This window comes from Collinsella sp. AM23-17 (assembly GCF_003470945.1).
In the GTDB taxonomy this organism is placed as follows: Bacteria; Actinomycetota; Coriobacteriia; order Coriobacteriales; family Coriobacteriaceae; genus Collinsella; species Collinsella aerofaciens_O.
Genome location: NZ_QRHU01000006.1, coordinates 1 through 57,671 on the forward strand (window position 1 = coordinate 1; position 57,671 = coordinate 57,671).

At 60.0% G+C, this 57,671-nt stretch carries 47 protein-coding genes and 1 tRNA gene (1 of these 48 running past the window's edge); 38 read left to right on the forward strand and 10 right to left on the reverse strand.

The window, feature by feature from the left end:
• Window positions 1-64: 64 nt before the first annotated feature.
• A complete protein-coding gene (locus DW645_RS03235; RefSeq protein ID WP_158551165.1) occupies window positions 65-847 on the reverse strand; it encodes a GntR family transcriptional regulator in 783 nt (260 codons plus the stop codon).
• Window positions 848-1,155: 308 nt separating this feature from the next.
• Between DW645_RS03235 and DW645_RS03240 the strand changes: the two genes are divergently transcribed.
• The 10 genes from DW645_RS03240 (at window position 1,156) to DW645_RS03285 (ending at window position 14,112) form a co-directional block, all read left to right on the forward strand.
• Window positions 1,156-1,590, forward strand: a complete 435-nt coding sequence (locus tag DW645_RS03240; RefSeq protein WP_089572603.1) for a PTS sugar transporter subunit IIA — start codon at window positions 1,156-1,158, stop codon at window positions 1,588-1,590.
• A gap of 83 nt (window positions 1,591-1,673) precedes the next feature.
• Window positions 1,674-2,162, forward strand: coding sequence for a PTS sugar transporter subunit IIB (locus tag DW645_RS03245; RefSeq protein WP_118226270.1), 489 nt, complete (start codon window positions 1,674-1,676; stop codon window positions 2,160-2,162).
• Between the two features lie 72 nt (window positions 2,163-2,234).
• A complete protein-coding gene (locus DW645_RS03250) occupies window positions 2,235-3,092 on the forward strand; it encodes a PTS sugar transporter subunit IIC (RefSeq protein ID WP_089572605.1) in 858 nt (285 codons plus the stop codon).
• The gene (locus tag DW645_RS03255) at window positions 3,092-3,919 is read left to right on the forward strand and encodes a PTS system mannose/fructose/sorbose family transporter subunit IID (protein WP_118226272.1); all 828 of its coding nucleotides are present in this window, start codon (window positions 3,092-3,094) and stop codon (window positions 3,917-3,919) included. Before DW645_RS03250 ends, DW645_RS03255 begins: the two co-directional genes overlap by 1 nt.
• A 195-nt stretch (window positions 3,920-4,114) precedes the next feature.
• Window positions 4,115-4,441, forward strand: coding sequence for a hypothetical protein (locus tag DW645_RS03260; protein ID WP_117646153.1), 327 nt, complete (start codon window positions 4,115-4,117; stop codon window positions 4,439-4,441).
• Window positions 4,442-4,545: 104 nt separating this feature from the next.
• Window positions 4,546-4,986, forward strand: a complete 441-nt coding sequence (locus DW645_RS03265) for a MarR family winged helix-turn-helix transcriptional regulator (protein WP_158550938.1) — start codon at window positions 4,546-4,548, stop codon at window positions 4,984-4,986.
• A gap of 512 nt (window positions 4,987-5,498) precedes the next feature.
• On the forward strand, window positions 5,499-11,912 hold the full coding sequence (locus DW645_RS03270) for a discoidin domain-containing protein (protein WP_118226274.1): 6,414 nt from the start codon (window positions 5,499-5,501) through the stop codon (window positions 11,910-11,912).
• Window positions 11,913-12,129: 217 nt separating this feature from the next.
• Window positions 12,130-12,594: a 5-(carboxyamino)imidazole ribonucleotide mutase gene (gene purE, locus DW645_RS03275; protein WP_006235810.1), complete on the forward strand. Its 465-nt coding sequence runs from the start codon at window positions 12,130-12,132 to the stop codon at window positions 12,592-12,594.
• A gap of 35 nt (window positions 12,595-12,629) precedes the next feature.
• Entirely contained in the window at window positions 12,630-13,628 is a 999-nt protein-coding gene (locus DW645_RS03280; RefSeq protein ID WP_117766329.1) for a class B sortase, read from the forward strand.
• Window positions 13,629-13,695: 67 nt separating this feature from the next.
• Entirely contained in the window at window positions 13,696-14,112 is a 417-nt protein-coding gene (locus tag DW645_RS03285; protein WP_118226320.1) for a molybdenum cofactor biosynthesis protein MoaE, read from the forward strand.
• A gap of 90 nt (window positions 14,113-14,202) precedes the next feature.
• Here the strand turns inward: DW645_RS03285 and DW645_RS03290 are convergent, their stop codons facing one another.
• Entirely contained in the window at window positions 14,203-15,432 is a 1,230-nt protein-coding gene (locus tag DW645_RS03290) for a putative ABC transporter permease (RefSeq protein ID WP_117564037.1), read from the reverse strand.
• A 287-nt stretch (window positions 15,433-15,719) separates the two neighbouring features.
• Between DW645_RS03290 and purF the strand changes: the two genes are divergently transcribed.
• The 13 genes from purF (at window position 15,720) to DW645_RS03355 (ending at window position 26,770) form a co-directional block, all read left to right on the forward strand.
• Complete coding sequence (gene purF, locus DW645_RS03295) at window positions 15,720-17,390, forward strand: amidophosphoribosyltransferase (protein WP_055251559.1); 1,671 nt, start codon at window positions 15,720-15,722, stop codon at window positions 17,388-17,390.
• Between the two features lie 157 nt (window positions 17,391-17,547).
• Complete coding sequence (gene purM / locus DW645_RS03300; protein ID WP_055251557.1) at window positions 17,548-18,651, forward strand: phosphoribosylformylglycinamidine cyclo-ligase; 1,104 nt, start codon at window positions 17,548-17,550, stop codon at window positions 18,649-18,651.
• Complete coding sequence (gene purN, locus DW645_RS03305) at window positions 18,641-19,339, forward strand: phosphoribosylglycinamide formyltransferase (RefSeq protein WP_118226276.1); 699 nt, start codon at window positions 18,641-18,643, stop codon at window positions 19,337-19,339. The genes purM and purN overlap by 11 nt, the downstream gene beginning before the upstream one ends.
• Before the next feature lie 143 nt (window positions 19,340-19,482).
• On the forward strand, window positions 19,483-19,827 hold the full coding sequence (locus tag DW645_RS03310; RefSeq protein WP_117584050.1) for a type II toxin-antitoxin system RelB/DinJ family antitoxin: 345 nt from the start codon (window positions 19,483-19,485) through the stop codon (window positions 19,825-19,827).
• Window positions 19,824-20,291 carry a PIN domain-containing protein gene (locus DW645_RS03315; protein WP_199408615.1) on the forward strand — a complete coding sequence of 156 codons (468 nt, stop codon included), beginning with the start codon at window positions 19,824-19,826 and terminating at the stop codon, window positions 20,289-20,291. Before DW645_RS03310 ends, DW645_RS03315 begins: the two co-directional genes overlap by 4 nt.
• A gap of 65 nt (window positions 20,292-20,356) precedes the next feature.
• Window positions 20,357-20,821, forward strand: coding sequence for a PTS sugar transporter subunit IIA (locus DW645_RS03320; RefSeq protein WP_118226278.1), 465 nt, complete (start codon window positions 20,357-20,359; stop codon window positions 20,819-20,821).
• Between the two features lie 134 nt (window positions 20,822-20,955).
• Window positions 20,956-22,176: a peptidylprolyl isomerase gene (locus DW645_RS03325; protein ID WP_118226280.1), complete on the forward strand. Its 1,221-nt coding sequence runs from the start codon at window positions 20,956-20,958 to the stop codon at window positions 22,174-22,176.
• A 54-nt stretch (window positions 22,177-22,230) separates the two neighbouring features.
• Window positions 22,231-22,674, forward strand: coding sequence for a GatB/YqeY domain-containing protein (locus DW645_RS03330; RefSeq protein ID WP_117629799.1), 444 nt, complete (start codon window positions 22,231-22,233; stop codon window positions 22,672-22,674).
• 272 nt (window positions 22,675-22,946) lie between these two features.
• Window positions 22,947-23,678 carry an amino acid ABC transporter ATP-binding protein gene (locus DW645_RS03335; protein ID WP_022094215.1) on the forward strand — a complete coding sequence of 244 codons (732 nt, stop codon included), beginning with the start codon at window positions 22,947-22,949 and terminating at the stop codon, window positions 23,676-23,678.
• Window positions 23,679-23,686: 8 nt separating this feature from the next.
• Complete coding sequence (locus DW645_RS03340; RefSeq protein ID WP_118226282.1) at window positions 23,687-24,562, forward strand: transporter substrate-binding domain-containing protein; 876 nt, start codon at window positions 23,687-23,689, stop codon at window positions 24,560-24,562.
• Window positions 24,563-24,587: 25 nt separating this feature from the next.
• Window positions 24,588-25,334, forward strand: coding sequence for an amino acid ABC transporter permease (locus DW645_RS03345; RefSeq protein ID WP_035136546.1), 747 nt, complete (start codon window positions 24,588-24,590; stop codon window positions 25,332-25,334).
• Window positions 25,335-25,337: 3 nt separating this feature from the next.
• Window positions 25,338-25,976 (forward strand): amino acid ABC transporter permease, encoded by a 639-nt coding sequence (locus tag DW645_RS03350; RefSeq protein WP_055285379.1) that lies wholly within the window; start codon window positions 25,338-25,340, stop codon window positions 25,974-25,976.
• 170 nt (window positions 25,977-26,146) lie between these two features.
• Complete coding sequence (locus DW645_RS03355; RefSeq protein WP_055285378.1) at window positions 26,147-26,770, forward strand: AAA family ATPase; 624 nt, start codon at window positions 26,147-26,149, stop codon at window positions 26,768-26,770.
• Between the two features lie 460 nt (window positions 26,771-27,230).
• Here DW645_RS03355 and gltA read toward each other — a convergent pair whose 3' ends face one another.
• The 4 genes from gltA to DW645_RS03375 form a co-directional block, all read right to left on the reverse strand.
• Complete coding sequence (gene gltA / locus DW645_RS03360; RefSeq protein ID WP_089572633.1) at window positions 27,231-28,640, reverse strand: NADPH-dependent glutamate synthase; 1,410 nt, start codon at window positions 28,638-28,640, stop codon at window positions 27,231-27,233.
• Complete coding sequence (locus DW645_RS03365; RefSeq protein WP_006235793.1) at window positions 28,631-29,470, reverse strand: sulfide/dihydroorotate dehydrogenase-like FAD/NAD-binding protein; 840 nt, start codon at window positions 29,468-29,470, stop codon at window positions 28,631-28,633. The genes gltA and DW645_RS03365 overlap by 10 nt, the downstream gene beginning before the upstream one ends.
• Before the next feature lie 372 nt (window positions 29,471-29,842).
• Window positions 29,843-30,472 carry an aminoacyl-tRNA hydrolase gene (gene pth, locus DW645_RS03370; protein WP_006235792.1) on the reverse strand — a complete coding sequence of 210 codons (630 nt, stop codon included), beginning with the start codon at window positions 30,470-30,472 and terminating at the stop codon, window positions 29,843-29,845.
• A gap of 351 nt (window positions 30,473-30,823) precedes the next feature.
• Window positions 30,824-31,951 carry a hypothetical protein gene (locus tag DW645_RS03375; RefSeq protein ID WP_117637146.1) on the reverse strand — a complete coding sequence of 376 codons (1,128 nt, stop codon included), beginning with the start codon at window positions 31,949-31,951 and terminating at the stop codon, window positions 30,824-30,826.
• Window positions 31,952-32,106: 155 nt separating this feature from the next.
• Here DW645_RS03375 and DW645_RS03380 point away from each other — a divergent pair, with 155 nt between their 5' ends.
• Window positions 32,107-32,310: a hypothetical protein gene (locus tag DW645_RS03380; protein WP_117655732.1), complete on the forward strand. Its 204-nt coding sequence runs from the start codon at window positions 32,107-32,109 to the stop codon at window positions 32,308-32,310.
• A gap of 93 nt (window positions 32,311-32,403) precedes the next feature.
• On the opposite strand, the gene DW645_RS03385 is transcribed toward DW645_RS03380, so the two are convergent.
• Complete coding sequence (locus tag DW645_RS03385; RefSeq protein WP_089573682.1) at window positions 32,404-33,390, reverse strand: ribose-phosphate pyrophosphokinase; 987 nt, start codon at window positions 33,388-33,390, stop codon at window positions 32,404-32,406.
• 192 nt (window positions 33,391-33,582) lie between these two features.
• Window positions 33,583-34,995: a bifunctional UDP-N-acetylglucosamine diphosphorylase/glucosamine-1-phosphate N-acetyltransferase GlmU gene (gene glmU, locus DW645_RS03390; protein ID WP_118226284.1), complete on the reverse strand. Its 1,413-nt coding sequence runs from the start codon at window positions 34,993-34,995 to the stop codon at window positions 33,583-33,585.
• 199 nt (window positions 34,996-35,194) lie between these two features.
• Between glmU and DW645_RS03395 the strand changes: the two genes are divergently transcribed.
• From DW645_RS03395 to DW645_RS03405, 3 genes are read left to right on the forward strand one after another with little or no spacing between them, the layout of a single operon-like run.
• The gene (locus DW645_RS03395; protein ID WP_233540703.1) at window positions 35,195-36,082 is read left to right on the forward strand and encodes an energy-coupling factor transporter transmembrane component T; all 888 of its coding nucleotides are present in this window, start codon (window positions 35,195-35,197) and stop codon (window positions 36,080-36,082) included.
• Window positions 36,082-37,725 (forward strand): ABC transporter ATP-binding protein, encoded by a 1,644-nt coding sequence (locus DW645_RS03400; RefSeq protein WP_118226286.1) that lies wholly within the window; start codon window positions 36,082-36,084, stop codon window positions 37,723-37,725. The genes DW645_RS03395 and DW645_RS03400 overlap by 1 nt, the downstream gene beginning before the upstream one ends.
• Window positions 37,726-37,729: 4 nt before the next feature.
• Window positions 37,730-38,443, forward strand: a complete 714-nt coding sequence (locus tag DW645_RS03405) for a DUF6580 family putative transport protein (protein WP_118226288.1) — start codon at window positions 37,730-37,732, stop codon at window positions 38,441-38,443.
• A 148-nt stretch (window positions 38,444-38,591) separates the two neighbouring features.
• Here DW645_RS03405 and DW645_RS03410 read toward each other — a convergent pair whose 3' ends face one another.
• On the reverse strand, window positions 38,592-39,410 hold the full coding sequence (locus DW645_RS03410; RefSeq protein WP_118226290.1) for an exodeoxyribonuclease III: 819 nt from the start codon (window positions 39,408-39,410) through the stop codon (window positions 38,592-38,594).
• 135 nt (window positions 39,411-39,545) lie between these two features.
• On the opposite strand from DW645_RS03410, the gene DW645_RS03415 reads away from it, so the two are divergent.
• From DW645_RS03415 to DW645_RS03430, 4 genes are all read left to right on the forward strand, one after another.
• Window positions 39,546-40,298, forward strand: a complete 753-nt coding sequence (locus DW645_RS03415) for an NAD-dependent protein deacylase (RefSeq protein ID WP_118226292.1) — start codon at window positions 39,546-39,548, stop codon at window positions 40,296-40,298.
• Window positions 40,299-40,393: 95 nt separating this feature from the next.
• Complete coding sequence (gene folP, locus DW645_RS03420) at window positions 40,394-42,124, forward strand: dihydropteroate synthase (RefSeq protein ID WP_118226294.1); 1,731 nt, start codon at window positions 40,394-40,396, stop codon at window positions 42,122-42,124.
• Window positions 42,125-42,826 carry a hypothetical protein gene (locus DW645_RS03425; RefSeq protein ID WP_118226296.1) on the forward strand — a complete coding sequence of 234 codons (702 nt, stop codon included), beginning with the start codon at window positions 42,125-42,127 and terminating at the stop codon, window positions 42,824-42,826.
• A 252-nt stretch (window positions 42,827-43,078) separates the two neighbouring features.
• On the forward strand, window positions 43,079-44,275 hold the full coding sequence (locus tag DW645_RS03430) for an ATP-binding protein (RefSeq protein ID WP_118226298.1): 1,197 nt from the start codon (window positions 43,079-43,081) through the stop codon (window positions 44,273-44,275).
• Between the two features lie 105 nt (window positions 44,276-44,380).
• On the opposite strand, the gene DW645_RS03435 is transcribed toward DW645_RS03430, so the two are convergent.
• On the reverse strand, window positions 44,381-45,154 hold the full coding sequence (locus DW645_RS03435) for a type III pantothenate kinase (RefSeq protein ID WP_158565210.1): 774 nt from the start codon (window positions 45,152-45,154) through the stop codon (window positions 44,381-44,383).
• A 196-nt stretch (window positions 45,155-45,350) separates the two neighbouring features.
• On the opposite strand from DW645_RS03435, the gene DW645_RS03440 reads away from it, so the two are divergent.
• The 7 genes from DW645_RS03440 to DW645_RS03470 form a co-directional block, all read left to right on the forward strand.
• A tRNA-Met gene (locus DW645_RS03440) sits at window positions 45,351-45,427 on the forward strand.
• A 453-nt stretch (window positions 45,428-45,880) separates the two neighbouring features.
• Window positions 45,881-47,911, forward strand: a complete 2,031-nt coding sequence (bilR, locus tag DW645_RS03445) for a bilirubin reductase, long form (protein WP_233540704.1) — start codon at window positions 45,881-45,883, stop codon at window positions 47,909-47,911.
• Window positions 47,912-48,144: 233 nt separating this feature from the next.
• On the forward strand, window positions 48,145-49,449 hold the full coding sequence (locus DW645_RS03450; protein ID WP_117776617.1) for an ATP-binding protein: 1,305 nt from the start codon (window positions 48,145-48,147) through the stop codon (window positions 49,447-49,449).
• Between the two features lie 295 nt (window positions 49,450-49,744).
• Window positions 49,745-50,791, forward strand: coding sequence for a hypothetical protein (locus tag DW645_RS03455; RefSeq protein ID WP_147356624.1), 1,047 nt, complete (start codon window positions 49,745-49,747; stop codon window positions 50,789-50,791).
• On the forward strand, window positions 50,792-51,631 hold the full coding sequence (locus tag DW645_RS03460; protein ID WP_118226304.1) for a hypothetical protein: 840 nt from the start codon (window positions 50,792-50,794) through the stop codon (window positions 51,629-51,631).
• A 14-nt stretch (window positions 51,632-51,645) separates the two neighbouring features.
• Entirely contained in the window at window positions 51,646-52,590 is a 945-nt protein-coding gene (locus DW645_RS03465; RefSeq protein WP_118226306.1) for a hypothetical protein, read from the forward strand.
• Between the two features lie 39 nt (window positions 52,591-52,629).
• Window positions 52,630-57,671, forward strand: the beginning of a protein-coding gene (locus tag DW645_RS03470) for a hypothetical protein (protein WP_118226308.1). Its footprint extends 5,656 nt past the window's final position; only the first 5,042 of its 10,698 coding nucleotides appear in the window; it begins with the start codon at window positions 52,630-52,632; its stop codon lies beyond the right edge, outside the window.

The window sequence follows — 57,671 nt, forward strand, 5'->3', positions numbered from 1 at the left end:
GCCGAAAAAGAAAGTGAGTGTGGGCTCCGCCGTTCGTTCGAACGGCGGAGCCCACGTTTTGGATTTATTGGGCTGTGGCGGTGAAGGTTGTTTTGTCGGCGGCGATGTGCACGTGCAGCTTTGCCTGACCGTCGCAGCTGATGAGCACGCCTACCTCGAACGGGGTTCCCGTCTTGTCGTAGGTCGAACGCACGATGCGCATCGCCGCCTTACCGGTGTTCTGTCCCAAAAGGCGCGCCTCATGCTTGTCGAGGTTGACCGTCTCGTAGACGGCATCGACGCTTGCGGGCAGGATGCCGGTCTTTTCCGCGATGTAGGCGTAGAGCGAGCCATCCACGTCTTTGCGTGTGAGCTCGGGGCAAAGTGACACGGGGATATAGACGTAGTTGAGCTCCATGGGTTTGTCGTTGGCGAGACGCAGGCGGCGAATCTCCCAGACGGGTGTCCCCTCGGGCACTTTGAGCCCAGAGGCGATGCCGCGGACGGCCGGTATGCTTGAAAAGGCGAGAATCTGCGAGCTCGGAACCCGTCCCGCTTCGCGCATCCGCGCGCTGAAATTCAGGGCCAGGTCGATGCCGGGTGCTGAGGTTTGGGGTTTGATGAACGTGCCCTGCCCACGTTTGCGCACCACGCGCCCCTCGATGACGAGATCTTGGAAGCAACGGCGCACGGTCGCGCGCGATAACTCTAGCCGCTCACAGATTTCGAGCTCGCGTGGCAGCGGCGTCTTGGTGTCGAACGCCTGGCTGGCGATAAGCAGGGCGATTCGATGTTTAAGTTGGACATAGAGCGGCGTATCACCGCTGCGGTCGAAGGGTTCGGAGGCGAGAAACGAGATCATATCCATGGGGTACCTCCATGTCGTGGGCGTACGTGACATGGTCTGACACTGCGGAGCAAACCGGAGATGCCAGGCCCGATTCTTGCTGGTATGTATGGTGCATAAGGAACATAAAACATTTATCAGGCAATCTACCTGCTATTTTAAAAATAATTAGAAGAAAAAATAATTTAGGCACAAAAATAGTTGCTACCGTTAACCGATGAATAGTTGCCGTTCGCAACTATTTTCTTGTACCGAACATGCCCCGGCGCAACAATAATCTCAGCAAAAAGCAAAGCCGTGCGACACACGGCAGGTCGAGAGGAGACCGCATGCGGTATCTGGTAATGGTCAGTCACGGAACGCTCGCTCCCGGACTGCACAGTGTCCTCAAGATGCTCGGCAATGACGCCCCGAACATCTTGTCGACGAGTCTCGTGGACGGCATGGGCGCTGACGAGTATGTCGAGAACGTCAAGGCGATGCTCGCTCCTGTTACCGCCGATGACGAGGTTGTCCTGCTTGGTGACATCCTGGGCGGATCGCCGCTCACCAATGCCATGAACACGCTGGCCGAGAAGGGCTTGCTCGCCCACACCATTGCCTTCGGCGGTATGAATCTGCCCATGGCTATGACCGCCATGATGGGGCTTGCCACCATGGACCTGGATTCCCTCAAGCAGATGATGCTGCAGGAGGGCAAGAACGGTATGTCCGAGCTCGTTGTCCCGACCGATGACGCCGACGACGAGGACGACGACATCTAGGCCGCACCAAGGTTTCATCTAGCTGCAAACGTTAGGAAGAAGAGGCCGCGACCGCAGGCCTCATGAAGGAAAGGGGAGAACGTATGATTTCGTTCATCCGTATTGACGACCGTATGATCCATGGACAGACCGTTACCCGTTGGGCCCTCGAGTATCCCTGCGACGGTCTTATCGCCGTCAACGACGCCGCGGCGTCCAACCCCGTGCTCAAGGAGGCCTACAAGAGTGCCTCGGGCAAGAAGACGTTCGTGTGGACCAAGGAGCACTTCAAGGAGGTCTCCGAGAAGGTTCTCAAGTCCAACACCAAGTTCTTCCTGATCACCAAGAACCCGCTCGACATGAAGGAACTTCTCGTCGATTTTGGCTTTAAGACCGGCATGGACCGCATCATCGTCGGTCCCTGCAACGATCGTCCCGGCACCACCAAGCTCGGCAACAACCAGTCGATCACGCAGGAAGAGGCCCAGGCGCTCGAGGATCTCACCAACGCCGGCTACACGGTCGAGTTCGCCCTTATCAAGGAGAAATCCATTGGTGAGTGGCCAAAGTTCCGCGGTCAGTTTGGCTTCTAGTTAGGCGCCAGCCGCATTTTGGTACCTACAGCCCTGGGGGAAAGGGGCTGAGGAATAAAGAAAGGGGAAAGCATGGCAATCAATGCATTCCAAGCCGCGCTGTTCGGCCTGTTCGCCTGCCTGGCATCACTGCCTGGCATGGGTGGCACGACGATCGGCAACTACACTCTGGGTCGTCCTCTGGTCGCCGGCCTCATCGTCGGCATCATCATGGGCGATATGCAGACGGGCATCCTCGTCGGCGCTGCCATCCAGGTTGTCTACATCGCTCTCGTGACCCCCGGCGGAACCGTCTCCGCCGACGTCCGCGCCGTGTCCTATATCGGCATCCCGCTGGCGATCCTCGCCATCAAGAACTCGGGCATCGATCCCGCCTCCGCTGAGGCTGCCGGCATGGCCGCATCCCTCGGTGCCGCCGTCGGCACGCTCGGCACTGTGCTCTTCTATGGCACCGCCACCATTAACCTGGTATGGCAGGGCATGGGCTGGAAGTGGCTCGAGAAGGGCGACCTCCACAAGCTCTACCTGGTCAACAACGTTCTGCCTTGGATCGGTCACATCGTCTGCTCGTTCCTCCCGACGTTCATCATCACCATGGGCGGCACCGCCATGGTCGACCTTATGAAGACCTACATGCCCATGGACGGCATCGCGATGAAGACGCTGTTCACCGTCGGCTCGCTGCTGCCTACCGTCGGTATCGCCATCCTGCTCAAGCAGGTCATCTCCAAGCCGACGGACTTCCTCACGTTCTTCTTCGGCTTCACCCTGTCCGCTGTCATGGGATGCAACCTGATTGCCGCCGCCGGCATCGGCTGCTTCTTCGCCCTGATCAACTATGAGATCGCTTCGCTCAAGATCGACCTCGCAAACGCTCCCAAGGCAGCTATCGCCTCGGGCTCCGATGATGAGGAAGAGGAGGACATCTAATGGCAGAGAAGAAGAAACTCTCTAAGAAAACGCTTGCCAAGTCGTTCCGCAACTGGTCCTATGGCAACCTGACTTGCTTCTCGCAGGAGCACATGCAGACCTTCGGTTACCTGTGCGCCATGCTTCCGATCGTCGAGGAGCTCTACGACACGCCCGAGGAGCAGAAGCAGGCCCTCCAGACCTACTCCGCGTTCTTCAACACCGAGCCGCAGATCGGCACCATGATTGTCGGCGTCACCGCCGGCCTCGAGGAGGCTCGCGCAAACGGCGAGGCCATCGACGACGACGCCATCAACGGCATCCGCGCCGGCCTCATGGGCCCGCTCGCCGGCCTTGGCGACTCGCTGATCGTCGGTACCCTGATCCCGATCCTGCTCGGTATCGCCCTCGGTCTCTCGACCGGCGGCTCTCCGCTCGGTGCCATCTTCTATATTGTCGTGTGGAACCTGCTCATGTTCCTTGGCATGCGCTTTGCCTACAACCAGGGCTATGAGCTCGGCGGCAAGGCGGTCGAGGCCCTCGTCGGCCCCAAGGCCAAGGCTCTGCGTGATTCCATCGTGATGGTCGGTACCATGGTCATCGGTGCAGTCGGTGCTACCTGGGTCTCCATCACCTGCAGCCCCAATCTGGTGCTGCCCGGCGGCGGTAAGTTCCAGGACACGCTCGACGGAATCTATCCGCACCTGCTGCCCATGGTCTTCATCATCTTCTGCTGGTACATGATGACCAAGAAGAAGGTCAACCCCATCGTTATGATGCTGATCATCGTTGTGATCGCATTTGTGGGCGTTCTCATTGGCTTCTTCGACCCGGCACTGAGCTACTAGTCATCATCCCCTGGCCCCCTGTAAGGCCGTGCGGCCTCAACCGCACGGCCTTCTGATTTTGCGCCGCCCTTCAAGGGCAATATGGCCAGCGACCTCCATCGCCTGCACGACACCCGCTATATTGCTCTTGAAAGATGACGTATTCGACAAACGATGCACTTGCGCATGATGCACACTTTGCACGAGGAGGACCATATGCACGAGAAACATGGACACGACCTTTCGCGCGACGACTTGATTCGCGAGGCAAAGATGCAGACCGATGCTATTCAGCGGCTCAATGTTTGGCTGCGCCTGGGCTATTCGCTCGTGGCGATTGGCTTTTTGATGGGGATGTGGGGTATGCAGGGCGGCCCCGGCTGGGGTGTCCCCGTGGGCATCGTGTGCCTGGTGGTGGGCACTCCGCTTTCGATCGTGCTTAAGGTCGGCACGACCAACGCCAAAAAGAATGTCGAGCGCATGCTCGAGGCCGCTGGTGTCGACGTTGAGGAGCTTATGCGACGCAAGAAGGACGAGCAATAGACTTCCGCGTTGGGGTATCATAAATAATTGTTGCGAATGTTAACTAATGTACGGCAAATGACGGTTTTATGGCCCTTCTAGAGTTGCAAAGGACAATATCCCCAGTGGATTACGATGACGTCGCTCGAAAACTGATTGTGTACTCACGTTCCCTTGCCAAGGGATCCTTGAGTGCTGCCGGCGGCGCCAGTGTGGGCGAGGCACCGGTTTTACAGTATCTATCGGGTATTGACGGTGATGTCATTCCCTCCGAGATTGCCAAGAAGCTGAAATTCTCCCGTGCGCGCATGTCGCATATCTTGGATTCACTCGAGAGTAAGGGTTACGTTCAGCGCAGGACTGATCCAAACGATCGTCGGCGTGTGCTGGTGAGCATTACCGAGGAAGGCCGTGATTTCGCGGCGAAAAAAAATGCCGAGAGTGTGGCATCGCTCTCGAAACAACTCTCAGCGCTCGGCGAGCACGATGCCCAGGAGCTCGTGCGCATCCTGAATAAAGCTTACAGCCTTACCTATGATGCCGACGACTACCTGGACAATCTATAAGGATAAAGACAGACATTTAGGTGCATCTTGAAATGCACCCGGGACAGTTGTGCCCATCAGCCACCGTCAACATCTCATTCCAAACCAAATCAGCCAACGTACGTCATGGCAATCCCCGGTAGGTTGCAGGATGGCGGCTGAGCCTTTCCCTCGGGAAACTTCGCGAAGCCCAGTTCCCGAGGGAAAGGTATGGTCTGTGTAATACCAGATAAACAGTACATTTTTGCTAGATTGGTATTTGACTGAAGAACCAATTGGTATGGCTTATTAAGCCCACCTTGCCGTTGACGCTTATTTTGCTGCCGCTGGGAGAATTCCGAACTTGGGTGCGCAAGTGCTCCCATATGTTGATATGACCTAGTAGGTGGCTATCTGGTTACTACCAGTTGGCCCCTTGGTAACGGGTGGCCCCCATTGTGCGGAATGTACCGAACATCTCCGTTTGATACGTTTTCCCATGCTGCCGGGGGGGCGTCCTCGGCACCTCAGCATGTCGGAAGAAAGGAGACCAGATGCGCAGGAATTCCATTTTTACGAAACGGTGGGTGAAGGGAAGCGCGGTCCTCGTTGCCACTGCAGCGACGCTCGTGTTTGCCAATCCCCAGCAGGCGATTGCCGCGCCACTCAAGGGCGTCGACTCGGCGACCGTGTCCCAGTCTGCCTCGAATGTCGTCGACATCGATTTCGCTGACGGCATCAAGGGCCGTATTACGTTCCTCGAGGACGGTATTTTCCGTTATAACGTCGACCCCAAGGGTGAGTTTTCCGAGTACGCCACGCCGCGCAGTAAGTCCCACACGGCTAAGATCCAGGCTCAGCCCGATACCTCGGACACCTACAGCAAGCCGAGTGCGACGGTTGCCGACAAGGGCGACACTATCGAGATCACCGGCGGAAAGGCGACCGTGATCCTGGACAAGGCGACTGGCAAGATGAGTATCAAGTCAGGCGACCGTGTCGTGGTTTCCGAGTCCGCGTCCCTCGACCTTGATAAGAAGGGTACCGTCCAGACGCTCGCCAAGGAGAAGTCCGAGAACTTCTTTGGCGGCGGCACCCAGAACGGACGCTTCCTGCACACCAACCAGACCATCGCCATCTCCAACACGAACAACTGGACCGATGGCGGCGTTGCCTCGCCCAACCCGTTTTATTGGACGAGTGACGGCTACGGCGTGCTCCGAAACACGTTTGCAGAGGGTTCCTACGACTTCGGTTCCACGGACTCATCGACGGTCACGACTTTGCACAGCGAGAATGAGTTTGATGCCTACTACTTCGTGGCGACCAACGAGGGAGCTTCGAACGTGGCAACTGAGATGCTGCAGGACTACTACAAGGTGACCGGTAACCCGGTACTGCTGCCCGAGTACGGGTTCTACCTTGGTCATCTTAATGCCTATAACCGTGATGGCTGGTCAACGACCTCGGGTCAAAAGAAGTGGGAGACCAAGGGCAGCAAGTCCTCGAGCGAGAAGGGCGACGTTAAGTACGAGTCTGGCATGTCGACGGGCTACAAGCTCGACGGCACACTTGCGGCCGAGACGCTCAACGGTGAGGGCCCTACGGTTGATACCGAGAACATGAAAGCGACCGATTTCGACCGCCAGTTCTCTGCTCGGCAGGTTATCGATGACTACGAGGACAGCGACATGCCGCTCGGCTGGTTCCTGCCGAACGACGGCTACGGCGCCGGCTATGGCCAGAACGGTTACTACAAGACCGGCGGCGTCAACTCCGACGGAGCGAGCTCGGCCGACCGTCTTAACGCTGTGCGTGCCAACGTCGACAACCTTAAGAAGTTCACCGAGTATGCCAACTCAAAGGGTGTGAGCACGGGCTTGTGGACCCAGTCCAACCTTGAGCCCGACAGCAACCCTGAGACCCCGTGGCATCTGCTTCGCGACTTCGACGCCGAGGTCAAGACGGGAGGCATCACTACCCTTAAGACCGACGTTGCCTGGGTTGGATCTGGCTACTCCTTTGGTCTTAATGGCATCAAGACAGCTTATGACACGGTGACGACCGGCGCTAACAAGCGCCCCAACATCATCACGCTCGATGGTTGGGCCGGCACGCAGCGCTTTGGTGGCATTTGGACCGGCGACCAGTATGGCGGTAACTGGGAGTACATTCGCTTCCATATCCCCACGTATATCGGTCAGAGTCTTTCGGGCAACCCCAACATCGGCTCCGACATGGATGGCATTTTTGGCGGCGACCCCATCATCTCTGCGCGTGACTACCAGTGGAAGACGTTCACGCCCTCTATGCTCGACATGGACGGTTGGGGCACCTACCGTAAATCGCCCATGACGCACGGCGATCCCTACACAGGCATCTCGCGCTTCTACCTCAAGCTCAAGGCGCAGCTCATGCCCTATATCTACACGAGCGCGGCCTCGGCGGCCAACATCGACACGGGTAACGGCGATGCCGGCCTGCCCATGATCCGCGCCATGCTGCTTTCCGATAACTCCGAGTACGCCGCAAGCACCTCGACGCAGTACCAGTATATGTTCGGTGAGAACTTCCTAGTGGCACCGGTGTATCAGGATACCCAGGCAGACGAGAACGGCAACGACATTCGCAATGGGATTTACCTCCCCAACTACGGCACCGACGAGAATCCCACCATCTGGATCGATTACTTCTCGGGTAAGCAGTATCGCGGCGGCCAGGTTCTCAACAACTACGAGGCTCCGCTTTGGAAGCTGCCGCTGTTTGTGAAGGCCAACGCTATCGTGCCGATGTACGCCGAGAACAACAACCCCGAGGCCGTGAGCGACACCAACACCAAGGGTACCGACCGCAGCCAGCGTATCGTCGAGTTCTTCGCCACCGAGGGCGACGGCACCTTTACGCAGTACGAGGACGACGGCTCCTCCATCGAGAACAACACGACTGAGGACGATTCCTACGGTACGATCGACAATATCTCCTACGGTGAGCATGTGAGCACCGTCTACAGATCCAAGGCCGCAGGCGGCACCGCGACCTTTACCGCCGAAGCCTCGCAGGGTGGCTACAACGGCTACGACTCCAATCGCACCACGACCTTCGTGGCCAACGTGTCCGCCAAGCCCATGAGCGTCGTCGCCAAGAACGGCGGATCCGCGCTCAACGTGGTTGAGGTCGACTCGCAGGAGACCTTTGACACCGCGACCCCCGAGGCCGGCCAGGCGGTCTACTTCTACAGCGAGACCCCTAACCTCAACCACTACGGCAGCGATGTGGACGGCACCGAGGCCGAGCGGGGCGAGAGCTTTAACAACACCAAGATCACCACGAACCCCAAGGTCTACGTCAAGTTCGCGAAGACCGATGTTGCTGCGGCGGCGCAGACGCTCGAGCTGGGCGGTTTCGTGAACGCCGACGCCACGCTCACAGCCGATCGCCTTAACGAGAGCCTCTCCGCACCCACGAACCTTGCTGCCCCCGAGGACGTCACGACCCCAACGAGCATCAAGCTCACCTGGGGAAAGGTCGATGGTGCTACCTCCTACGACCTTAAGGTCGACGGCACCGTGTTCGCCGTGGGTGATGCGGCCGAGTTCACGCACACCGACCTCGCCTACAATAGCAAGCACACCTACCAGATTCGTTCGCGCAACGCCGAGGGCTACTCCGCCTGGAGCGATGTGCTCGAGGCGAACTCCGCACTCGATCCGTGGCGGAACGTCCCCGACGCCGAGCAAATCACCTGGGAGGGCTCACTTTACGGCAGCCATAAGGCCGAGCTCGCCTTCGACCATGAGTTCCAGTCGGGCGACGGCGGTTTCCACTCCGGTGGCAACGATCTGGGCAAGGCGCTTACCGTTGACTATGGACGCGCTTACAAGCTCGATAAGCTCGAGTACTATCCGCGCGATGACGCCGGCAACGGCACTGTGACCAAGATGCGTGTTGAGACGAGTCTCGATGGCGTCCACTGGACGAGCCAGGAGGTCGATTGGGCACGTTCCGCTGATTGTAAGACGGTAGCGTTTGACGGCACCGTGGCCGCCCGTTACGTGCGCATGACACCGCTCGCCTCGGTCGGCAATTTCTTCTCCGCGTCCGAGATTGCCATCTACAAGACCGACGGCACGGATGGCTTCGCCGTGGGCTCCAACCTCAACAAGGCCACGATCTCCGACGGAGACTACTCCAACATGAAGAACTATCTGGGCCTCGAGAATCGCGAGCCCGATACCCCGACGTTCGGTTCGCAGATCCGCGACCACTTCGCCGACCTCAACGATAACGGCGTTTACGACGTCTACGATTACTCGTTCACCATGGCGGGTCTTGACGGCGGCACTAAACAAAAGGGCAAGGTCGCAGGTTCGCTCGCGGTGATTCCGAGCAAGACCGAGGTCGAGGCCGGTGATGAGATCACCGTTGATGTCTATGCGGCCGACGCCAAGAACGTCAACGCCCTGGGCGCTCTCGTCAACTTCAAGAGCGACCAGTTCGAGTTTGTGTCCGAGAGCATCGCGCAGGACGGCTCGACTGCCGGCATGGAGAACCTGTCTCGCGAGAAGGTCCAGTTCGCGGACAGAACGCAGACTATCAATCTCGCCTTTGCCAACCGCGGCGATGGCAAGCTCTACAACGGTACCGGCGCGGTGGCGAGTTTCAAGCTCAAGGCCAAGACCGCCGGCAAGGTCGAACTGCCCTCGACATCTTGGCTCATCGGTCCGGCATGCGACGCACTTGAGTTTGCGAGCGACGGCACGGTGACGATGCCGGATGTTCCTCAGCCAACGGTCGCCGAGTACGGTCAGGACGCCTTCAACATCACGATGACCAACGATGAGCTCACGACCGACGACGGGACCAACGTCGAGAAACTTATCCAGCAGAAGAGCTATAACGCGCTGTTCGATAATAACGAGGGCGACAACGGCTTTGAGTTCCTATGGAACTGGAGCGGCAACTGGGACAGCGAGGGTAAGCTTCCGAGTTACGTGAAGCTTCCCACCACGATGACATTCGCATTTAAGACGCCGTCGAAACTCGATAGTGTCGAGGTCGTTAACCGCAACGGTGGCAACGGAACCGTGCAGAAGATCAAGGCTGTCGTGACGTTCGAGGATGGCTCGACCCAAGAGTTCGCGGGCGGGGAGTACGATTCCTTCCTGGCTCGCTACGCCTTTGACCTCTCTGCCGAGAACAAGGGCAAGAAGGCGACCAAGGTCGAGGTCACGCCGCTTGAGGCATCGGGTGACCAGATGCTCACACTGCGTGAGGTCAACTTCAACTACACGCAGGGTGTCGAGGCCATCGAGGGTGTCGAGCTAGGCAAGAACCAGACCGAGTTCTTTGAAGGCGACATTACGCCCGTCGACGCCAAGGCTACGCCTGAGAGCGCTGGCTACCCCTATGTGACGGTCGAGAGCTCCGACCCCTCTGTGGTAAGCGTCTCCGCTGTTCAGGCTGGCGATAGCGTGAGCTACTACCTGCGTGCCAACAAGGCCGGCAAGGCAAAGATCACGGTGGCGTCGGTACTCGACCCCTCCAAGACCGCATCCTATGAGGTCGAGGTCAAGGCTGGTGTCGATACCTCTGCGCTCGTAGCAGCGCTTTCCAAGGCCGCGGGCTACAGCGAGTCCGTCTACACCAAGGATTCCTATGCAGCTCTCACCACTGCGGTCGAGGCGGCTCAGAAGCTCCTCGACAGCGGCCAGGGCAGCTATAGCAAGAAGGATGTCGCAGACGCCACAGCCAAGATCGAGAAGGCAATCGACGGCCTCAAGATGCGCCCTGTTGATGAGAAGATTCTCATCAACACGCCCGAGAACCGCAAGAACGTCAAGGTGGCCGGCTTCTCGAGTGAGGCCGACTACGAGGGCAGCAACGCCGTCAACGCTCTCGACGGCGACGAGCGGACGCTTTGGCACAGCGACTGGGCCCATGGGACCGGTATGCCCCAGTATCTGAGTGTCGACCTGGGCCGCGACTACGATCTCACCGACGTTACATTCCTGCCGCGCCAGGACGGCGGCACTAACGGCGATATCTTCGAGGCCGAGATACTGGTCTCCGACACTGCCGACGGTTATGAGAAGGGCACCGCCGCGTCGATGGGTACGTTCGCCTTCGACAACGATGGCCGCGTGCTCACCGACCGTGGCGACTGGAAACAGATGAGCTTTGGCGCCGCGCGCGGTCGCTACGTGACCGTCAAGGTGATTCACGCCGGCGGGGGCGACGTTGATGCCTACTGCAGCATGGCGGAGCTCAAGTTCTACGGTACGGCCGTCCCCGATCCGGTGGCGAAGGATGATCTCACTGCCGCGATCGAAAAGGTTGATGCCGAGCTTGCCGCCGGCGACCTCAAGGCCGGCGACTACACCGAGGCCTCCTGGACGGCGCTCGAGAACGCCCTGGCGAGCGCCCGCGCCATCTTGAGCGACGAGGATGCCACGCAGGACGAGGTCGACCAGGCGCTCAGGGCGCTCGAGAGCGCCCGCGACGCGCTCGAGAAGACCCCGGTGGTCCCGGTCGAGAATCCGACTAAGAAGCAGCTCAAGGCCCTGGTCAAGCAGGCGAAGGAGACTGACACCAGGGGCAAGACGGCCGAGTCTGTCAAGGCCCTGACGGATGCCATTACCTACGCCGAGGACGTCTTGGGTGATGAGAATGCTTCCGACACCCAGATCCAGGCGGCCTATAGCCAGCTCAAGCTGGCCATTGAGAGCCTCAAGGATGCCGATTCCGGCAACCAGGGCGGCTCGGGCAACCAGGGTTCCGGCAATGGCTCGAACGGCGGCAACCAGGCGGGCAAGCCCGCAGGCGACAAGGCCCAGGGCAGCAAGAAGAACGGTTCGGCGATTCCCAATACCGGAGACCAGACGGCGGCGACCGTCGCGACCGTCGGTGGTCTTGGCGCCATCATCGCCGCGATCGGCGCTTTCTTCCATCGTCGCAGCAAGGCTAAGTAGCCCCAGCAACAGCTAAGCAAGCGTGCCCGCCGTCCCACCCAAGGACGGTGGGCACGCTTTTTGAATGTAGGCAGAAAGCTCCGACCCTTCGGCCTTAATCTCGCAAAGCGTTCCGTCTCCCGCCGAACACATCAGCATCGGCGGCTATACTTGAATTATTTGCAGTTAAGGGTCGCGGATTGGCCGCGTCACCGCTCTCAACAGGAGGTCTTTGTTTATGGCAGATCAAAAGCCGGTTGTCGGGATCATCATGGGCTCCAAGTCCGATCTGGGTGTTATGGAAGGCTGCACCGCCGAGCTCGAGGCGCTCGGTGTGCCCTATGAGCTCGTCATTGCGAGCGCACACCGCACACCGGCGAAGGTCCACGAGTGGGCTTCGACTGCTGCCGATCGCGGTATCAAAGTGATTATCGCCGCCGCCGGCAAGGCCGCTCACCTGGGTGGTGTCGTGGCCGCCTTTACGCCGCTGCCGGTTATCGGCGTACCTATGAAGACGAGTGACCTGGGCGGTATGGATTCGCTGCTGTCGATGGTGCAGATGCCTTCGGGCGTGCCCGTGGCCTGCGTTGCCATCAACGGCGCCAAGAACGCCGCCATTTACGCCACGCAGATTCTGGGCGCATGCGACCCCGAGTACCGCAAGGTTATCGAGAAGATGAAGCAGGAGATGGCCGACGCCTAGGCGTTCCGCCGTTTCACCGCAGCATAAGGAGAGCCATGTCCGATTATCAGGGAAAACGATTCAAGGCTTCTCAGATTCCCGATCCGTCGAAGCCGGGTGCTGCCCATGCGGCACAGCAGGGTCGGACATCCTCTCCTCAGCAGCCGCGCGCGCCGCGCCCCGTGACACCGGCGACGCATCGTCGACAGGACGCGCCGGCCGCATATCGACCTTCATCTTATAGCACCGCTAAGAAGCCGCCCCGGTCTTCATCGCATGCCACGCCGTCGGATTACACCGAGTCGCCGCGTAAAAAGCGCCGCTCCATCATTCCTATTCTGCTCATCATCGTGGGCATCGGTCTGATTGTTGCCGCCGCTGCCATCTTTATCAATGCCCAGATTGGCTATAAGCAGGCGAGCGATTCGTATCAGAAAATCGAGAAGCAATATGTAAGCGATAAGGACGCCAGCGGCGTGCCGATTATCGACTTTGATGCACTTGCTCAGACGAACCCCGAGATTGTGGGTTGGATTTACGTGCCGGGAACCAACATCAACTATCCCGTGGTGCAGACCAACAACAACTCCAAATACCTCAACACGCTGTTCGATGGCACGTCTAACGCCTCGGGTGCCATCTTCTTGGATAGCGATGACACCGCGCCGGGAATGGTCGACCAGCAGACCACGATCTACGGCCACCATATGAACGATGGGTCGATGTTCAACGTGATTTCGGATACGACTGACCAGGCAACGTTCGATAGCGTTGAATATGTGTACTACATCACGCGCGATGCGACGTATAAGTTGCGTCCGCTGGCGACCAAGGTGGTCGAGGACACGTATGCCAAGGCGCGCACGACCAATTTTGAGGGCGACGACGGACTCAAGAACTACCTGTCCGAGATGCTCGACGGCGCTTCTGCCGTGGCGAGTGATGCCACCGATCGTGCCGCTTCGGCAACTAAGGTTGTAACGCTTGTGACCTGTCGTTCGCTGTCGCTGAGCAACACACGCGCCGTCATGGTACTCACGCCGGTCGAGGAATAAGTTGTTCGAGAGTAGCTAAAAAGGCCCCGTCCCAAATTGGCTACTCGACGACGGTAAGGGAGAAATGATGCTCGAGAGTGGCAAATTGATGCCTTCGATTGATGCTTGGCTGCGCGAGGCCAAGGCCGATGCTTCGGCGGCAGGCTGTGGGATGTATCTGACGCATAACGGTGTGGTGCGCGCGACGCCCAAGGCTGAGGTGCGCGGAGTCGAGACCGATGGCGTGGCGCCTGGGCATAAGGTGGGCGGCATGGTGTTTGGCTTCGATGCTCAGAAGGTGCAGGCTGCTATCGAGGCCACGCGCGCGATGCCGGGTATCGGCTATGTGCGCGTGTGGCTGGCAAGCGGCGAGCTTTCCGTAGGTGACGACATCATGCTCGTGCTTATCGGCGGGGACATTCGCCCACACGTGGTCGATGCACTGCAGGCGCTCGTTGGCACCATCAAGAACGAATGCGTGAGTGAGGTCGAGCGCGAGGCATAGAGGATTGCGTCGATAGAAGGATCGTTTATAAAAATGCCCACCGGTACGTGTGATACCGGCGGGCATTTTGCGTTTTGGGCGCGGTGGGCGCTACACGCGCGTCGCATCCTTGGGGCTCATGGTCATGCTCTGGAAGCGGTTTTCCATGTACTCGTTATCGAAGTGCTCTCCGTAGAACTGTGCGACGGGAATGTCCGGCTCCGTGCCGTTAACGCGCTGGTACCAGTAGTCGAGCGACTGCAGCGTCATGACGCCGTCGACCAGCATGATAACGGTAAAGATGACGGTGGCCGAGTATCGGCTCTTCCAGGGGATCTTGTTGATAAGCTTAAGCAGCCTCGGCAGCAGCAGCTTGATCCAGATGAGGCCGCCCAGGCCCCACAGGCAGGCGAAGCCCGTGCAGGTGCGTCCGCCCGTGAGGACCACGAGCGGATCGGGCAAACCGAACAGCGTTATATGCGAGTAGCTCCACGAGACCACGCCAAACGCGGTCTGCATAAACCAGCCCACGAACACCTCAAAGCTGGCGCCGAGCAGGGCGCTCACCAGGAAAATGATGATGGGGTTCTTTTTGTAGAAGCGGTTAAGCACCATGGTCATGAGCACGGCGCCAAATCCGTAGATGGGGCTGAAGGGGCCAAACAGCATGCCGGCGCGGTTCTGATAGACGCCCGGGTCGTCGACCGTCATGTGCCAGATGTCCTCGGCGATCAGGCCGAGTATGCAGCAGACAAAGAACACCCAGAACAGGTTGAAGTAGTTGAGCTTGATGTAGCCCTCGCCGGTTTCATCGCGGCCGAGCATGCCCTCGGCGGCAGCGTCGCGGTCGAGCATCTCCTGCAGGCGGCGCTGCAGTTCGCGCTCCTGACGCAGCGTGGGGTCGACGGTTGCCGAAAGTGCAACAAGGATGCCGAGCTGGATCGCGGGACGCAGCAGGAAGGGCCCGATGCCCTGGAGCATCACGTCGACCAAAAGCTCGACGACGGTGAATGCAATAAGGATGTAGGACAGGCGGGCGGCGTTGCGGCGCTGGTTTTTGATAAGGTCCAGGCCAAAGATGATTAGGATGACGGCACTTGCCGCAGAGAGCATGATGCCGGCGACGATAAGGCCGACTGCGACGAGCGTGTTGTCGCCGAGCTTTTCGGTGGCGTTGCCGTTAACAAGTGCCGTGATGACCTGCCACATAAAGGCAGCGACCGACGGGAGCGTGCCCACGCCGGAAAGGATGCACAGGACGGCGTACACCTTAATGATGAGGGGAATCTTCTTGACCTCTGTGGCGCTGGGGACGCTGGGGTCGAGTTCGTTTCGATCCATACAGAACCTTTCTCGCTTTGTTGTAGGTTATAAGGATACGCCGCCGACCTGCCAAAAGACAGGACGAACGTCCCAATTGCAACTTTGTAATCCCCAACGGTGGACGCGGCGGCCATCTGGGGGGCGCGGGCGCTTGCACTGGACAGACCGATAAAATGTTTGGCAACAAAACTGATTATTAGCTCGGTGGGCTTTTAAAAAGCGCTGTTCATGCGCGGGAGTGCTTGTCTTGCCGTGCGTATAATAGGGCAGGTAACGCCAAAAATACGAGGCTCTGAGGGGATACCATGTCTCAAGAAACCATCCGCGCGGCCGAGCGTGCCGCGGGACAGGTGAACACCATGTCGACGTATGATCCGGACTCCGACCAGCTGCATGAGGAATGTGGCATTTTCGGCGTATGGGCGCCCGATCGCGACGTGGCTCGACTGACGTACTTTGGCCTGCGTGCGCTGCAGCACCGTGGCCAGGAATCGGCTGGAATCGCCGTGGGTGACGGCGGCACGGTTATGGTCCGCAAAGATCTGGGCCTGCTCGACCGCGTGTTCTCCAACGCCGACCTGTCGACGCTCTCCGGCCAGCTGGCCGTGGGTCATGTGCGCTACGGCACTGCCGGCGCCAAGAGCTGGGAAGCCTCTCAGCCGCACCTCTCTACCATCAATAGCGTCATTATCGCGCTCGCGCACAACGGCACCCTCGTCAACACCGACGAGCTGCGCCGTCAGCTGATCGAGCTGGGCGTGCCGTTCCTCTCCAATTCGGATTCCGAGGTCGCGACCAAGCTTATCGGCTACTTTACCCAGCGTACGGGCCACCTGCGCGAGGGTATTCGCAAGACCATGGAGCTCGTGCGCGGCGGCTACGCCATGACGCTCATCAACGAGCAGGCGCTCTACGCATTTCGCGATCCACACGGCATTCGCCCGCTCGTGCTGGGCAAGCTGGTGGACGAGGGTCTGGACCAGGCCGATGCCGCAGCCGTTTCGCAGCTGCCGTCGCAGGACGGCGCCGCGACGGTCGACTCCGCCGTCCGTGTCACGCGCGCCGGCGGCTGGGTCGTTGCTTCCGAGACCTGCGCACTCGACATCGTGGGTGCCGAGTACGTCCGTGACGTCCGTCCCGGCGAGATCTTGCGCATCAGCGCCGAGGGCCTGGTATCCGAGCAGGGCGTGCCTGCAGCCGAAGAGCCCGCCAACTGCATCTTTGAGCAGGTCTACTTTGCCCGCCCCGACTCCATCATGAACGGCAAGAGCGTCTATGCCTGCCGTTACGACATGGGTCGTCAGCTGGCACATGAGGAGCCTGTCGAGGCCGACCTGGTCATCGGCGTGCCCGACTCCGGCCTGCCGCCTGCGGAGGGGTATTCGCACGAGAGCGGTATTCCCTTTGGCGAGGGCCTTATCAAGAACCGCTACGTGGGCCGTACGTTTATCGAGCCTACGCAGGAGTTGCGCGCCATGGGCGTGCGTATGAAACTCAACCCGCTGCGCGACAACATCGAGGGCAAGCGCCTGGTCGTCATCGACGACTCCATCGTGCGCGGCACCACCATGGTGCAGCTCGTCAAGATGCTGCGCAACGCCGGCGCCAAGGAGATTCATATCCGCATCAACTCGCCCGAGGTCATCTGGCCGTGCTTCTACGGTATCGATACCGACGTGCAGTCGCAGCTTATCAGCGCCAACAAGACGGTCGACGAGATTTGCGAGTATATCGGCGCCGATTCGCTGGCCTTCCTTTCGGTCGAGGGCCTGCTTAAGGTCATGCCCAAGGGCGGCTACTGCGACGCGTGCTTTACCGGCCGCTATCCCGTGGCGATTCCCGAGAGCTTTGGCCGCGACAAGTTTATGGAGGGCTTTAAGCCCCGCAACCTGGACAAGCCGCTGTACTTTGACGACGACGCCGTGGTCGAGAAATACGACGACCGCAGCTGGGAAGAGGAGCACGGCGAGGCCTAAAACCTGCCATATGGGGACAGGTATATTTTGGTAGGTTTTACCTGCTGTTTTGTTGATATGACGGCGGGTGCTGTTATGGCACACGCCGAAATGAACGCAATTATGAGCACCGTTTGGCGCCCGCGCGGCGCGACGGTAGTGGGAGAGGAAGGCTCAGATGAGCGACAGCAAGCATGTGACGTACGAGGACGCCGGCGTCGATACCGCCGAGGGCGGTCGCGCCGTCGACGCGATTAAGCAGATGGTCAAGGACACCAATCGTCCCGAAGTTATCGGCGGCATCGGTGGCTTTGGTGGCCTGTTCTCGGCCGCCGCGCTTAAGGATATGGAAGACCCGATCCTGATCAGCGGTACCGACGGCGTGGGCACCAAGCTCGTGCTCGCCCAGATCATGGACCGTCACGAGACGGTGGGCCAGGATCTGGTCGCTATGTGCGTCAACGACATTTTGGCTTCGGGCGCCGAGCCGCTGTTCTTCCTGGACTACGTCGCCATCGGTCACATAGAGGCCGAGCACATGGCAAAGATTATCAAGGGTGTGGCCGACGGCTGCAAGCTCGCGGGCTGCGCGCTCGTGGGCGGCGAGATGGCCGAGCACCCGGGCGTCATGGCTCCGGCCGACTACGACCTCGCCGGCTTTACCGTGGGCGTCGTCGACCGTCCCAAGATGCTCGACCCCGCAAACGTCCGCCCCGGCGACGTGATCCTGGGCCTGCCTTCCACCGGCGTGCACTCCAACGGCTACTCGCTCGTGCGCAAGGTCATCGGCGTCGACGGCATCAAGCCGGGCACGCCCGAGGCCGCCGCTAAGGCCGAGGAGCTGAGCCGTCCGCTCGAGGAGCTCGGTGGCGCTTCGCTGGCTGACGCCCTGCTGGCCCCCACGCGCATTTATGTGAAGCCGATTCTTGAGCTGCTGCGCGGCGGCGCCAACGTGCATGCTATCGCCCACATCACCGGCGGCGGTATTACCGAGAACCTCAACCGCGCGCTCGCCGACGACGTTGACGCCGTGGTCACCCGCAACGGCGCCGAGATGGGTTGGGACGTTCCTCCCGTCATCACCTACGTGTCGCGCCAGGCCGAGCTCGCCCCCAACGAGGCATGCAAGACCTTCAACATGGGCGTTGGCCTGTGCCTGATCGTCGCCCCCGAGGACGAGGCCGCGGTTACCGAGGCCCTGGTCGCGCTGGGCGAGAAGCCGTTCCGCGTGGGCGAGTGCGTCGAGGGTTCCGGTAAGGTCGTGTACTCCGATGAGCGCTAACGAGCAGATGGCTGCCGCCGAGGGCCTGGACTTTGTGCCCTATACCCGTCCGACCGCCACCGATACGGCCGAGCCGCTTAAGATCGGTGTGCTCATCAGCGGCTCCGGCACCAATCTGCAAGCGCTGATCGACCTAATCGCCGCCGGCAAGCTCAACGCTTCGATTGAGCTTGTGGTGTCGAGCCGTCCTTCGGCTAAGGGTTTGCAGCGCGCTGAGCGCGCGGGCATCCAGACGCTCACGCTGTCCAAGGATGTCTATGCCGACCCCATCGCCGCCGACGAGATCATCGCGCACGAGCTGCTCGAGCGCGGCTGCGAGTATGTGGTCATGGCCGGCTACATGCGCATGGTGCACACGCCTCTGCTGGCGGCGTTTCCCAACCGCGTGGTCAACTTGCATCCGGCGCTGCTGCCGAGCTTTACCGGTGCGCATGCGATTGACGATGCCTTTGCGCGCGGCGTCAAGGTAACTGGCGTGACTGTGCATTTTGCCAACGAGGTCTACGACAACGGTCCCATCATCGCCCAGCGTGCGCTGGCTGTCGAGGAGGGCTGGGATGTCGACACGCTCGAGGAGCACATCCACGCGATTGAGCACGTGCTGTATCCCGAGGTCGTGCAAATGCTCGCCGACGGCCGCGTCCACGTGCTGGAGAGCGGCAAGGTCGTAATTGATCCGGCACGCTAGTCGTGTGTAAGAGGGCTCATTGAGCGTTCTTTGGGACGTAAGCGATCTAGAAAATCTGATAGGGCCCTGTCCGTGCGCGGGCGGGGCCCTTTTGTGTGGTCTACTCTGTTTGCTATACTGCTAGCAAGTAGAGAGGAGCCGCTATGGGTACAGCAACGGTGCAGCTCAACACACGAATCGACCCTATGCTCAAGGCCGGTGGCGATGCGGTCCTGACTCGTAATGGACTGGGGCCGAGTGACGCCATTCGTGCGCTTTGGACCTATCTTGCCGAGCATCAAACGTTGCCGGGATTTATGGTGACGGATAAGTGCGAGACGCCCCGTGCGAAGAGTCTTGCCGAACAGGGGTGTGGTCTGGCTTTTTCCTCATTGGGGTTGAGCTTCTCAGATTTTGCGCCAGGCGAATCATCGGCGGACAACTGGGATGCCGTACGCGATGATATGTATGACGCGATGATTGCCGACATAGAGGCGAATTGCCGATGATTGAGGCAAAGCGGCTCTTGGTGGACACGAATGTTTGGCTTGATTACTACCTGCAAGAGGGCGCATTCGACAACGTGAGAAGATTGGTTGAACTGGCCGAAGCGGGAAAGATCGACCTTCTGTACGCGCCAACGACGGCAAAGGACGTGTTCTATATCTTGCCTCGGCGTCTAGCTCGACGGAATGTGAATGGGATTAACGCTTCGTTCGGTCCGGCTGCATGGGCATGCGTCGAGCATATGATGCAGGTGGCAACGGCTTCCCCGCTTTCGATGGCGGAGTGCGAGATGGCGCGCATGCTTGGCAAGCGCATGCCGGACCTCGAGGACAATCTCATTATCGCCTCGGGCGATACGGCGGATGTTGACTACGTAGTCACGAGCGACCGACGCATGTTGGAGACGATGCCCGAGGTATGCTTGACGCCCGCGCGCGCACTCGAGCTCATCGGGATCCTCGGCTAACCTTGCACACCCCGTTTCGCTATCATATTGAGCATTGTGGCCCTCATGCAACTTTGGAGGACGGTATGGCGGATAACGAAGCACTGTTTACGCCTGAGCTGGTGTTTTTTGATTGGGAGTGCGCGACGCCCGCTGAGGTGTTTGCGCGACTCGAAGGCGAACTTGCCTCACGCGGCTACATCTGCACCGGTTGGCTCGACGCCGTCCGCACGCGCGAGGATGCCTATCCCACGGGCCTTGCCATGCCGGCGGCCAACATCGCCATCCCACACACCGACCCGGGGTTTGTGGCCAAGCCCTATATCGCGGTGGTAAAGCCCGCCGCGCCCGTGACGTTCAATGCTATGGCCGGCATGGGTGCCCCCGTGCCGGCGCAGATCGTCATCAATTTGGGTATTGCCGAGCCGGGCGGCCAGGTCGAGGCCCTGCAAGCGCTCATGAATATCTTTATGGACGCGGACGTCGCAGCCGATGTGCTCGGCCAGACCACGCCCCAAGGCATGGTCGACGCCATCCGCCGCCACTTTTAAAGCCGGCACTTGGGGACTGTCCCTAACTGCCGGCAGAAAAGGAACGTCCCCAAGTGCCAGGGTTGCCCCTTTGTCGCGGGGGCTGCGTTGTGACACAATGGCGTTTGTTCGATTCGTGATGCGAAAGGCCAACTATGGCAAACAAGAAAAAGAACTCTGAGGCCGCGCCGACGCCCGAGCAGCAGACTCGTGCTGCCTCCAGCTCTCGTAAGAAGCAGCGCAAGACGTACGTGTCTAAGACCGTCAAGATCGTTCTGGTGGTCATCGGCGTGCTGGCGATGCTGCTTTCCGTCTCGGCCATGGCGTGCTCCGGCCTTATGTCGCAGGCAGAGGATACCTCGGGCTACAAGCTTACCGGCGGTGTGGCTGCCACTATCAACGGCACCAACCTCACCGAGGACACCGTGACAAAGCAGATCATGAGCATGCGCACGTCTTACGGCTACACCAAGGACAAGGACTGGGCGCAGTATCTGGTCGACAACGACCTCACGCCCAAGAAGTACCGCAAGCAACTCATCGACTCCTACACGCAGCAGATTCTGCTTCAACAGGCACAGAAGGAGAACGGCGTGACGGTGTCGGACGAGGAGGTCGAGAAGGCTTGGAAGGACGCGTGCAAGAGCGCGGGCGGTGCCAAGGCCTTTAAGAAGACCCTCAAGACCTACGGCTACACCGAAGACACCTATAAGAGCTCGCTCAAGGAGAGCCTGGCGCAGCAAAAGCTCAAAGATGCCGTGGCGCCCACAAGCAAGCCCAAGGACAGCGAGATTGTCGATTACATCAACGAGAACCTGTCCAACTACAATGACGCCCGTCGCTCGTCGAATATTCTGATCAAGGTCGATTCCGACGCTTCCGACGAGGACAAGGCCGCCGCCAAGGCCAAAGCGCAGGAGTGCCTGGACAAGATCAACTCCGGTGAGCTGAGCTTTGAGGACGCCGTTGAGCAGTACTCCGAGGACACCGGTTCCAAGGAGAAGAAGGGCGATGTGGGCTGGGATAAGCTCACCACTTTCGTCGACAGCTACCAGACGGCACTCGAGGGGCTCAACAAGGGCGACGTGAGCGAAGTCGTCGAGTCGACCTATGGTTACCACATCATCAAGTGCACCGACTACTTCCATGTCGATAATCAGGTTGATGACATCAACCAGGTGCCCAAGGCCATCAAGAAGTATGTCTCCAACGTGGTGAAGACGCAGGCGGCCAGCACTGCATACAGTGAGTGGCTGGAGCAGTACAAGAAGGACGCCGACATTACCGTCAACCCCATGCCCAAGGACGTACCCTATAACGTGAGCCTGAAGGGCGTCACCAAGAGTTCGACCGACGATTCGTCGACGACTGAGTAATCATGGGGCGGTGCTCGCGCGAGTGCCGCCCACGCTATTAGAGAGGATTTGCAGATGACCAACGAAGAGCTGCAGAAAGAAATGATCGCGGCCATGAAGGCCAAGGACAAGGTTCGCCTGTCCATCATTCGCCAGGTTAAGGCCGAGGTGAAGAATATCGAGGTCAACGAGCGCCGCGATGTGACTGAGGAAGACGTCAACAGCATGATCAAGCGTCTGATCAAGCAGACGAGCGAGACGCTGGAGATGTCCATCAAGGCCGGCACCGACCAGGAGCGTACCGACAACCTGACCGAGCAGGTCAAGATTCTGGAGAGCCTGCTGCCCGCGCAGGTTTCGGGCAAGGAGCTCGAGGCTCTGATCGAGCAGGTCATCGCTGAGCTGGGCGCCACGTCCAAGAAGCAGATGGGCCAGGTCATGGGCGCTCTGGGTAAGGCCACTGGCGGCAACTTCGATAAGCCGGCAGCAGCAAAGATCGTTGGAGCCAAACTCGCGTAGGGACCGAGCGGCATATAGTTGATGTTGAGGGGGCGTGACCATTGCGGTCGCGCCCCTTTTTTGATGGCAGCTGAAGGGCACTCATTGGGGACAGACTTAAATGAGTGCCCACTTCCCGGGTACTCATTTAAGTCTGTCCCCAATGAGTGCCCGAGTGCCCAATGAGTGGGTGAAAGGTTGCGGGTTCTTTACGGGGGCGCAGTGTGGACTGCGGAAATGTGGTTCTTTCCGTACAATAGTTCAACTCGTGTAAACGCAGGGAAGGGACATTCATGGCAGACATGATCGAGATCAAGCATCTCAACAAGTACTTTGGCGACCTGCATGTGCTCAAAGATATCAACCTCACCGTCAAGCGCGGCGAGAAGCTCGTAATGATCGGGCCTTCCGGCTCGGGAAAGTCGACGCTCATCCGCTGCGTCGATTATCTGGAGGAGCCCACGTCGGGCGAGGTCGTCATCGACGGTACGCCGCTCACCAAAAAGAACCACCTGGAGATGGCTCGCAAGTATAGCTCCATGGTGTTTCAGCAGTTCAACCTGTATCCCAACATGACGGTGCTCGGTAACCTGACGCTCGCGCCCATCAAGCTGCAAAAGAAGAGCAAGGAGGAGGCGACCGAGATCGCCATCGCCGCGCTCAAGCGCGTCGGCATGGCGCATAAGGCCGGCGAGTATCCGCAGAACCTCTCGGGCGGTCAGCAGCAGCGCATCGCCATCGCCCGTGCCCTGTGCACCAAGCAGCCCATCATCCTGTTTGACGAACCGACCTCGGCGCTCGACCCCGAGATGGTCCAGGAAGTCTTGGACGTTATGATTGAGCTTGCGCAGGAGGATATCACCATGATCTGCGTGACGCACGAGATGGGCTTTGCGCGCCAGGTGGCCGACCGCGTCATCTTTATGGAGGACGGCCGTATCCTGGAGGAGGGCACGCCCGAGCACTTCTTCGATAACCCCGAGAACCCGCGCTGCCGCGAGTTCCTGTCCAAGATTCTGCACTAGGCGCGGTGATGGACATGACGGATATGACGAGGGCGGCCGTGTCGCGCCGACACTTTTTGCAGCTGGCGGGCGCCGGCATGCTTGCGCTGACGGGGACCGCGCTTACCGGTTGCGGCAACTCCAACAGCGGCGAGGGCTCCGACAAGGGGTCCAAGCTTGCGGCCATCAAGTCGCGTGGCCACCTGAATGCCGGCGTTAAGAAAGACGTTCCCGGCTACGGCTATTACGACACCGCCAAGGGACGCTTTGAGGGCATGGAAGTCGATTTGTGCTACCAGATCGCCGCTGCCGTCTTTGGTGTGAGCTACAAGGAGGCCCGCGCCCAGGAGCTTGTCGAGTTTACCGATGTAACGCCCAAGACGCGCGGCCCGCTGATCGATAACGGCCAACTCGACGTGGTCGCGGCGACCTACACCATCACCGACGAGCGCAAGAAGAGCTGGGATTTCTCGACGCCGTACCGCACCGACTACGTGGGACTCATGGTCAAGAAGCGTTCGGGCTTTACCTCGATTGAGGACCTGGACGGTAAGGTCATCGGCGTGAGCCAGGGTGCCACCACGCAGGGCCTGATCGAGCAGATGATCAAGGACAACGGCTTTAGCTGCAAGCCCGAATTCAGGGCCTTTAGCGGCTACCCCATCATCAAGAGTTCGCTCGACGCCGGCAATATCGACGTCTTTGCCATGGACCGCTCCACGCTGGCCGGCTACATGAACGAGACCGTTGAGCTGCTGCAGCCCGAGGTCAAGTTTGGCGAGCAGGGCTACGGCGTGGCGACCAAGAAGGGCTGCGACCTTTCGGCCGTGGTCGATCAGGTGATTTGCGATCGCCTGGCCGACGGCTGGCTCGACCAAGAGGTCAAGACCTGGGGTCTTGTATAGGCGCATCGTCCAAGGAAGGAATCAAATGCTCGAAGGATTATTTGACGCCGACCGTTGGTCGACGACATTTCAAAACATGGGGCCCTTCTGGGAGGGCTTTGGCGTGACGCTGCAGGTGGTCGTTGCCGGCCTGCTGCTGTCGCTGGTGCTGGGCACGCTGCTGGGCGTGTTCTCTACCACTCGTTCGCGCGTGCTGCGCGCCATAAGCCGCGTGTACGTGGAGTTTTACCAGAACACCCCGTTGCCCGTACAGGTGCTCTTTATGTACATGGCCGGTCCGCAGTTTTTGCAGGCCATAACCGGCGCCGATCAGCCGGTGCGTATCGCGCCGTTCGTGCTGGGCTTCTTGGGTGTGGGCCTGTATCACGCGGCCTACATCTCGGAGGTCATCCGCACCGGTATCGAGGCGGTTCCGCGCGGTCAGATGGAGGCGGCTCAGAGCCAGGGTTTCACCCGCGCGCAGGCCTACTGGTACATCGTGCTGCCTCAGACGTTCAAGATCATCCTGCCGCCGCTGTGTAACCAGGCGCTCAATCTGGTCAAGAACACGTCGGTACTGGCGCTCGTGGCCGGCGGCGACCTTATGTATCGTTCCGACAACTTTGTGAGTCTGTACGGCTACCTGCAGGGATACATCGTCTGCTGCCTTATGTACTTCATCATCTGCTTTCCGCTCGCCATGCTGGTGCAGTGGCTCGAGCGCCGCTCCAAGGAGCGTCCGCGCGGCGTGAGCCTCGCCGAGCTGGGGCTCGACAACGTAGAGGAGGCCTAGCGCATGGAAATCTTCAACGCGACCAACCTGCTCTACATTTGGGGCGGCTTTGTTAAGACGATCGAGATCTCGGCGCTGTCGATTTTTTTCTCGCTCATCTTTGGCACGGTGCTGGCGCTCGTTAAAAGCTATGCGCCCCGCCCGTTTCGTATTTTGGTGAGTGCCTACATCGAGCTGTTCCGTTGCACGCCGAACCTGCTGTGGATCCTGTTTATCTACTTTACGGTGCAGGGTTTGGACATTGTGATTTCGACCATCGCCTTTACGCTGTTTACCAGCGCTGTTATGGCCGAGATTGTGCGCGGCGGCCTCAACTCGATTCCGCGCGGCCAGTTTGAGGCAGCGCAGAGCCAGGGCTTTGGCTTCTTTGCCACCATGCGCTACATCATTCTGCCGCAGACATTTAAGACGATCATTCCGGCGCTGTTTAGCCAGTGCACGACCGTCATCAAGGACAGCTCGTATCTTTCGGGCATTAACGTGGCCGAGCTCATGTACACGGCAAACGTCGTGATGGCCCACGCGATCGACCTGTCGCAGGTGCTTATGCTCTACGGCCTGGTGTTTGCGATGTACTTCGTGCTCAACTTTGGTATCTCGCTGCTGGTGAGGGCATATCAACGCCGCATCGTGGCCGCATAGTCCTGCTTCCCCAAGCACGGCACCTTGCCCCTCAATCGTCGCTTGCGTACATTTAGTACGCGGCGCTCCTCTTTCGGGGCAATCTGCCGCACTTGGGAAACCAGGACGGTCGTAAGTGACAAAATGGGAATCAGGAATTGCCTTTTCTCATTTGTTAGAAAGGAATCGCGATGAGCGATCTGGAGAACAAGAAGAATCCTGTGGTCATTACCATCGCGCGCGACTTTGGCGCCGAGGGCCACGAGATTGGCCGCATGCTTGCCGACGAGTTGGGGATTCCGCTGTACGATAACGAGCTGCTGGTACGTGCGTCGCTGCGCGCGGGCGAGTCGCTCGACAAGATGGCCGCCTACGACGAGCGTCTGGCCGTGGAGAACATGGCGTTCCTGCCCGACCGCTACGACGCGCGTTCGTACTCGGACAAGTTGTTCCAGAAGATGAGCCAGGTGATTTTGGACCTGGGCGAGACCGAGAGCTGCATTATCGAAGGCCGCCTGTCCGATTACCTGCTGCGTAACAACCCCAACCACATTGCCGTGTTGGTGACCGCTCCTTTTGAGGACCGCGTCGAGATTGTGCGCAAGAAGCGTGGCCTTAATAAAAAGAAGGGCGCCAAGCTGGTCAAGCAGCAGCAGAAGGCGCGCGAGGCGTTCTATAAGCGCTACAGTGCCGGAAAGTGGAAGATGACGAGCGGTAAGGACATCGTCGTCAACCGCGCCAAGCTGGGCCGCGAGGGCTGCAAAGACGTTATCGCCGCTGCCTACCGCTACAAAGTAGCGCAGCTCGAAGACTAACCGACCAAAACCACCACAAAGGGGACAGGCACCTTTGTGGTGGTTTTTGTTTTAGGCCGAGGGGAAGGCCTTGGCGGCAGTGCCTATCCTCGGCTTTTGCATAGTCTCGATCTGTAACACCAAGCCAGCGAAAATGGCTCTAACTGTTACAGATTTAGATGAACCGTTCGGCCGTCAGCCCAACGTCTTGATCTGTAACACCAGGCGGCATATTTGGTCTCTAACTGTTACAGATTGAGATGCGGCGTGGGCGGCCGGCACAATATCTCGATCTGTAACAACTGCAGGGCTCAACGGACTCCAACTGTTACAGATTGAGACAAAACGATCAGGCAAGTCCAAAACCACCACAAAGGTGCCTGTCTCCTTTGTGGTGATCTGGGGTCTGGCATAGAAAAAGTCCCCGCCGGGCGTGTGCTCGACGGGGACTTTGCCGTTTGATGGCTAGCGCTGTGGGTGATTACTCGCCCAGCAGGCTCTTGGTGATGGAAGCGGCGGCCTTCTTGCCGGCGCCCATCGCCAGAATGACCGTAGCGGCACCGGTGACGATGTCGCCGCCGGCCCAGATGCGGGGATCGGTGGTCTGGCCGGTCTCCTCGTCGGCAACGATGTAGCCCCACTTGTTGAGCTCCATCTTGCCGCCGATCTTGGCAGCGAAGGGGTTGGCGTTGGTGCCGATAGCCGAAATAGCGACGTCGCAGGGGATCTCCTCGATGGCGCCCTCGATGGGCACCGGGCGACGACGGCCGGACTCGTCGGGCTCGCCGAGCTCCATCTTCTGGACCTTGACGGCGCACACGGAGCCGTCCTCGCCAGCGACAAACTCGAGCGGGGAGACGAGCGGCAGAACCTCGACGCCCTCGGCCTTAGCATGGTGCAGCTCGGCGCGACGGCAGGGCATCTCGTCCTCGGTACGACGGTAGGCGATGATGGCGTGCTCGGCGCCCAGGCGCTTGGCGGTACGGACGGCGTCCATGGCCACGTTGCCGCCGCCAAAGACAACGACGTTCTTGCCGTGCTTGGTGGGGGTGTCGTACTCGGGGAACTTGTTGGCCTTCATCAGGTTCACGCGGGTGAGGTACTCGTTAGCGAAGAAGACGTTGGGCAGGTTCTCGCCGGGGACGTTGAGGAACTTGGGCAGGCCAGCGCCGGTCGCCACGTAGATGGCGTCGAAGCCCTGCTCGAACAGCTCCTCGGCCGTGGCCATGTTGCCCACGACGGAGTTGTACTCAAACTTGACGCCCATGTCCTCCAAGCCGTCGATCTCGCGCTTGACGACTGCCTTGGGCAGGCGGAACTCGGGGATGCCGTAGACCAGCACGCCGCCGCCGGTGAAGAAGGCCTCGAAGACGGTAACGTCAAAGCCGTTACGGGCGAGCTCGCCGGCGCAGGTGATGCCGGACGGGCCGGAGCCGACGACGGCGACCTTCTTGCCGTTCTTGGGGGCCATCTTGGGCGTGGAAGCGAGCTCGGGGCGGTCACCCAGGAAGCGCTCGAGCTGGCCGATGGCCACGGGCTCGGACTTCTTACCACGGATGCACTTGCCCTCGCACTGGTTCTCCTGCGGGCAGACGCGGCCGCAGATGGCGGGAAGCATGGAGTCCTCGCGGATGGTATCGAGAGCGCCGCCGAAGTCCTTCGCGCGGATCTGCTCGATAAAGCGGGGGATGTTGATGTTGACGGGGCAGCCCTCAACACAGAACGGCTTCTTGCAGTTGAGGCAGCGCTCGGCCTCGGCCAGCGCCATCTCCTCGGTGAAGCCCTTGTCGACGGGGCGGAAGTCGCAGGCGCGCTCGGCAGCCGGCTCCTCGTTATCGGGGGTGCGGGGCGACTTCATATCGGCAACGAAACGACCGTTAACTAGTGGCATGCGCAGCTCTTTTCCTCATAAGCCTTGAGGGACTCGCCCTCTTCGGAACGGTAAGCGGCCTGGCGGGCACGAAGGTCATCCCAGTCGACCAGGGTGGCATCGAAGTCGGGGCCGTCGACGCAAGCGAACTTGGTCACGCCGCCCACCTCGACGCGGCAGCAGCCGCACATGCCGGTGCCGTCAACCATGATGGGGTTGAGGGACGCGGTAATGGGGGTGTCGTACTTCTGGGCGGTGAGGGTCGAGAACTTCATCATCGGAACGGGGCCGACGCAGAAGACCTGGCTCACGGCCTTGTCCTGCAGCAGGCGCTCCAGCGGAGCGGTGACAACGCCCTGCTCGCCGTAGGAGCCGTCATCGGTGGTGATATGGATGTGGTCCTCGTCGAGGAGCTCGCGGAACTGGTCCTCCATGAGCAGGAGGTCCTTGGTGCGGGCGCCCATGATGGCGTGGACCTCGTGGCCGGTCTCGACCAGGTGCTTGGCGACCGGGAAGGCAATTGCCAGGCCGACGCCGCCGCCAATGACGGCGCAGGGGCCCTCGGCCATCTCGGTGGGAACGCCCAGCGGGCCCACGACGTCGCGCAGTGACTCGCCGGCCTCATAGGTGGAAAGCATCTCGGTGGTCTTGCCGATCACCATGAAGATGAACTCGACCCAGCCCTCGTCACCGTTCCAACCGGCCAGGGTAAACGGGACACGCTCGCCCGTCTCGTTGGCGCGAACCATGAGGAACTGTCCAGCGTGCGCATGCTTGGCGATTGCGGGCGCCTCGATGCGGAACTTGAACACCTTCTCCGAGAACTGCGTCTTCTCCAGGATCTTATACATAGAACCCCTCTCTTGTTAGGGCGGCCGAACCGTGCCTCCACAGAAATGGACGGCAGCCCGAGTAAAACCGTACGCGCACAGGCGTTGTGCAGACATACGGTGCAAATTATACCCTCATGGACATGCTGTTTACGTGTGTCTTCGGCGGTTGGGAAAAGGGCTTATCCACTTCGTCCTGCCGAATAGGGGCAGGTTTATTTTGGTCAGTTTTATCAGGTAAAACAGCAAAGGGGGCCGGCCTCGGGTTGTGATGAGTCCGGCCCCCTTTGGGGTGCTATGCGTGTATGGCGGCGCGCGGTTTATCGTGATGCCGCAACTGGGGCATTTCCGCAGGTAAAACCTGCCAAAAAACCTGCCCCTAAATGATAGGTTTTAGTGCTTGCCGTTGGCGGAGGCGGCACCGTTGACGTGGTCGCGGGCATAGACCACGCCGTGCACGATCGCCAGGCCGGCGGCGTCGGCCGCGCGGGCACAGGTGTCCTGGAAGTCCTCGGCCTCGCGGGCGCGCAGCTGCTTAAGCACGTAGTCGGCGACGGCCATCTTGCCGGGAGGGTTGCCGATGCCGGTTCGGATGCGGCTGAAGTCGCGGCTGCCCATCTTGTCGATGATGGAGCGCAGGCCGTTGTGGCCGGCGTGGCCACCGCCCACCTTGACGCGCACGTCACCGGCGGGGATGTCGAGCTCGTCGTGGATGACGAGCAGCTCCTCGGCCTTGATCTTGTACTCGCGGCAGAGCTTGGAGATGGGGCCACCCGAGGTATTCATATACGACTGCGGCTTGACCAGCACGATCTGGCGCTTGCCACCCTCTTCCTCGGGATCGTTGATGTTGATGAGTGCGACCTCGGCGCCGGCCTGGTTTTTCCAGTACGTGACGCCGGCCTGACGGGCCAGCTCGTCAATCGCCTTAAAGCCGGCGTTGTGGCGGGTCTCGGCATATTCCTCGCCCGGGTTGCCAAGCCCGGCAACCATGCGAATCTTAAGCGGCTGTGCAGCTGCCATGTTCATCCTTTCGTTGATTTGTCGCCTGCTATGGTGAGCGACCCTGTTGCCGCTGTCAAATGGAGGGTAATTGAGGGCGTTTGGGGGCGTTTGGACGGCCGTCGAAATCCGAGGTGGACAGTTAGTTCAGATACGTATAAGTTCTGAGGACTCGAATTACTCAATTCAATGCCGATACGTTGTTTTGGAGCTTTAGTTAGTCCATATGGCGCTGTTTTGAAGTCTACCCTGCCTTCAAATAGGGCGAATGGTATAGAGATAGCTGCAAAACAGTCTAATTCAATGCGTCCATTTATACGTATTTGAACTAACTGCCCAGCCCTGCTCGACGGCGCACGGGTGATTCGCCGTTTAGACCGGCGCGAGGCCGGTTCCGGCCCGCAGAGCGTTGAGCCAAGCGGCCTGACGCTTGCGATAGCCCTTGATACGGTACCGGAATCGGACTCCTGCGAGTCGATGCATCGTTTGGGCGAAGGCTTCGAGTGCAACAAGGTCTTTCATTTGGTCGCGATTGATAACCAGGACGTGGATGCCCATGGCCTTGAGGCCATTATTTCGATTGCCATCGTGGATGCGAGCGTTTTGAAGCTCATGCCCAATTCCGTTGTATTCGTTGTCGACTCCGGCTGCCGGGCAATATAGGTCGCAGATGGCATAGGGGATGCCCGAGGACATGTTGACCGCAAGAGTATCGAAGTCGATTCGATGGTTGAGTTGCAGGCCTCCCATGGGCAGGCTGCAACATCCGAATCCGCCAAAGCGCATGGGCGCTCCGAGAACGGCAAACATTAGGGATTCGGCTGGGGATGCGGATCCAGCCCGGGCGAGTTTGACTGCCGTGCGAAACGAGGCGTATGAGCTACTTTTGGCGAACCGTGCGACCGCCTCGAGCTCTTCGATGGTCGTGGCGGGCTTGCATTTGTAGTGCGCCTGTTCATAGCGGGTTTCGTTCTGTTGTTCGGCCGCTGACTGGTTGCCCAGGCAATCAAGATCGCCCGTCGCTTCGTAGCCATCGCCCTTGGGCCAGATGTCGTCATGGGCAATGGGGTATGTTGCCCCGGGAGGAAGGGAGTAAGTTCCGACCAGTTCCATGAGAAGCATCAAGGTTTTGGCGACTGATTCATTTTTAGAACAAAGCATGGCTGTCATGGCAGGAGACGTTGCGTAGATGTCGGCCTCGACGTGCATAATTGCACCTTCAGGAAGCGGAGCGGAGAGAATATGCTGAAGAAGTCGCTTGTCGGGGCGTCGGTTGCCTTCGTTTGAAACGAGAAGATCGAGCAGCTCGGAATCATCTTCATTCCAGGCGTCGAGTATCGAAAGTGCGCCAAAGTCTATCGCGTCATTATTGGGAATGCAGCTAGCCAAGGCCTGTGCTTGCTGTTCACTATCAATGGAGCTCCAGGGTAGGGCAGAGTACGCCCGTCGTGCGCGACGAATTGCGCGGAGGGCGGAGAAATGTGAAATCACGGTCGTCATAGCTATAACGTACTAAGTTGGCGGCAGAATGCGACCGCCATACCGTTCTTTTCGCTCAGCGGGGTGCTGGGCGCCATGAACGGCCGGGTGTTAGGAAATCGGTGGAATCGGTTGAGGGGATTGCAGGAAATTGAGCTCTGCCGAGAAGGTTGACGATGGCTACTGGACAGTTAGTTCAGATACGTATAAGGCGGCGGGCGTTCGAGGTGTTTCTAAGGGCCTTCGAGGGCGATTTGAAGATAATATATGCGGCGGTTGTACTCGAAAACGATGAGCTTCGGGCGGCATGGCATCCGCCGGGGAGCTCAGAAGGCTCCGAACGGACCTTTGGAGCTTTAAAAAATACGTATCTGAACTAACTGTCCAGGGCGGATTGGCGAGGAATAGAAAAAGGGTCGGAAGCGAGCTTCCGACCCTTTAAAAACATCAAAGATGATGCGATACGCGTTGGACTACAGCGCGAAGTCGCCGCCGACGAGCGTGGAGACGGGCTCCTCGTGGTAAACGGCGGAGATGGCCTGAGCGAACTCCTCGGCGACCGAGATGGTCTTGATCTTGCCGCCGACCTCGACGGGGATGGCGTCGGTGACGACGCACTCGACGATGGGGGCATCGTTCAGGCGCTCGATGGCCGGACCGGAGAAGATGCCGTGGGTGGCGCAGACGTAGATGTCGCCGGCGCCCATAGCCTTGAGCTCCTTGACGTTGGCGCACAGGGTGCCAGCGGTGTCGATCATGTCGTCGTTGATGATGCAGGTCTTACCCTTGATGTCACCGATGATGCCCATGACCTCGGCGGCGTTGTGGCGCGGACGGCCCTTGTGGGCGATGGCCAGGTCGCAGCCGAGCATGTCGGACAGCTTCTTGGCGGCCTTGGCGCGACCCACGTCGGGGGAGACGACAACCAGGTTGTCGGTGTCGAAGTGCATGTCGTTGTAGTACTGGCCAAACAGCGGCAGTGCGGACAGGTGGTTAACCGGGATATCGAAGAAGCCCTGGATCTGGCCCTGGTGCAGGTCGAGGGTGATGATGCGGTTGACGCCGGCGCGCTCGAGCAGGTTGGCGACGAGGCGGGCGGTGATGGGCTCGCGCGGGCCGGCCTTGCGGTCCTGGCGGGCATAGCCGTAGTGGGTGATAACGGCGGTGATGGAGCGGGCGGATGCGCGCTTGGCAGCGTCGGTGGCGATGAGCAGCTCCATGAGCATGTCGTTGACGTTGCCACCGGCCACGGACTGAATCAGGAAGACGTCGGCGCCGCGGACGGTCTCGTCGTAGCGGGCGTAAATCTCACCATTGGCGAACTGCTTTAGCGTAAGGCCCGAAAGCTCGACCCCAAGGTACTCAGCAATCTTCTGAGCGAGGGGACGGTTGGAGGAACCGGAATACACGCGGATAGACTTGCGCATATTCTCCGACTTCTCGGGATCATTAATCGGCATTACCCTTCTCCTTTATACATCGAATGCCATATAGATGCCTTGTTGCATTGTAACCGCGCGGCGGGGTTTATCGGGTCCTGATAACGTCTTTACCGCCAACGGACACGAACCGACCACTCATCCGGTTGCGCAGGTCACGATAGAAAAAGGAGCCGCCCCCATGGAGCAGCTCCTTTTGTGCTTGGTAAAACGTTATACCTCGTCGTCCTCGTGCAGGCGGCGGCGGTAATCGGCGGCCCAGCCCTCAATATTTACCTGACGGGCGCGGCCCAGACCAAGTGCGTCGGCCGGGACCGGCTCGGTGATGACGGAGCCAGCGGCCACGAGCGCGCCGTCGCCGATCTGGGCGGGCGCGACCATCATGGTGTCGGAGCCAATGAAGGCATCCTTGCCGATGACGGTCTTGTGCTTGTGCACGCCATCGTAGTTGCAGGTGATGGAGCCCGCGCCCACGTTGACGCCGGAGCCCATGGTGGTGTCGCCGATGTAGGACAGGTGCGGCACCTTGGAGCCCTCGCCGATCGTGGACTTCTTGATCTCCACGTGCGTGCCGGCCTTGGAGCCGTCGAGCATGTGGGTGCCCGGGCGCAGGTAGGCGCGCGGGCCGCAGTCGACGCCGTTCTCGATGACGGCCTCGATGGCGATGGTCTCATCGATGGTGCAGCCGCTGCCGACGGTGGTGTCGGTGAGGCGGCTGTTGGGACCGAGCTGGCACTCCTCGCCCACGGTGACGTGGCCGATCAGGTGCGTCTGCGGCCACACGACGGTATCGCGGCCGATAACGGCATCGGGGCCGATCCAGGCCTGTGTGGGGTCGATGAAGGTAACGCCCTCGGCCATCCAGTGCTCGTTGATGCGGTCGCGCGCGATAGCGGTGAGCTGTGCGAGCTGGATGCGGCTGTTGACGCCCAGGCCGTCGCGGTAGTCGTCGCAGTGGAAGATGGAGACAGCCTGGCCGTGGCCCTTGAGGATTTCGAGCATGTCGGGCAGGTAGTACTCGGATTGCGCGTTGTCGTTGCCGATCTCGTTAATGTGGGCGGCGAGCTGCGCGCCGTCAAAGGCGTAGCAGCCGGCGTTGCACTCCAGCAGCGTGGCGGCCTGCTCGGGCGTGCAGTCCTTCTGCTCGATGATGCGCTCGATCTGACCATCGGCGCCCAGCTTGATGCGGCCGTAGCCGAAAGGATCGGGCGGGGTCATGGTCATGACGGTGCAGGCGAGCTCGCCGGTGGCGACGGTTTGCGCGAACTTGGCGACGGTGTCGGCGGTGATGAGCGGCAGGTCGCCGTTGAGCACCACGACGGGGCCTTGCGTGATGCCACAGGCCTCGAGCGCGACCTTCACGGCGTGACCGGTGCCCAGACGCTCGGTCTGCTCGACGCACTCGACCTTGGTGGCGCTGTTGGCGTAGGCGCCGTCGATGAGGGCGCGCATCTCGTCGGCGTGGCTGCCGATGACAACCACGACGCGGCTGCAGCCGGCCTTGATGGTAGCGTCGACGATCCACTGGACCATGGGCTTACCCAGGATCTTGTGCGAAACCTTGCAGTGGTTCGACTTCATGCGGGTGCCCTCGCCGGCAGCGAGGATAATTGCGGTTGCGTCCATGTGATCTCCTGTTACGTTATAGAGACGTGTGTTTGGAAACGATACACGGCGCAATATGATACCGCAGGCATATGACGAGCGCGTAACGATTGGTTTGCGGCGGTTGAGGCTTGCGCCGCCGGCGTGGCGTTTGCACTGCGTGCGTGCGGCGTTGGCGGTGCTGCGGAGCTGTTGTTTGAGCGGGGGGACGGGGGTGCCCGTGGACAACATACGAGAGGAGTTTGGCGGCGAGCCCGTCGCGGCATTCTCGATGTCGCATCCGGCTGTGCCGGCCCTCTATATAGTGCTGACGCTGGGGCTTACTATGTTCTCGATGCAGCCGGTGCTGATTGCGCTGTCACTTGCGGGCGGGCTGGCGTATGGATTTGCGACGCGTGGGGCTGCCCGCACGCTGGGCGCACTCCGCTGGCAGCTGCCGGTGATTTTGATCGTTGCGGTGCTCAATCCGCTGTTTAGCGCCTCGGGCTCGACGGAGCTGTTCCGTATTGGCATGCGCGCGGTGTATCTGGAGAGCATGGTATACGGCCTGTGCATGGGCGGGCTGTTTGTGGCGAGCGTGCTGTGGTTTGAGGCGGCGGCGTCGATGCTCGAATACGACAAGGTGCTCGCGCTGCTGGGCAATGCCGCACCGGTGATTGCGCTCATGATCTCGATGTGCATGAGGCTTATCCCGCAGTTTTTGCGCCGCGGTCGTACGGTGTTGGCGGTGCAGGATGCGATTGATGTGCCGGGCCGCGCGCCGGCCGACCCCGTGCGCTCGCGCCTGCGGGCGTCGAGCGTGTTGATGGGCTGGGGCATGGAAGATTCGCTGGAGCGCGCGGACGCGATGCGCTCGCGCGGGTGGGGTGCCGCGACGCGTCGTACGACGTATGCGCGGTATCGACTGGGGCGCAGCGACGTTGCCGCGCTGGCCGGGCTCGCACTGTTTGGTGCTGTCGCGGTGGCGGTGGCGTGGACCGCGACGACGCAGTATTCGTTTTATCCGCAGCTCTCGGTGCCGGCGCCGTGGCTGGGCTATGTCGTGTACGCTGCCTGGATGATGCTGCCTTGCGCGTTGCACGCGATTGATGAGAAGAGGTTTGGCTGATGGCTCGGTTGGATAGGGGCCCGGTGTCGGGCGCGGCGTGCGGCCCGGATATTCCGGCGATTGAGGTGCAGGGCCTTAGTTTTGCCTATCCCGGGGCCGAGGCACCGGTGCTCGAGGGGCTTGATTGGCGTGTTCCCCAAGGTGCATTTGCGCTGCTTGTTGGCGGTACCGGATCGGGTAAGTCGACGCTGCTGTCGCTGCTCAAGCCCGAGATCGCGCCGGCGGGCGAGCGCACTGGTGATGCGCGCGTGCTGGGCGAGAACGTTGCCGACATGGACGTGCGGGCATCGGCGGAGCGCGTGGGCTATGTGTTCCAGGATCCCGAGAACCAGATCGTGTGCGAAACCGTGTGGCACGAGATGGCGTTTGGCCTGGAAAACTTGGGGCTAGCACGTGATGAGATGCGCCGTCGCGTAGCTGAGACCAGCTATTTCTTTGGTCTGGAGGACTGGCTTCATCGCGATACCGATACGCTTTCGGGCGGCCGCAAGCAGCTGCTGTCGCTTGCCGCCGTCCTGGCGCTGTGTCCGCGTGTGCTGCTACTCGACGAGCCCACGTCTCAGCTCGATCCCGTTGCCGAGAAGAATTTTCTGCACGCGCTGTTTCGTGTGAATCGCGAGCTGGGCTGCACGGTTGTTGTGGCTACGCATCAACCGCGCCCAATGCTCGAGTATGCGACGTGTGCGTACCGGATTGAGGACGGTCGCGTGCGCGAGGTGGCGGATATGGCTTCTTTGGGACGCCGAGAATCGCTGTTTTCCGACGACATGTTGGGGCGGGGTGCCGTCCGATGTGCAAAAAACGGAGTATTCAGCAGGCGTGAGGACAATTTGGGCTCTCTGGAGCCGCCCGGGGACGTATCGAGCGCGAAAAAAAGTTCGGAATTGGACAAATCGTCCGAATTTGTGGCGCAAACGTCGCTCGAGAACGGCTCGGAAGCCTTCCCGCGCACGGATGGGAGCAGAATACTCCAAAAAATGCACGGCGGGTCGGCTACCACCCTGGCAGGGAGCTGGTTTCGCTACGATCGCGCGTGCGGTTGGGTGCTGCGCGGGCTCGATGCGTCGTTTTCGGCTGGCGCGGTGCATGCAGTCGTGGGCGGAAACGGCTGCGGCAAGTCGACGATGCTTTCGGTGCTGGCCAAGGCTGCCAAGCTGCAGCGTGGTCGTATGGTGCGCGGGGCGGCCTCGGCTGCGCTGCTGCCGCAGAACCCCAAGGCCCTGCTGGTTGCCGAGACGGTGCGCGACGAGCTGATGGAATGGGCCTCGACCTGCGGATATGACGAGAACTTGGCGCGGGAGCGTGCGGCGCAACTGGGATTGGACGGCCTGGAGACGCGCCACCTATACGATCTTTCGGGCGGACAGCGCCAGCTGCTTGCGTTGGCAAAGCTGCTGCTGATCGGCCCCGAGCTGCTGTTGCTTGATGAGCCCACCAAGGGCCTTGACCTGGCAAGTCGCTGCATTATCGCCCGCGCCCTGCGTGACCATGCGAAGGCTGGCGGCACCGTCATTATGGCCACGCACGATCTGGATTTTGCCGAGCAGGTTGCCGATGACATTGCCATGATGTTTGGCGGCGAGATCGCCTGCATGGAGCCGCCGACCGACTTCTTTGCCGACAACGTGTTTTATAGGGCGTGATGGGATGGCGGATTATCGCATCGTGCGCCTACTCGCAAAACTGGAGATACCGCTGCTGCTGGCGGTGCCAGCCGTGATGGCTGCGGCGCTGCTGGCGGGCGTTGAGCAGGCGGCGCTCGCCATGCTTGTCGTGGTGGCGCTGGTGCTTGCGCTGTTCTTTGCAGGCTACGAGGCGTCGCGACCGGGCCTGCGCCAGATTATGCCAACGCTGGTTCTGGCGGCGTTGGCCGCGGCGGGGCGCATCTTGTTTGGCCCCATTCCCGACTTTAAACCCGTGAGTGCCATCGCCATTATCGCGGGGGCGACGCTTGGCCGCCGCAATGGTTTTATGGTTGGCGCGCTGGCGGCGCTGACCAGCAATTTCTTTTTTGGACAGGGCATATGGACGCCGTGGCAGATGTATGCTTGGGGGCTCGTGGGATACGTTGGCGGTGCGCTGGCGCATGCCGGCGCTTTTGATCGCGCCGATGGCACCGTGCGTATGCCGGCGCTGCTGACCTACGGCTTTGCTTCGGGTTTGCTGTACGGCGTTGTGATCAACGCCTACGACATTATCGGTTTTGTTCAACCGCTCACGTGGGCGGGTGCCATGGCGCGTCTTGCCACCGCCGTACCGTTCGATATCACGCACGGCCTTGCGACCTGCGTGTTTTTGGTCGCCCTGTACAAGCCTTGGTGTCGCCGCATCAATCGAGTCGTCGTGAAATACGGACTGTAGGGCATTTCGCGTTCCCTCACGAACTTGCGGTGGAATAGTTCTCGTTTTTGGCTATTTGCTGCCCAAACAGGAACTATTCCACCGCAACTTATAGGGGGAGAGGGGTCACATGATCCGTTTTCCTCCGTCCCCAGGAGATCAGTTGGGGCTAGAGCTCTAGCGTGAGGGTGACGGGGCAGTGGTCGCTGCCGAAGATGTCGCCGCGGATGCCGGTGTCGCGCACGTTGGCGGCGATTGTGTCGCTCACCAGGAAGTAGTCGATGCGCCAGCCGGCGTTGTTCTTGCGGGCATTAAAGCGGTAGCTCCACCAACTGTAGACGCCCTCGACGTCGGGGTTTGCCGCGCGCCAGGTATCGGTAAAGCCGGCATTGAGCAGCTCGGTAAACTTGCCGCGCTCTTCGTCCGAAAAGCCCGCGTTGCCGCGGTTGGACTTGGGATTCTTAAGGTCGATCTCCTCGTGCGCCACGTTAAAGTCGCCGCAGGTCACGACGGGTTTTCCGGTCTCGCGCTCAAGTGCGCTCAAAAAGCCGCGGTAGGCATCGTCCCACGCCATGCGCACATCGATGCGCGCGAGCTCGTTTTGGGCGTTGGGCGTATAGACGTCGACAAACCAAAACTTATCGAACTCGAGTGCGCAGACGCGTCCCTCGGTTGCGGCCTGGGCAACGAGTTCGGCCGCCTCGCCCTCGCCGGCGTAGGGCAGCAGGGCATCGGCGCGCAGCACGCGCAGCGGTTCCTGGCGGCTAAAGACCGCGGTGCCCGAATAGCCTTTGCGCTCGGCGTAGCTCCAGGTTTGATGATAGCCGGCCAGGTCGATATCGACCTGGCCCTCTTGCAGCTTGGTCTCTTGCAGCGCCAAGATATCGACGTCGAGTTCTTGCGCGATCTGGATAAAGCTCGGGTCCTTTTTGAGCACGGCGCGCAGGCCGTTAACGTTCCACGAGGCGAAAGTGTAAGTCTGAGGCATGGTGTCCTTTCGACGGGGTTGGCAGGCTTAAGATTAGCGCAACAGGGGCGGGGCGGGCTCCGCGCATGCTGACTTAAAGGCCGCATGCTGGGACGTCGCCCAACGCTGCCCGACTAACAAGGACGGAGGACTCATATGACGCAGGCAATATCGGACCCCAAACAGGCCTCCGCCGCGCTGGCTGAGCTGTTCGAAACCCATAGCCACGTGGTCTTCTTTGGCGGCGCTGGTGTTTCCACGGCGAGCGGCATCCCCGATTTCCGCAGCGTGGATGGCCTGTATCACCAGCAGTTTGCCTATCCGCCCGAGACCATGCTCTCGCATAGCTTTTACGAGGCGCATCCGGCCGAGTTCTTCGACTTCTACCGCACCAAGATGATCGCGCTTGGCGCCAAGCCCAACCGCTGCCACACCAAGCTGGCCGAGCTGGAGCGCGCCGGTAAGCTTGATGCCGTGGTGACGCAAAATATCGACGGCCTGCATCAGATGGCCGGCTCGCAGCGCGTGTTCGAGCTGCACGGCTCGGTCCATCGCAACATTTGCCAGTCGTGCGGCGCGGTCTATAGCGCCGAGTGGATTTGCTCGCGCGAGCACGAGGATGCCGCGGGCGTACCCGTGTGCCCCGCGTGCGGCGGCCGCATCAAGCCCGATGTAGTGCTCTACGAAGAGCCACTCGATGAGCATGTGTTGACCGGTGCCGTTGCCGCCATCGCCGCGGCCGATGCCCTCATTGTGGGCGGGACCTCGTTCGTGGTGTATCCGGCGGCGGGCCTTACGCGTTACTTTACCGGCGATACGCTGGCCATATGCAACCTTGCTCCCACCGATCAGGATGCAAATGCCGACCTGCTGATTTCTTGCGACATCGCGGCCGCGTTTGCGTTCTAGCCCGTGTGCGCGGATACAATAGAAAGACTGAGTGCAAAGCGACCCCGCCGCCAGCTCCCCAAGCTCGGCGGCGTGGGCATTTTAGGAGGATGTTCATGGCGAACGACAGCAAGACATGGCGGTGCGGAAAGTATGAGCTCAGCTTTGACCGTCCGCGCATCATGGGCGTCCTCAACGTGACGCCCGATTCGTTTAGCGATGGCGGGGAGCACTTCGACCCGGATGCCGCCATCGAGTACGGCCTGGCGATGCTCGACGCCGGCGCCGACATCATCGACGTGGGCGGTGAGTCCACGCGCCCCGGCTTTACCCCGGTCAATCCCGATGAGGAAGCGCGCCGCGTGCTGCCCGTGGTGCGCGCGCTGGCCAAAGAGGGCGCCATCGTCTCGATTGACACGCGTCATGTGGCGGTTGCCAAGGCGGCCGTGCGCTGCGGCGCCTCGATCGTCAACGACGTGACCGGCTTCACCGACCCCAAGATGGTCGAGTTTGTTAAGACGAGCACCTGTGGCGTCATCGTGATGCATGCCGGCGAGGTCGCCGCGCCCGCGCGCACGCACGCAACGGTGCAGCTCGATACCTCGGCAGCGGCGTTTGTTGCCGAGAAGGCGCGCGAGGCGGCTGCCGAGGCCGCGCGTGAGGCTGAGAAGCCGGCTCGCCGCCGTCGCGGCAAGTTGCTGGGCGAGCCTAAGCCGGAGGCCAAGCTTCCGGGCGGCGTGGTGCAGCCCTCGTTGCCGTTTGGCGATCCGGAGCCCGCGACCGAGCCTGCAAGCGAGCAGGAGACGCCGGCCGCCGAGCAGGCTGCTGCCGCCGAGACCGTCGCGCCCGCGCCCGAGGCCACCGAGGCCGCATCGGAGCCCAATGACCGCCTGGCCGCCATGATGCGCCGCAGCGCCCGCCGCGAGGAAGCCTACGTGCCCACCTCGCAGCTCCGCCGCTTCACCCTGCCCGATTCGGCGCCCATCATGCGCCGCGTCATGGGCTTTCTGTCCGACCAGGCCCGCGCGCTCATCCACGCCGGCGTGTCGCGCGACCGCATCTGCATTGATCCCGGTCCGGGCTTTGGCAAGACGGCCAACGAGGACATCGTCATCCAGCGCGAGACTGCCAAGATGGCGTCACTGGGTTATCCGCTCATGTGCGCCGTATCGCGCAAGCGCTTTGTGGGCGCTGTCTCGGGCGTGACCGAGTCCGCCGCGCGCGATGCCGCCACGTTTGGCGTGTGCCTGGGCGCTATCCAGGCCGGTGCCAACATCGTGCGCGTGCACGACGTCACTGGCTTTGCGCAGTTCCTGAACGGCTACTGGGCTGTCGCAAAGCCGCAGCCGCGCCGTGCGTTTGTGGCCGTGGGCTCCAACCTGGGGCATCGTTGCGACAACATCCGCGCCGCACGCGACATGATTGCCGAGATTCCGCTTACCTGCGTGTCCAACTGCTCGCGCATCTACGAGAGCGAGCCGGCCTACGAGACGCGCCAGGATGCGTTTGCCAACGCCGTCATTGAGATTAAGACCGAGCTGGCGCCGTTGGTGCTGCTCGACGAGCTTATGAAGATCGAGGCCGAGCTGGGGCGCGACCGCTCCAAGAAGGCCAAGGTCAACGGCCCGCGCACCATCGACCTGGACCTGCTGTGGATGGACGGCGAGACCCACGGCGGCAAAAAGCTGCGCCTGCCGCATCCGCTCATTGGCGAGCGCGACTTTGTGCTGGTGCCGCTCGAGGACCTGATGCACGACCCGGCGCGGTTCTTCCGCTACAACGGCGTCGAGGTCAAGGAGCCCGAGGACCGCGTGGGCCATATCGTGGGCGAATTGGGGCGTATGTAGATGATTGAGATGAATGCTGTGGCCGTTGGCACCGAGCTTGACGCCGCGCGCGACGCGGGTCGCGAGGGTGCGTCCGCGGGCTGGTGCGCGTGGAGCGCGGGCGAGGCGTCGCTGACGTTTTCGCTGGTCGTGCGCCCCGATGTGAATATGCACGCCTTCCACGGCCTGCCGTTTGTGGCCGCGATGGGCATGATGGACGCGCTCGTGGGCACGGCTTCGACGCCGGGGTTGGGCCTTGCCGGTAAAGTGGGTATCCAGTGGCCGAGCGATATCGTGTGCGGTGCGCCTGCGTTTGAGACGTCGCTCGCGCGTGTTGCCGTGAACGGCGGTGCCGGTGCCGCGGGCATGTTCGGTGCCGTGACGGTGGATATTGAGCGCTCGGCGCTGAGCGAGCTCGGTGTGGATGTGGCCGACGAAGCGCTGGTCGAGGCGCTGTCCGCCGCCGTGCTGACCCGCGTGGACGCCTGGGCGGTTGTTGCCAACACGCCGCAGAGCGCTGCCGGTCCGCTGGCTCCCGTGCTGGGCGAGTATTTCGATATGGTGCCGCTGCTGGGCCGCCAAGTTGCGGCGGTGTCGCCCAACGGCCTGCCGCTCGCGGTCGGTGTGTTCGCGGGTCTGGACATCTGGGGCCGCGCGACCATCAAGACCGATGCCGGCGAGCAGGAGTTTCCGCCCGAGGCCGTACGGATTCGCGGACTGTAACGCGGGGCGTTCGCGCCCAAAGATAGACATGACAACAAGACCCTCCTCGGCCTGTGCCGGGGAGGGTTTCGCCTATCTGGGGAATGGGTTGTCAGCACCCTATTCCTCAAAACTGAAAATCTTTCGATTTTGAGGAATAGAATTAAGCCAGCTCGGCCTTTAACGAGGTATATTCGTTGCAGAGTCTATTCCTCAAAACTGAATTATTTTCGTTTTTGAGGAATAGCGATAGAAGACCGCAGGGAGGCACCAATGAAACTCATCAATAGAACGTCATATATGGACACGTTGACGAGCCTTATTGGCGTACCGGACATCAAGGTCATAACGGGCATTCGCCGTAGCGGTAAGTCAAAATTGCTCGAGGCCCTCCGCGATTACGTGGAGGCAAATCTGTCCAATTCGAATGTCATCCATATCAATTACAACCTCGACGAGTTCGAGGGCCTGCTCGAATATCATGCCCTGCTCGCCTGTGTGAAAGAGCATCGAGTGTCCGGCAAGCAAAACTTCCTGCTTATCGACGAGGTTCAGATGTGCGACGGCTTTGAACGCGCGATCAACAGCCTCCATGCATCCGAGCAGTACGACATCTTCATCACCGGATCGAACGCTTTTTTGCTGTCGAGCGATCTGTCGACGCTCTTTACGGGGCGCACGTTCGAGATCGAGGTTTTCCCATTCTCGTTTGAGGAGTATCGCTTCTATAGTGACGAGGGCGAGGTCGATCGCGACTTCGATGAGTACGCGAGAACCGGTGGTATGTCCGGCTCTTACCCTTATCCACTGCAGGAGCAGCGCTACCAATATCTCTCCAATGTCTTCAAAACGCTCATCGTGAGGGATATCGTGCAGCGGCATAACGTGAGAAACGAATCGGCACTGCTGCGCATTGCCGATTACATGATGGACAACGTCTCCAACATAACGTCGGCACGCAACATTACGGATGTTTTGAACGCAGATGGGCTAAAGATAACGAACAAAACGGTCGGTGCGTACATGGGGTACCTGTGTGATGCGTTTGCCTTCTATAAAGTTCGTCGGTACGACATTCGCGGCAAAAAATACCTTAAGAGCGGCGAGAAGTACTATCTGGCGGACCATGCGTTTAAATATGCGCTTCTTGGTACACGTGATATGGATTGGGGACGCGTATACGAGAACATGGTGGCAATCGAGCTGCTGCGTCGCGGATACGAGGTATACGTCGGCGTGCTCTATAAAAAGGAAATAGACTTTGTAGCAATCAAGCGGAGCGAGAAACTCTACATTCAGGTGAGCGACGACATCAGCTCGGATAAGACATTTGAACGCGAGATTTCGCCACTGCTGAGCATTGGCGATGCGTATCCCAAGATGATTCTCGCCCGCACGCATCACGAGGCCACGGATCGCGACGGAGTGCAGATCGTGGACCTGGCGAGGTGGTTGTGCGGCGAGGCGTAGCAGAAAGCCTATTCCTCAAAACTGAAAAAATTTCGTTTTTGAGGAATAGGACCGATGCATTGCTTAGTCCGCCGCTCGCGCCCGTGCTCGACTTAAGCCCCTGCCTTACCCCAGCTCCTGCATGCGGCGGTAGATTTCGCAGATGCCCTTGATGGTGAGCTGTCCGTCGACCACGTCGAAGGCATCGGTCGAATCGGCGACGATGCCGGCGAGACCGCCCGTGGCGATAACGGTGGCATCCTCGCGGCCCAGCTCGCGCTTCATGCGCTCGACCAGGCCCTCGGCCATGGCAGCAGCGCCCACCACGGCGCCGACCTTGATGCACTCCTCGGTATCGCGGCCGATGGCATGCTCGGGCGCCTCGAGCGGCACGCTGGCGAGCTTGGCGGCACGGGCGGCAAGCGCGTCCATGGAGATGCGGATGCCCGGCGCGATCGCTCCGCCAATGTAATAACCGTCCTCATCGATGACGTCGATATTGGTCGCGGTGCCAAAGTCCACCACGATTGCCGGCGCGCCGTAGAAAGTTTCGGCCGCAACGGCGTTAGCGACGCGATCGGCGCCTACGGCTTGGGGACGCGCCGCGCGCAGCTTGGTCACGGCGGCCGTCTGCGGCCCGATGACGATGGCGTCTGCGGCAATGCGGTCGGCCACGGCGTGCCACTCGCGCGAGAGCTGCGGCACCACGCCCGCAAAGGCGATCGCGTCAACCGCATCGAGCGAGAGGCCGTACATCTTAAAGAAACCCATCAGGCGCACGTGGATCTCGTCGGCGGTATAGGAGCGGTCGGTGGGCATGCGCCACGACTGCACCAGCTCGTCTCCGTCGAACAGGCCCATGGCCGTCTGCGTGTTTCCCATATCGATAGCGAGCAGCATGTCTACTCCCAGTGTTGGCATAAAAGGACGCGCACCATTGTATACGCGCCGTCGACGGCGCTCGGCCGCGATTCGTTTACGGTGATAGGGGCTGAGGGGTTTAAATATGAAGGAATTATGCTCTACGAGATTTTCCTTGCCGTTTACCGAACTCCCGCGTAATATTCTTTCTTGCGCACATGAGGCGCCCAGACATTGCGGGGTGGAGCAGTCTGGTAGCTCGCCGGGCTCATAACCCGGAGGTCGTAGGTTCAAATCCTGCCCCCGCGACCAAGAACTTGCAGCTCGTCGGCCTAGCAGGCGAGCTTTTTTGTTATTCCGGGACCGTGTTTTCGGTCCAATTCCCAACCTCTCAATCAAAGATCTCGATCTGTAACATCTAGACCCGATTTGGGCGGCTAGATGTTACAGATCGAGATATACCGGTGGATTGGGTCCCGTTTGTCTAAATCTATAACACGAGGGACGGATTTCGCCGAGTTGTTGTTATAGATTGAGATTTTCTAGCAGGCGGGTCCCGTTTGTCTCGATCTGTAACAGTAAGACCCGATTTTGCCGCGTAACTGTTACAGATTGAGATAAACCGACGGGCCGCCCCGCCCATCCCCATCCACCCGCCGCCACCTGATATTCGCCGATTTCCGTTGCGCCACTGTGCTCCCATGCCATATCCTCTAGACAACTACGCGGCATCATCGCCGCCGCGCCTACAAGAGAGGAATGTCCATGACCACACCTGCGTCTAAGCTGCTTCAGCCCATTACGGTTGGCCCCCTTGAGCTCAAAAACCGCATTATGTTCCCGCCGCTTACCACCGGCTACGAGGAGCGCGACGGTTCCATCGGCGAGCGCAGCCTGGCCTTTTACGAGCGCCTGGCCCGTGGCGGCGTGAGCTACATCGTCATCGGCGACGTCGCTCCCGTCATGACCGCAAGCCCCACGCCCAAGCTGGCGACCGACGCTCAGATCCCCACGTTTAAGGCGCTGGCCGACGCCGTCCACAAGCACGGCGCCAAGATCGCCCTGCAGCTGTTCCACCCCGAGTACGACGTCCCCGGCGTCGGCCGCATGGTCATGGGTTCCATGGCCGCTGCGAAAGCTGCGCAGGAGGCCAAGGCCGCCGGCGACGAGGAGACCTTTGCCGCCAAGATGGCCGAGTCCAACGAGATTCGCAAGCAGGCCTACGCCAAACTGCACCACGACATGCAGCACTTTGTGAACGAGGCCACCGTGGAGCAGCTCACCCAGATCAAGCAGGCTATCGCCGCCTCGGCCGCCCGCGCGCAGCAGGCTGGCATCGACGCCATCGAGGTCCACGGCGACCGTCTGGTGGGTTCGCTGTGCTCGGCCATCCTCAACCAGCGCACCGACGAGTACGGCGGCTCGTTCGAGAACCGCGTCCGTTATGCGCTGGAGGTCGTCGCCGCCATTAAGGAAGCCGCACCGCAGCTGATGGTGGAGTACAAGCTCCCCGTGATCATGGAGAACCCCGACGGCACACCGCGCGGCAAGGGCGGCCTGCAGCCCGACGAGGCCTGCGAGTTCGCCAAGCTGCTCGAGGGCGCCGGCATCGATATGATCCAGGTGGCGCAGGCAAACCACACCGGCAACATGGGCGACACCATTCCGCCCATGGGCGCCATGCCCTACAACTGGACGCTGCCCGTGGCCGAGCGCGTCAAGGCCCTGGTCTCCGTGCCGGTGGCAACCGTCGGCCGCGTTGTCTCGGTCGAGGCGGGCGAGAAGATCCTGGAAGACGGTTCGGCCGACATCGTCGCGTACGGCCGCTCGCTCATGTGCGACCCCGACATTGCGCTCAAGGCCGCCACGGGTGAGCCCATCCGCGAGTGCCTCAACTGCAACAAGGGCTGCGTCGATGCGATCCAAAACCGCCAGTACATCTCGTGCGTGCTCAATGCCGAGAACGGCGACGAGGCGACCGTCGCCATTAAGCCGGGCGAGGGTGACAAGAAGATCGCCGTGGTGGGCGGCGGTATTGCCGGCTTGGAGGCCGCGCGTGTGGCGGCCAAGCGCGGCTACGACGTGACCGTCTACGAGGCGAGCGACCATCTGGGCGGCCAGATTGTGCTGGCGGCTGCGCCTCCGCGCAAGGACGAGATCATGCGCTCGGTCGAGTACTACGAGAAGATTCTGCCCGGCCTGGGCGTGAAGGTTGAGCTCAACCACACCGCTAGCCCCGCGGACCTCAACGCCGCCGACGCCGCGATTGTGGCCGTGGGCGCGCACGACGTGGTCATTCCCGTGCCCGGTGCCGATTCGGAGAAGGTCGTCTCGAGCTGGGATGTGCTGGCCGGCAAGGCGGAGCTCAGCGGTCGCGTTGCCGTTATCGGCGGCGGCCTGGTGGGCACCGAGACTGCCGAGTACCTGCTGCAGCACGGCTGCGAGGTGGCGATCGTCGAGATGCTCGACAAGATTGCCGCAGGCGAGTCCGAGACCATCCTGCCGCTGATTATGAGCGACTTTGCCGAGCATGGCGTTGAGCAGCATGTTAAGACCCGTCTGACTGCCATTACCGATGAGGGCGTGGAGGCCGTTCGCACCACCGAGGACGGCGCCGAGGAGCCGGTGAAGATCGCCTGCGATTACGTGGTGATGGCCGTGGGCTCCAAGGCCAACGCGTTTGACCTGGACGGCGTGACGGTGCCCGTGACCTGCGTGGGCGACTGCTCGGGCGAGCGCACCGCCGACATCGCGAGCGCCATTCGCACGGCGTATCACGCGGCCAACGAGCTCTAAGCAAGAAAGCTATCGCGTATTGAGTGGGCGGGGAGTGCCGTATCGGTGCTCCCCGCCTTTTTGCCAATAGAGTATCCCTGACCAGCTGGTTCAGAAAATCCGAATCTTGAGCACCTGAAAATCCGAATTATATGAACACGAAAATCCGAATCGCAACCACCCGAAAATCCGAATTTGCTACAGTGGAATAGAAGAATCAGAAAGCAGGACCTGTAAATCTGCGGGGGTGGCTCATGGCGGGCGAGAGGCTACATCGGGACGGATACATCCCACGTATCGTGGATGCGCAAATCGAGCGCTACCTTCGTGTCTTTGGCGCGGTCGAGATTGCAGGCACCAAGTGGTGCGGCAAGACGTGGGCCGCGCTCGAGCACGGGGCGTCCGTCTCGTATGTCGACGAGAATCTCGACCTCGCGCGTGCCGACCCGGCGATGATGTTGCTGGGAGACCGTCCGCATATTATCGATGAGTGGCAGCGCGTTCCCCAGATTTGGGACTACGTTAGACACGAGGTCGACCGTGCCCGGGGCACGCGCGGCGCCTATATCCTCACGGGTTCCGCCACGTCTGCGTTTGGCTCAAAGGCGGAGGCACCCGCGCATAGTGGAGCCGGCCGCATCGGCCACGTCCGCATGCACCCCATGACGCTTGCCGAGACAGGTGAGTCCAACGGCAAGGTGAGCCTGGCGGGCTTGTTTGAGCATCGTTTTGAGCCCTGCCGGTGCAATGGCGATACACCGGGGCTTGTCGAAGCCGCCTGCCGCGGCGGCTGGCCCGAGGCGATCGATATGGTCTCGGCTGACGCTCAGCTCATCGCCCGCGAATATCTCAACATTACGTTTTCGAGCAGCTTCCCGGCGGTTGGTCTCGACCCCGATATTGCTCGTCGAGTCTCTGCATCGATCGCGCGCAATCTGGGACAGGCAACCACGTATAAAACGATTCTTATGGATATGTTCGGTGCCGAGGAGGAACCCGCAGCGTTTGCCGATGAGACCAAGGTGCGCAGGTACCTGGATGCCCTCAAAGGCATGTTCATTCTCGAGGAGGTCCCCGGTTGGGTTCCCGCCGCGCGCGACAAACGACGCTTTACCGTCAAGCCCAAGCGCTATCTGGCAGATCCGAGCCTTGCTTGCGCCTTGCTAGGTATGTCCTTGCAGGCGCTGCTTGCCGACTGGCAGACATTTGGTCTGGTGTTTGAGAATTTGGTCATACGCGACCTTTCGGTCTACGCACGTTCGCTCGACCTGCTGGATAGCACGCCCGTGCGCTATTATCGCGACGATTCGGGCCTTGAGTGCGATGCTATCGTGCAGCTAGCCGACGGACGGTGGGCCGCCTTTGAGATTAAGGTGAGTGAAGATAAAGCGAGCGCCGGCGTCGAGAGTCTCAAGCGCGTTCGCAAGAAGGTCTGTGGAAATCCTCGTTCACGCACACGCGAACCGGAGTTTATGGCCGTGATTGTGGGGGTGGGTGAGTACGCCCGCGAGGTCGAGGACGGTATCTACGTGATACCCGTGCGCGCGTTGGGGTGTTAAGGGGCGGCACGCCGTGTGTTCTCCGCCCGGCGCTATGGATTGGTGCAAGGGGGGTTAGGTTTGTGTGCACCATGTTGCTGCGAAGTAACCTGACCCCCTTGCACCAAGGATTTGACTTTTAAGACATCATTAAGGCTTGCGCTGTGGAGCAAACCGCAGGTCAATGCTATTCTTTTACCTTATCGTATGGTGTTGTATTCTGCCTGAATTCTATGCCTACGAGCAACGGATTGATCGCGACCAAGCGGAAAGGATGGCACGCCCACTAGCAGGGCAAACGCAAGCGATGAGTGGCATGGACCGACATAGCGAGCTCCAGCAGCACAAGACGGCGGCCGAGTACCGCCAAGCTGCCGACGAGCACGTGCGGACCCTCAAGGATTTCTGGAAGGATTTCCTGGTGAGCGGTCTGTTTGTGCTGGCCGCCATCGTTGCCATCTTTGCATGCCTGGCCTGGTTTGCCGCGAATAACCGAGTGAGTGCCACGGGGAGTACGATCGGGGCGAAGGGTCCGCGGTTTGTGCTCTCGGGAACGCAGGGCGGCACGGCGGGCAAGTACGACGCCCAGGACAACTACGCGTCGGACAGTACAAGCCTTGCCGTGAACAATCTTTTCAACCTCAATAACATGAGTGCCGATGGCAGTCTCTCTCCGGGGTCGGCTGGTCAGCTCCAGCTCAACGTCAAGCCGCTCTGCAACGACCTGCACGATATCACGGTGGAGATGACCTGGGAGATTTCCGTCCAGACGAGTGCTGTCGGCATGGGCTCCGCTGCGGATGCATCGAAAAACGAAGAGATCATCAACTCGCTTAAAGATTTGGTGCGCGGTCATATCCTGGTTTTTCAGGGCAAAGACACCTCTGGCTTTTACTCCAATCCGCTGGTCCCCACGACAACCACGGTGACCCAGGACGGAGCCAGCGTTACCGTCATCACGCAGAGCTTTACCATTCCGGCGTCGGACTTTTGCCCTGCGGACTCAAATAGCACGACCAAAACCGTACCCAAAACCCTCTACTGGATTTGGTCGGAGCAGTTTAAGAGCTACGTTCGCACGGGCAACGCCGGCTACGGTGGCAACCTTTTTGCGAGCACGGACCCCGCCGCGGGATACGCAGCCCTCGTCGGCGACATCAACAATAACCACGCGCGCTATTTCCGCGCCGATAGCACGAGCGTGCCAGGTCAGGCGCCTAGCGCGGTTCCGCCTGTCGGAGCCGGCATGTCCTCTGCGGATGTGGAAACCTGCGCCAGCTACTACAACAACGCCGACGAGATTATCGGCAAGAACGTCAAGTACATTCGCGTGCGCTTCACCGCCAAGGAGGCGGATAAATAAATGGACGAGCAGCTTAATGCCCGCGAGCAGGGCGATATCAAACACAACGAAGGAGCGGCAAACCCCGGCGGCAACGGGTTCGGCTCGCACGGCGAAGCGCGTCCGGCTGGCCGCATCGAGCGCATCAAGGCTTGGGTGAGCGACCACCGTCGCGAATCCCTGGCCATCGTGGGTCTGGTGGCCGTGCTTCTCGTGTTGCTGGGATTGACGCTCGGATGGTTCGTCGATGCCAATCGCGGCTCCACCGTCGGCAAGATCAAGGAGCCGGCAGAGCTCAAGGTGCTGGGCCCCAACGCTACGGCAACAGAGCAGATCGACCTGAGCTACAACCCCGAATACGGCGATACCAAGACTGGCAGCACGGTGACGCTCAAGCGCCCGTTTTGCGTGCAGACGGGCGGCGACGGGTTTGAGCTGCAGCTTGCGAATACGACCAACATTACGGGTCTCACTATCGAGCTGTACAGAGCCGAGAACACGTCTGCGCTCCAGACGCCCGACGTGAGCGGTACCGCAGACGGCAAATCTTATAGCTGGAAAGCAACCGGAGAGAACCTGCTGACGAGCTTCGAATATATCAACAAGGAGAACGACGGTCTGGCAGCCGTGCCGGGCGAGGGCGCAAGCGACCCTACATTCAAGGACTATCAAAACGTCCAGCGCAACGCGCGCCCGCTCTACCGATACAAGAAATTCGGCAAAGGCGACCTCAACGCTAAGACACTCGACAACTCGACTGGCAATGACACGCTTAACTTTATCATCAAGCTTTCGTGGGACGAGAGCGCCAAAGAGACCGACGTGATTTACCTGATCGCGCGCAACACGAGCGGCAAGTAGGAGAGGGGGCGCACATGGAGAAGCAAGAGAAACAGCAGGATGCCGAGCGCGAGCAGCTGGCAAAAAGCAAGAGCCTAGTCAAGAACAAGCTGGTTGTGGCGGCAATCGCACTTATTTGCGCCGTGGCGCTCGTGACGGGTGGCTACTTTACCTATTCCGCCTACACCGCCAACGGATTTCTAAAGTCCGTCGCCGCAACGGGCACTGCGCAGAGCCTATTTGCAAGCGATTTGCTCACGGGCTATATGAGTGCGCCTAGCCCCGACGAGCTCGCCCGTGCCCAGCGCTCCGTTACGGTGTATCCCAACAACGGGCAGTGCAACTTTACCTTTAGCATCTACAACCACTTGCTGGGCAACAGCAACTTCTGCAACGACAAAAATGTGACATACACCTTGACGGTCGAGGGGCACGGGCTCGATGGCGCCACGTGGAGCTATGCGCCCCAGCCCGGTAGCAGCGTCACGCTTCCGGAGAATCAACCTACCAAGAACGACTACACCGTGACCTTCCCCGAGGCTAAGTTGGGACAAGCATACTTTGTGATTAAGGCCACGGTCGTATCGGAGAAGAGCCCCGGCACCGAGCTAGCCTGTCTGGCGGCGAAAGTCGTGCCGTCAAAGAGGGCCGAGGTCAAGACCGCTGCGGTTGAGGGCGCGCTGGTCGATGAGGCTGGCAAGTTTGCTGATTACGCTGCATACAACTACCGCGTGACGGTTACGGGCGCACTGGCAAACGTCACGCTCACGTGGGGGGAGAACGTGGAGATCGACCCGTTCTTTGAGACCAACCATAGCGCGACGGTGGATGCTGCAGCTCGCAAGGCTACGTTCACCATGGAGCCGGGTTCGATGGTCGTCAACTTTTACCGAGCGGACGGCAAAACGCCCGGTGGCTGGGGCGACCTGGACATTAGCGTGAGCGGAACTACTCTGACGGGCGCGACGGAGACTCGATAACTCTGGAAGCGGAGTTTTAGGATAAGAGGTACGGAATCGATGAGAACGGCAAAGCGCATATTCGCAGAGTTCATGACGGTGGTCATGGTGCTCCAAGCATGCTCGCCCACGGTGGCTGCTGTGGCGGCAGGCTGGCAGAACATCTCGAACGAGATTGCTGCCGCATCTGCGAAGGCGTTGGATACTGCCGAGAGCGGCGAGACCAACGGCGATGTCACGATCGGGTCTGGGTCGAGTGATGCCGGCGCCGACAGCGACAGTGCTGGGGATGACGCGGTGAAGGATGACGCTGCAGCAGGCGATACCACCGATAGCGCCACTGGTTCCGATTCCACGGGCGACCAGACGGAAGGCGACGATGCCGCTGACGATGCCGCCGCTGACGACGCCGAGCAAGATGCCGATGATGCGACTTCGGAGGACGCTGATGCCCAGGCGGGTGCGACGATCACGGATTTGAATAAGCTCGTCGAGCTGCTCGAGAAGAACGGCGCGGAAAGCATCGTGCGCAAAGACGACGAGAGCGGAATCCGAAGCCTCGATGTCAAGTCGTCGGAGGCGTTCGCTGTCCTGTCTAACGCCGACGCTTCGCTTTACTATGATGCGCAGATCAAGGTTATCATCACGGGCGATGCGAAGCTCACCGAGTCGGCTAATAACGGCATGTCTTTCCAGGGTCTTGGCAGTGATGAATGTCCGTTTGAAGGCAGGATCTATAGGGACGTTGATAGTCCCGTCGAGCTTACGACTGATCGGACGGTTTTTAATAACCTCAAGCTGTCTGACCAAAACAAAACGGTCAGGATAAAGTGGGTAGGCGCGACTAGCTATAGCGCACCGATGGTCGCTTCGAAGGTCAGCGGTGCGGAAAACGGCGAAGAGAGCAAGACACTCATCGCGTCGGTTGACATCGTGGAACCCGTGAACGTTGATGTGAAGGATGCGACTTCCGCCTTGACGGCACCCCTCCTGGGTGCGACGACGGGCGACCTTGCTGCGAACGTTACCTATAGCCTCACCGATTCTCGAAAGAATCTCAACGCGAATGCGACGGGCAACATTGGCTTGATTGCCAACACGGTCGAGAGCGGGAGCTTGACGGTTGAGTCCGTCACGTTCCCCAACGATCTGACCTCAGGCGGAGCCGTCAAAACGAGCTCTGGCAACGCTGGCCTGCTCGTAGGCGAAGTCAAGGACGGTGCGACCCTGAGCATTGGCACTCTGGCAAACGTTCCCACCGCCACCGTCCAGTCTACGAACGGCTCCGCCGGTGGCGTTGTAGGACTCGTTGGCTCGAGCACGGGTGCCATGGTCAACGTCGCGAAAGCTCTCGACCTACACGCGCTCACCGTCAAGGGCACAACTGCCAGCGGCGGTTTTATTGGTAAAGCGACCGTGCTCACACTGGGCGCGGATAATAAGCAGATTGGGTGTCCTCTAAATATTGGCGACGAGAACAGCGCTTGCTCTGGTGGCGTTATCGGCGACGTGAGCTTTGCGCAAGGATTTGCCGTTACGTCCAATATGTTCGACCTGGGCGACCTTGTGACTCTTGGTGCGTCGCAGCGCGCCGGCGCTCTTTTTGGCATGGCCGATATCTCTAATGGAGACATCGTGGTGCAAGGCGGGACGTATAAGAGCAAACTCGCCTTACCAGAAGATGTTAGTGTCAACGGCAGCTACGGCGGCCTTGTCGGCAAGGTGTTCGCGACGAAAACGGACGACGACGGCGCTTTGCGCGCCTTTGTTGTTGAAAAGGATGCAGATAATAAGAATACGTGCTCAATTGAGTTTGACCTTGCGAGCAAGTTGTCCGACGCAGGCGGCGTTGTTGGCTATGTTGGCGATAGCGCAAATCCTAACTCGCAGCCCGTTGCCGTTGTCTTCAACGGCGTGACGGTTGCGTGCAAGGGAGATGCTTCGGCGCGAACGGGTACCGGAAAGTTCGGTGGCGCCGTGGGCGTTGTCGATACGCGCAATGTCCTTGACGTGCGAGATTTCAAACTTACAAGCGACAATCCTATCGGTAAGGCGCAAAGCAACCGTGCCGCGGGAATTGCGGGATCCGCGTGGAATGCTGTAATCAAATTCAGCGGCATCACGGATCTGTCGGGCGCAAGTTTTGCCGAGAACGCCACGACGGGTCAGCTCGTATACGAGAACCACAACGCGCTGATCTTCGCTGCCGGCAATGGCTCTAATGGTGATCTGGGAGACAAGGGCGCTGCGGTCTGGACCTTCAAGCGTAGCAACTCAGCCTCAAAGACGGACGACATCGCGACCTACGGTGAAGTTGTTCGTCTGGGCGGCGACTTCATTAAGCTTGATGTGGACACTCATAAGTTGACCTTGCCGGATTCGCTGACGGCAGCTAACGGTGCCTACGCCCTAACCACAGCTGAGGATTTCGCCAAGCTTGCGATTACCTGGCAAACCAACGGCTACTACTCGATGGTTGACGGCGTTACCGAAAACAACCTTAACGGCTTGCAGTCCTCGACCATTACGGTGAACGGCACTATTGATCTCAAGGGCACGGGCCTGACGGGTTTCACGCAGGATCGTGCAGACGGCTCGCAAGTTTTCTCGGGAACGTTGAACGGTGGCGGCACAATCAATCTTGCCGTCGGCGAGGCGTACGGCAAGCGTGGTGAAGACGTGCTCGACGGCAATAACACGAGCAACGGCAACGGCAAAATCTACCGCCACGGCCGCTTGGGCTTGTTCGCGGCCGTCAACGGTGCAACCATCTCCAACGTCACAATCGCTGGCTCCATGAAGTTCGATAACGGTTCGGCTATCGATGCCGGGTCGCTTGCGTGTGCCATCGTCGGCAACCTGTCATTGTCTGGCGTAACGTGCAAAACGAATATCGCGTGCGATGATACGTTTGCCAATGACGTGAACATTGGCGGTATTGCGGGCAGCGTGCTGGCGGCTTCTACGGTTGCGTTTAAGGATAACAGCAAGGCTCAAGCGACCATCGCTGCAACTAAAACGCTTAACGGCAATAGTCGCATTGGCGGCGCCATTGGTTATGCGGGCGATTATGGCTCGTCATTCAATGTTGCGGGCCTCGAAGTCGCCGGATCAATCGAAACTGGCGATTGCGCCGGCGGCAAGATTGCCCAAGTCGGTGGTCTTATCGGCTGCATCGCACAGAGTACCTACAATGCAGGGACAATAGCCAACTCAGCTGATAAGTACGTGAACATTTCGGGCCTTTCGTTCAATTCATTCGAAATGAAAGTCGGCAGGAACGGCGATAAGCTCAATGGCACGGGTGGTTTCTTGGGTTATAGCTGGGGCAACGCGGTCGTAACTATCGGAGATGAGAGCATTAACAAGAATGAAAACTCTTATGCTCTGAAAACGACCAACGCTTCTATAACCGCGACTGCGGATGATTCCAAGGAACTCGGTGGTCTTGTATACGCCGCGAGCGGCCACTGGATTATCAACAACTATGCCATCGATCTCTCGGGCACAACCATTAATGCGGGCGCCGCTCAGACGCTCGGCGTTCTAGTTTGCCGCGGCTGCAAGGTGGATGATAAGACGACATATGGCGTCGAGAGCTACCTAGGCCTGTACTTGGAGGACAGGGCTTATTGGGATACCGCCTATAGGGTGCCCACCGGCGAGGGGGCCATCGTTGCGTCGGGCGTAACGTCCTTCGATGAATGGGTTGGCAGCGGTGTAAAACCAAACAACGGCAGCAAGCTCATGGACGCCGACTGGAACACGGTCGTTTCGCTACACACACAGAAAAACAAGCTGGACATGGACGGCGATTCCACAAAAGACAACAGCTACCATAATCGCTCGTCTTTCGGTCGAAGCCAGAATACGAACGGCAATACCCGCTACTTCTACAACCTCGACATAGCCTCTAAGAATTGTGAAGGCGGCTTTAGTGGCAGTCAAATCGATACAGCGGAAAAGCTGCTCTTATGGTCTGCTTACCGTTATGCTCCCGAAGGTATTCGTTCGACAATCGTTCCCAATGGCACGACAGGGCTCGATGATTCCATAACCATAACGGGTACAATCGATTTGGCCGGCTACAGCTATTATCCAACTCAGCCGAGCGGAGAGGTGACGGTTGAGAATGCGACCATTACCTTCTGTTACTCCAAGATCAAGGCCGAGCAGAATGGCAACAAGCTAAATTCCGATGCTACCCAGCACGAGAACATGCACTGCGGTCTTTTTCGAACGGTGGCAAACGGCGATCTCACAGTAAAAAACGTCACTTTGCGTGGTACTGTTGGGCCCGTTATTAATGACGGAAAGAGCTCTGAAGACACTGATGGAGCAAGCGGAAGCTCTTCGGGCGCGCTCGTGTGCCGCTACGTGTATGGGTCCAGCGACGGCAATGGCACCAAGATTAGAAAGATCTCAATTGATGGTCTTACGCTCAACAATCTGATTGTCGACGGCGCCAACAGCGCCACGGATGCTAACGCCTATATGCCTCTGCTCATCAACGAGATGCAGAAGTACGTGAGCCTGAACGCGAAGAATATCAAGACTACTGGGTACACGAGTGACACCAAGGCGGCTACGTCGCTGTTCGGAAAGCTTGGTGTAGGCAGTGAGGCCGATCAGGTGACGGCAAAGTTTGAGCAAATCAGCTTGCCCAGCCAAAAGAATAAAACGATCTTCACCCATGCGAGCCTGCTGGAGAGTTTTGGCTACGGAAGCACGAGCACGGGCTCTGCGGACTACACCTTTACTAAGGCCGATGCCGATGCCGATGCAGGCAAGGTGACATACGGATCTGAGATTGATGGGAGTACGGAGTACCCGGGCAAGCAGCTTTGGTATTACGACGAAGCGACGTATGGTGCCGTGAGCGGCTATGTGACGGTTGATGGTAAGAAGGACGGTGACGTCAGGCCTTGGTTTGGTGGCTATCTTCCTTATGTTTATAAGGGAAAGGCCACCGAGAGCGGCGTCCAATATCATGAAATTAAAGTCAACCAGCGCATTCCAAAGCTGGTAGAGGGATGCGGCACATATGGCGATCCGTATGCCGTTAAGGACGCGACTGAGATGAACGCCATCGCCAACTACAT

Bases quoted from the DNA above. Each gene is read 5' to 3' on its own strand.
- DW645_RS03235 (WP_158551165.1), bottom strand. From the start codon at position 847: ATGGATATGATCTCGTTTCTCGCCTCCGAACCCTTCGACCGCAGCGGT.
- DW645_RS03240 (WP_089572603.1), top strand. From the start codon at position 1,156: ATGCGGTATCTGGTAATGGTCAGTCACGGAACGCTCGCTCCCGGACTG.
- DW645_RS03245 (WP_118226270.1), top strand. From the start codon at position 1,674: ATGATTTCGTTCATCCGTATTGACGACCGTATGATCCATGGACAGACC.
- DW645_RS03250 (WP_089572605.1), top strand. From the start codon at position 2,235: ATGGCAATCAATGCATTCCAAGCCGCGCTGTTCGGCCTGTTCGCCTGC.
- DW645_RS03255 (WP_118226272.1), top strand. From the start codon at position 3,092: ATGGCAGAGAAGAAGAAACTCTCTAAGAAAACGCTTGCCAAGTCGTTC.
- DW645_RS03260 (WP_117646153.1), top strand. From the start codon at position 4,115: ATGCACGAGAAACATGGACACGACCTTTCGCGCGACGACTTGATTCGC.
- DW645_RS03270 (WP_118226274.1), top strand. From the start codon at position 5,499: ATGCGCAGGAATTCCATTTTTACGAAACGGTGGGTGAAGGGAAGCGCG.
- purE (WP_006235810.1), top strand. From the start codon at position 12,130: ATGGCAGATCAAAAGCCGGTTGTCGGGATCATCATGGGCTCCAAGTCC.
- DW645_RS03280 (WP_117766329.1), top strand. From the start codon at position 12,630: ATGTCCGATTATCAGGGAAAACGATTCAAGGCTTCTCAGATTCCCGAT.
- DW645_RS03285 (WP_118226320.1), top strand. From the start codon at position 13,696: ATGCTCGAGAGTGGCAAATTGATGCCTTCGATTGATGCTTGGCTGCGC.
- DW645_RS03290 (WP_117564037.1), bottom strand. From the start codon at position 15,432: ATGGATCGAAACGAACTCGACCCCAGCGTCCCCAGCGCCACAGAGGTC.
- purF (WP_055251559.1), top strand. From the start codon at position 15,720: ATGTCTCAAGAAACCATCCGCGCGGCCGAGCGTGCCGCGGGACAGGTG.
- purM (WP_055251557.1), top strand. From the start codon at position 17,548: ATGAGCGACAGCAAGCATGTGACGTACGAGGACGCCGGCGTCGATACC.
- purN (WP_118226276.1), top strand. From the start codon at position 18,641: ATGAGCGCTAACGAGCAGATGGCTGCCGCCGAGGGCCTGGACTTTGTG.
- DW645_RS03310 (WP_117584050.1), top strand. From the start codon at position 19,483: ATGGGTACAGCAACGGTGCAGCTCAACACACGAATCGACCCTATGCTC.
- DW645_RS03315 (WP_199408615.1), top strand. From the start codon at position 19,824: ATGATTGAGGCAAAGCGGCTCTTGGTGGACACGAATGTTTGGCTTGAT.
- DW645_RS03320 (WP_118226278.1), top strand. From the start codon at position 20,357: ATGGCGGATAACGAAGCACTGTTTACGCCTGAGCTGGTGTTTTTTGAT.
- DW645_RS03325 (WP_118226280.1), top strand. From the start codon at position 20,956: ATGGCAAACAAGAAAAAGAACTCTGAGGCCGCGCCGACGCCCGAGCAG.
- DW645_RS03330 (WP_117629799.1), top strand. From the start codon at position 22,231: ATGACCAACGAAGAGCTGCAGAAAGAAATGATCGCGGCCATGAAGGCC.
- DW645_RS03335 (WP_022094215.1), top strand. From the start codon at position 22,947: ATGGCAGACATGATCGAGATCAAGCATCTCAACAAGTACTTTGGCGAC.
- DW645_RS03340 (WP_118226282.1), top strand. From the start codon at position 23,687: ATGGACATGACGGATATGACGAGGGCGGCCGTGTCGCGCCGACACTTT.
- DW645_RS03345 (WP_035136546.1), top strand. From the start codon at position 24,588: ATGCTCGAAGGATTATTTGACGCCGACCGTTGGTCGACGACATTTCAA.
- DW645_RS03350 (WP_055285379.1), top strand. From the start codon at position 25,338: ATGGAAATCTTCAACGCGACCAACCTGCTCTACATTTGGGGCGGCTTT.
- DW645_RS03355 (WP_055285378.1), top strand. From the start codon at position 26,147: ATGAGCGATCTGGAGAACAAGAAGAATCCTGTGGTCATTACCATCGCG.
- gltA (WP_089572633.1), bottom strand. From the start codon at position 28,640: ATGCCACTAGTTAACGGTCGTTTCGTTGCCGATATGAAGTCGCCCCGC.
- DW645_RS03365 (WP_006235793.1), bottom strand. From the start codon at position 29,470: ATGTATAAGATCCTGGAGAAGACGCAGTTCTCGGAGAAGGTGTTCAAG.
- pth (WP_006235792.1), bottom strand. From the start codon at position 30,472: ATGGCAGCTGCACAGCCGCTTAAGATTCGCATGGTTGCCGGGCTTGGC.
- DW645_RS03375 (WP_117637146.1), bottom strand. From the start codon at position 31,951: ATGACGACCGTGATTTCACATTTCTCCGCCCTCCGCGCAATTCGTCGC.
- DW645_RS03380 (WP_117655732.1), top strand. From the start codon at position 32,107: ATGGCTACTGGACAGTTAGTTCAGATACGTATAAGGCGGCGGGCGTTC.
- DW645_RS03385 (WP_089573682.1), bottom strand. From the start codon at position 33,390: ATGCCGATTAATGATCCCGAGAAGTCGGAGAATATGCGCAAGTCTATC.
- glmU (WP_118226284.1), bottom strand. From the start codon at position 34,995: ATGGACGCAACCGCAATTATCCTCGCTGCCGGCGAGGGCACCCGCATG.
- DW645_RS03400 (WP_118226286.1), top strand. From the start codon at position 36,082: ATGGCTCGGTTGGATAGGGGCCCGGTGTCGGGCGCGGCGTGCGGCCCG.
- DW645_RS03405 (WP_118226288.1), top strand. From the start codon at position 37,730: ATGGCGGATTATCGCATCGTGCGCCTACTCGCAAAACTGGAGATACCG.
- DW645_RS03410 (WP_118226290.1), bottom strand. From the start codon at position 39,410: ATGCCTCAGACTTACACTTTCGCCTCGTGGAACGTTAACGGCCTGCGC.
- DW645_RS03415 (WP_118226292.1), top strand. From the start codon at position 39,546: ATGACGCAGGCAATATCGGACCCCAAACAGGCCTCCGCCGCGCTGGCT.
- folP (WP_118226294.1), top strand. From the start codon at position 40,394: ATGGCGAACGACAGCAAGACATGGCGGTGCGGAAAGTATGAGCTCAGC.
- DW645_RS03425 (WP_118226296.1), top strand. From the start codon at position 42,125: ATGATTGAGATGAATGCTGTGGCCGTTGGCACCGAGCTTGACGCCGCG.
- DW645_RS03430 (WP_118226298.1), top strand. From the start codon at position 43,079: ATGAAACTCATCAATAGAACGTCATATATGGACACGTTGACGAGCCTT.
- DW645_RS03435 (WP_158565210.1), bottom strand. From the start codon at position 45,154: ATGCTGCTCGCTATCGATATGGGAAACACGCAGACGGCCATGGGCCTG.
- bilR (WP_233540704.1), top strand. From the start codon at position 45,881: ATGACCACACCTGCGTCTAAGCTGCTTCAGCCCATTACGGTTGGCCCC.
- DW645_RS03450 (WP_117776617.1), top strand. From the start codon at position 48,145: ATGGCGGGCGAGAGGCTACATCGGGACGGATACATCCCACGTATCGTG.
- DW645_RS03455 (WP_147356624.1), top strand. From the start codon at position 49,745: ATGGACCGACATAGCGAGCTCCAGCAGCACAAGACGGCGGCCGAGTAC.
- DW645_RS03460 (WP_118226304.1), top strand. From the start codon at position 50,792: ATGGACGAGCAGCTTAATGCCCGCGAGCAGGGCGATATCAAACACAAC.
- DW645_RS03465 (WP_118226306.1), top strand. From the start codon at position 51,646: ATGGAGAAGCAAGAGAAACAGCAGGATGCCGAGCGCGAGCAGCTGGCA.